This is a genomic window from Exiguobacterium sp. BMC-KP (genome assembly GCF_001275385.1).
GTDB lineage: Bacteria > Bacillota > Bacilli > Exiguobacteriales > Exiguobacteriaceae > Exiguobacterium_A.
In genome coordinates this window covers 115,343-172,486 of record NZ_LGIW01000012.1, presented here as the reverse complement: position 1 = coordinate 172,486, position 57,144 = coordinate 115,343, and the positions used below count along the sequence as shown (strand labels likewise).

Annotated in this window: 60 protein-coding genes (2 of these 60 only partly in view); 34 read left to right on the top strand and 26 right to left on the bottom strand. The window is 45.2% G+C overall.

The genetic code is table 11. The annotated features are described in order from the left end of the window. Both ADM98_RS02400 and ADM98_RS02395 read left to right on the top strand, forming a co-directional pair. Positions 1 to 235, top strand: partial view of a hypothetical protein gene (locus ADM98_RS02400; RefSeq protein WP_053452098.1) — the 3' portion only. The gene continues 26 nt to the left of window position 1, outside the view; only the last 235 of its 261 coding nucleotides appear in the window; its start codon lies off the left edge, out of view; it ends in the stop codon at positions 233 to 235. A gap of 17 nt (positions 236 to 252) precedes the next feature. Further along, positions 253 to 1,206, top strand: coding sequence for a LacI family DNA-binding transcriptional regulator (locus ADM98_RS02395; protein WP_053452097.1), 954 nt, complete (start codon positions 253 to 255; stop codon positions 1,204 to 1,206). 54 nt (positions 1,207 to 1,260) lie between these two features. On the opposite strand, the gene ADM98_RS02390 is transcribed toward ADM98_RS02395, so the two are convergent. The 5 genes from ADM98_RS02390 to cbpA all read right to left on the bottom strand — a co-directional run bounded on the left by ADM98_RS02390 (position 1,261) and on the right by cbpA (position 7,519). Next, on the bottom strand, positions 1,261 to 1,914 hold the full coding sequence (locus ADM98_RS02390) for a C40 family peptidase (protein WP_053452096.1): 654 nt from the start codon (positions 1,912 to 1,914) through the stop codon (positions 1,261 to 1,263). Between the two features lie 220 nt (positions 1,915 to 2,134). Further along, entirely contained in the window at positions 2,135 to 5,305 is a 3,171-nt protein-coding gene (locus tag ADM98_RS02385) for an efflux RND transporter permease subunit (RefSeq protein ID WP_053452095.1), read from the bottom strand. Positions 5,306 to 5,319: 14 nt separating this feature from the next. Next, a complete protein-coding gene (locus ADM98_RS02380) occupies positions 5,320 to 5,877 on the bottom strand; it encodes a TetR/AcrR family transcriptional regulator (RefSeq protein WP_053452094.1) in 558 nt (185 codons plus the stop codon). Between the two features lie 172 nt (positions 5,878 to 6,049). Further along, complete coding sequence (locus tag ADM98_RS02375) at positions 6,050 to 6,820, bottom strand: pyrroline-5-carboxylate reductase family protein (RefSeq protein ID WP_053452093.1); 771 nt, start codon at positions 6,818 to 6,820, stop codon at positions 6,050 to 6,052. A gap of 60 nt (positions 6,821 to 6,880) precedes the next feature. Then, positions 6,881 to 7,519 carry a cyclic di-AMP binding protein CbpA gene (gene cbpA / locus ADM98_RS02370; protein WP_053452092.1) on the bottom strand — a complete coding sequence of 213 codons (639 nt, stop codon included), beginning with the start codon at positions 7,517 to 7,519 and terminating at the stop codon, positions 6,881 to 6,883. A 343-nt stretch (positions 7,520 to 7,862) separates the two neighbouring features. Here cbpA and ADM98_RS02365 point away from each other — a divergent pair, with 343 nt between their 5' ends. The 9 genes from ADM98_RS02365 (at position 7,863) to queF (ending at position 14,021) form a co-directional block, all read left to right on the top strand. Further along, positions 7,863 to 8,480 carry a DUF47 domain-containing protein gene (locus ADM98_RS02365; RefSeq protein ID WP_053452091.1) on the top strand — a complete coding sequence of 206 codons (618 nt, stop codon included), beginning with the start codon at positions 7,863 to 7,865 and terminating at the stop codon, positions 8,478 to 8,480. 16 nt (positions 8,481 to 8,496) lie between these two features. Further along, the gene (locus ADM98_RS02360) at positions 8,497 to 9,501 is read left to right on the top strand and encodes an inorganic phosphate transporter (RefSeq protein WP_053452090.1); all 1,005 of its coding nucleotides are present in this window, start codon (positions 8,497 to 8,499) and stop codon (positions 9,499 to 9,501) included. A 131-nt stretch (positions 9,502 to 9,632) separates the two neighbouring features. Beyond that, positions 9,633 to 10,448, top strand: a complete 816-nt coding sequence (gene pdxK / locus ADM98_RS02355) for a pyridoxine/pyridoxal/pyridoxamine kinase (RefSeq protein WP_053452089.1) — start codon at positions 9,633 to 9,635, stop codon at positions 10,446 to 10,448. A gap of 61 nt (positions 10,449 to 10,509) precedes the next feature. After that, positions 10,510 to 10,878, top strand: a complete 369-nt coding sequence (locus ADM98_RS02350; protein WP_053452088.1) for a YojF family protein — start codon at positions 10,510 to 10,512, stop codon at positions 10,876 to 10,878. Then, positions 10,875 to 11,525, top strand: coding sequence for a bacillithiol biosynthesis deacetylase BshB2 (gene bshB2, locus ADM98_RS02345; protein WP_053452087.1), 651 nt, complete (start codon positions 10,875 to 10,877; stop codon positions 11,523 to 11,525). Before ADM98_RS02350 ends, bshB2 begins: the two co-directional genes overlap by 4 nt. Positions 11,526 to 11,697: 172 nt before the next feature. Beyond that, entirely contained in the window at positions 11,698 to 12,354 is a 657-nt protein-coding gene (queC, locus tag ADM98_RS02340) for a 7-cyano-7-deazaguanine synthase QueC (protein ID WP_053452086.1), read from the top strand. Next, positions 12,351 to 12,806: a 6-carboxytetrahydropterin synthase QueD gene (gene queD, locus ADM98_RS02335; RefSeq protein ID WP_023469724.1), complete on the top strand. Its 456-nt coding sequence runs from the start codon at positions 12,351 to 12,353 to the stop codon at positions 12,804 to 12,806. Before queC ends, queD begins: the two co-directional genes overlap by 4 nt. After that, positions 12,803 to 13,519: a 7-carboxy-7-deazaguanine synthase QueE gene (queE, locus tag ADM98_RS02330; protein WP_053452085.1), complete on the top strand. Its 717-nt coding sequence runs from the start codon at positions 12,803 to 12,805 to the stop codon at positions 13,517 to 13,519. The genes queD and queE overlap by 4 nt, the downstream gene beginning before the upstream one ends. 13 nt (positions 13,520 to 13,532) lie before the next feature. Continuing rightward, positions 13,533 to 14,021: a preQ(1) synthase gene (gene queF, locus ADM98_RS02325; protein ID WP_023469726.1), complete on the top strand. Its 489-nt coding sequence runs from the start codon at positions 13,533 to 13,535 to the stop codon at positions 14,019 to 14,021. Positions 14,022 to 14,074: 53 nt separating this feature from the next. On the opposite strand, the gene ADM98_RS02320 is transcribed toward queF, so the two are convergent. Next, the gene (locus tag ADM98_RS02320) at positions 14,075 to 14,356 is read right to left on the bottom strand and encodes a helix-turn-helix domain-containing protein (RefSeq protein ID WP_053452084.1); all 282 of its coding nucleotides are present in this window, start codon (positions 14,354 to 14,356) and stop codon (positions 14,075 to 14,077) included. A 311-nt stretch (positions 14,357 to 14,667) separates the two neighbouring features. Between ADM98_RS02320 and ADM98_RS02315 the strand changes: the two genes are divergently transcribed. From ADM98_RS02315 to ADM98_RS02295, 5 genes are all read left to right on the top strand, one after another. Beyond that, on the top strand, positions 14,668 to 16,278 hold the full coding sequence (locus ADM98_RS02315; protein ID WP_235504819.1) for a PTS transporter subunit IIBC: 1,611 nt from the start codon (positions 14,668 to 14,670) through the stop codon (positions 16,276 to 16,278). Positions 16,279 to 16,364: 86 nt separating this feature from the next. Beyond that, positions 16,365 to 17,168 (top strand): endonuclease/exonuclease/phosphatase family protein, encoded by an 804-nt coding sequence (locus ADM98_RS02310; RefSeq protein ID WP_053452083.1) that lies wholly within the window; start codon positions 16,365 to 16,367, stop codon positions 17,166 to 17,168. Positions 17,169 to 17,337: 169 nt separating this feature from the next. Next, positions 17,338 to 18,750, top strand: coding sequence for a sucrose-specific PTS transporter subunit IIBC (locus tag ADM98_RS02305; protein WP_053452082.1), 1,413 nt, complete (start codon positions 17,338 to 17,340; stop codon positions 18,748 to 18,750). A 111-nt stretch (positions 18,751 to 18,861) separates the two neighbouring features. After that, on the top strand, positions 18,862 to 19,719 hold the full coding sequence (locus ADM98_RS02300; RefSeq protein ID WP_235504818.1) for a PRD domain-containing protein: 858 nt from the start codon (positions 18,862 to 18,864) through the stop codon (positions 19,717 to 19,719). Continuing rightward, positions 19,706 to 20,641, top strand: a complete 936-nt coding sequence (locus tag ADM98_RS02295) for a carbohydrate kinase family protein (RefSeq protein ID WP_053452080.1) — start codon at positions 19,706 to 19,708, stop codon at positions 20,639 to 20,641. The genes ADM98_RS02300 and ADM98_RS02295 overlap by 14 nt, the downstream gene beginning before the upstream one ends. A gap of 106 nt (positions 20,642 to 20,747) precedes the next feature. Here the strand turns inward: ADM98_RS02295 and ADM98_RS02290 are convergent, their stop codons facing one another. Then, the gene (locus ADM98_RS02290) at positions 20,748 to 21,443 is read right to left on the bottom strand and encodes an alpha/beta hydrolase (protein ID WP_082318475.1); all 696 of its coding nucleotides are present in this window, start codon (positions 21,441 to 21,443) and stop codon (positions 20,748 to 20,750) included. A gap of 174 nt (positions 21,444 to 21,617) precedes the next feature. On the opposite strand from ADM98_RS02290, the gene ADM98_RS02285 reads away from it, so the two are divergent. Beyond that, positions 21,618 to 22,874 carry a purine/pyrimidine permease gene (locus ADM98_RS02285; protein ID WP_235504813.1) on the top strand — a complete coding sequence of 419 codons (1,257 nt, stop codon included), beginning with the start codon at positions 21,618 to 21,620 and terminating at the stop codon, positions 22,872 to 22,874. Between the two features lie 59 nt (positions 22,875 to 22,933). Further along, the gene (locus tag ADM98_RS02280; RefSeq protein WP_053452078.1) at positions 22,934 to 23,443 is read left to right on the top strand and encodes a hypothetical protein; all 510 of its coding nucleotides are present in this window, start codon (positions 22,934 to 22,936) and stop codon (positions 23,441 to 23,443) included. A gap of 172 nt (positions 23,444 to 23,615) precedes the next feature. Here the strand turns inward: ADM98_RS02280 and ADM98_RS02275 are convergent, their stop codons facing one another. The 4 genes from ADM98_RS02275 to ADM98_RS02260 form a co-directional block, all read right to left on the bottom strand. Beyond that, on the bottom strand, positions 23,616 to 25,109 hold the full coding sequence (locus tag ADM98_RS02275) for a peptide MFS transporter (RefSeq protein WP_053452077.1): 1,494 nt from the start codon (positions 25,107 to 25,109) through the stop codon (positions 23,616 to 23,618). A 239-nt stretch (positions 25,110 to 25,348) separates the two neighbouring features. Next, on the bottom strand, positions 25,349 to 25,984 hold the full coding sequence (locus tag ADM98_RS02270) for a hypothetical protein (RefSeq protein ID WP_053452076.1): 636 nt from the start codon (positions 25,982 to 25,984) through the stop codon (positions 25,349 to 25,351). Next, a complete protein-coding gene (locus ADM98_RS02265) occupies positions 25,981 to 27,204 on the bottom strand; it encodes a glutathionylspermidine synthase family protein (protein ID WP_053452075.1) in 1,224 nt (407 codons plus the stop codon). Before ADM98_RS02265 ends, ADM98_RS02270 begins: the two co-directional genes overlap by 4 nt. Then, complete coding sequence (locus tag ADM98_RS02260; protein ID WP_053452172.1) at positions 27,201 to 27,530, bottom strand: hypothetical protein; 330 nt, start codon at positions 27,528 to 27,530, stop codon at positions 27,201 to 27,203. Before ADM98_RS02260 ends, ADM98_RS02265 begins: the two co-directional genes overlap by 4 nt. 147 nt (positions 27,531 to 27,677) lie before the next feature. Between ADM98_RS02260 and ADM98_RS02255 the strand changes: the two genes are divergently transcribed. The 4 genes from ADM98_RS02255 (at position 27,678) to ADM98_RS02245 (ending at position 30,888) form a co-directional block, all read left to right on the top strand. Next, positions 27,678 to 28,121 (top strand): hypothetical protein, encoded by a 444-nt coding sequence (locus ADM98_RS02255; RefSeq protein ID WP_053452074.1) that lies wholly within the window; start codon positions 27,678 to 27,680, stop codon positions 28,119 to 28,121. Positions 28,122 to 28,207: 86 nt separating this feature from the next. Continuing rightward, on the top strand, positions 28,208 to 28,381 hold the full coding sequence (locus ADM98_RS17430) for a hypothetical protein (RefSeq protein ID WP_197499335.1): 174 nt from the start codon (positions 28,208 to 28,210) through the stop codon (positions 28,379 to 28,381). A gap of 31 nt (positions 28,382 to 28,412) precedes the next feature. Then, positions 28,413 to 29,969, top strand: coding sequence for an ABC-F family ATP-binding cassette domain-containing protein (locus tag ADM98_RS02250; RefSeq protein ID WP_053452073.1), 1,557 nt, complete (start codon positions 28,413 to 28,415; stop codon positions 29,967 to 29,969). Between the two features lie 133 nt (positions 29,970 to 30,102). After that, positions 30,103 to 30,888: an alpha/beta hydrolase family protein gene (locus tag ADM98_RS02245; RefSeq protein WP_053452072.1), complete on the top strand. Its 786-nt coding sequence runs from the start codon at positions 30,103 to 30,105 to the stop codon at positions 30,886 to 30,888. 9 nt (positions 30,889 to 30,897) lie between these two features. On the opposite strand, the gene ADM98_RS02240 is transcribed toward ADM98_RS02245, so the two are convergent. The 3 genes from ADM98_RS02240 to ADM98_RS02230 are packed head-to-tail and all read right to left on the bottom strand — an operon-like array spanning position 30,898 to position 32,668. Next, on the bottom strand, positions 30,898 to 31,461 hold the full coding sequence (locus tag ADM98_RS02240) for a hypothetical protein (protein WP_235504812.1): 564 nt from the start codon (positions 31,459 to 31,461) through the stop codon (positions 30,898 to 30,900). Further along, positions 31,458 to 32,348, bottom strand: a complete 891-nt coding sequence (locus ADM98_RS02235; protein WP_053452070.1) for an FAD:protein FMN transferase — start codon at positions 32,346 to 32,348, stop codon at positions 31,458 to 31,460. Before ADM98_RS02235 ends, ADM98_RS02240 begins: the two co-directional genes overlap by 4 nt. 11 nt (positions 32,349 to 32,359) lie before the next feature. Next, a complete protein-coding gene (locus ADM98_RS02230) occupies positions 32,360 to 32,668 on the bottom strand; it encodes a hypothetical protein (RefSeq protein ID WP_053452069.1) in 309 nt (102 codons plus the stop codon). A 100-nt stretch (positions 32,669 to 32,768) separates the two neighbouring features. On the opposite strand from ADM98_RS02230, the gene ADM98_RS02225 reads away from it, so the two are divergent. From ADM98_RS02225 to ADM98_RS02215, 3 genes are all read left to right on the top strand, one after another. Next, positions 32,769 to 33,446: a response regulator transcription factor gene (locus tag ADM98_RS02225; protein ID WP_053452068.1), complete on the top strand. Its 678-nt coding sequence runs from the start codon at positions 32,769 to 32,771 to the stop codon at positions 33,444 to 33,446. After that, complete coding sequence (locus tag ADM98_RS02220; RefSeq protein WP_053452067.1) at positions 33,439 to 34,608, top strand: sensor histidine kinase; 1,170 nt, start codon at positions 33,439 to 33,441, stop codon at positions 34,606 to 34,608. Before ADM98_RS02225 ends, ADM98_RS02220 begins: the two co-directional genes overlap by 8 nt. Positions 34,609 to 34,686: 78 nt before the next feature. After that, positions 34,687 to 35,100, top strand: a complete 414-nt coding sequence (locus tag ADM98_RS02215) for a DUF2231 domain-containing protein (protein ID WP_053452066.1) — start codon at positions 34,687 to 34,689, stop codon at positions 35,098 to 35,100. 66 nt (positions 35,101 to 35,166) lie between these two features. Here the strand turns inward: ADM98_RS02215 and ADM98_RS02210 are convergent, their stop codons facing one another. The 5 genes from ADM98_RS02210 to ADM98_RS02190 form a co-directional block, all read right to left on the bottom strand. Further along, complete coding sequence (locus ADM98_RS02210) at positions 35,167 to 36,399, bottom strand: DEAD/DEAH box helicase (RefSeq protein ID WP_053452065.1); 1,233 nt, start codon at positions 36,397 to 36,399, stop codon at positions 35,167 to 35,169. A 104-nt stretch (positions 36,400 to 36,503) separates the two neighbouring features. Continuing rightward, positions 36,504 to 36,803: a DUF3817 domain-containing protein gene (locus tag ADM98_RS02205; RefSeq protein WP_053452064.1), complete on the bottom strand. Its 300-nt coding sequence runs from the start codon at positions 36,801 to 36,803 to the stop codon at positions 36,504 to 36,506. 78 nt (positions 36,804 to 36,881) lie between these two features. Further along, positions 36,882 to 37,847 (bottom strand): ring-cleaving dioxygenase, encoded by a 966-nt coding sequence (locus ADM98_RS02200; RefSeq protein ID WP_053452063.1) that lies wholly within the window; start codon positions 37,845 to 37,847, stop codon positions 36,882 to 36,884. A gap of 119 nt (positions 37,848 to 37,966) precedes the next feature. After that, positions 37,967 to 38,167: a cold-shock protein gene (locus tag ADM98_RS02195; protein ID WP_023469752.1), complete on the bottom strand. Its 201-nt coding sequence runs from the start codon at positions 38,165 to 38,167 to the stop codon at positions 37,967 to 37,969. A gap of 273 nt (positions 38,168 to 38,440) precedes the next feature. Next, a complete protein-coding gene (locus ADM98_RS02190) occupies positions 38,441 to 40,825 on the bottom strand; it encodes an immune inhibitor A domain-containing protein (RefSeq protein WP_053452062.1) in 2,385 nt (794 codons plus the stop codon). 253 nt (positions 40,826 to 41,078) lie between these two features. Here ADM98_RS02190 and ADM98_RS02185 point away from each other — a divergent pair, with 253 nt between their 5' ends. From ADM98_RS02185 to ADM98_RS02175, 3 genes are all read left to right on the top strand, one after another. Continuing rightward, positions 41,079 to 42,566: an HD domain-containing phosphohydrolase gene (locus tag ADM98_RS02185; RefSeq protein WP_053452061.1), complete on the top strand. Its 1,488-nt coding sequence runs from the start codon at positions 41,079 to 41,081 to the stop codon at positions 42,564 to 42,566. Between the two features lie 18 nt (positions 42,567 to 42,584). After that, entirely contained in the window at positions 42,585 to 43,016 is a 432-nt protein-coding gene (locus tag ADM98_RS02180) for a GyrI-like domain-containing protein (protein ID WP_053452060.1), read from the top strand. Between the two features lie 172 nt (positions 43,017 to 43,188). Next, entirely contained in the window at positions 43,189 to 44,685 is a 1,497-nt protein-coding gene (locus ADM98_RS02175) for a M4 family metallopeptidase (RefSeq protein ID WP_053452059.1), read from the top strand. Between the two features lie 108 nt (positions 44,686 to 44,793). On the opposite strand, the gene ADM98_RS02170 is transcribed toward ADM98_RS02175, so the two are convergent. The 4 genes from ADM98_RS02170 to ADM98_RS02155 form a co-directional block, all read right to left on the bottom strand. Further along, positions 44,794 to 45,666 (bottom strand): hypothetical protein, encoded by an 873-nt coding sequence (locus tag ADM98_RS02170; protein WP_053452058.1) that lies wholly within the window; start codon positions 45,664 to 45,666, stop codon positions 44,794 to 44,796. A gap of 67 nt (positions 45,667 to 45,733) precedes the next feature. Continuing rightward, on the bottom strand, positions 45,734 to 46,717 hold the full coding sequence (locus tag ADM98_RS02165) for a YhdH/YhfP family quinone oxidoreductase (protein WP_053452057.1): 984 nt from the start codon (positions 46,715 to 46,717) through the stop codon (positions 45,734 to 45,736). Between the two features lie 255 nt (positions 46,718 to 46,972). Continuing rightward, positions 46,973 to 47,479, bottom strand: a complete 507-nt coding sequence (locus ADM98_RS02160) for a hypothetical protein (RefSeq protein WP_053452056.1) — start codon at positions 47,477 to 47,479, stop codon at positions 46,973 to 46,975. A gap of 49 nt (positions 47,480 to 47,528) precedes the next feature. Continuing rightward, on the bottom strand, positions 47,529 to 48,296 hold the full coding sequence (locus tag ADM98_RS02155) for a hypothetical protein (RefSeq protein ID WP_053452055.1): 768 nt from the start codon (positions 48,294 to 48,296) through the stop codon (positions 47,529 to 47,531). 142 nt (positions 48,297 to 48,438) lie between these two features. Between ADM98_RS02155 and ADM98_RS02150 the strand changes: the two genes are divergently transcribed. Then, on the top strand, positions 48,439 to 50,076 hold the full coding sequence (locus ADM98_RS02150) for a glycosyl hydrolase family 28-related protein (RefSeq protein ID WP_053452054.1): 1,638 nt from the start codon (positions 48,439 to 48,441) through the stop codon (positions 50,074 to 50,076). A 44-nt stretch (positions 50,077 to 50,120) separates the two neighbouring features. Here ADM98_RS02150 and ADM98_RS02145 read toward each other — a convergent pair whose 3' ends face one another. From ADM98_RS02145 to ADM98_RS02135, 3 genes are all read right to left on the bottom strand, one after another. Continuing rightward, on the bottom strand, positions 50,121 to 50,942 hold the full coding sequence (locus tag ADM98_RS02145) for a DUF1028 domain-containing protein (protein ID WP_053452053.1): 822 nt from the start codon (positions 50,940 to 50,942) through the stop codon (positions 50,121 to 50,123). 98 nt (positions 50,943 to 51,040) lie between these two features. Beyond that, positions 51,041 to 52,444: a YfcC family protein gene (locus ADM98_RS02140; protein WP_053452052.1), complete on the bottom strand. Its 1,404-nt coding sequence runs from the start codon at positions 52,442 to 52,444 to the stop codon at positions 51,041 to 51,043. 234 nt (positions 52,445 to 52,678) lie between these two features. Beyond that, a complete protein-coding gene (locus tag ADM98_RS02135; protein ID WP_053452051.1) occupies positions 52,679 to 52,960 on the bottom strand; it encodes a putative quinol monooxygenase in 282 nt (93 codons plus the stop codon). Between the two features lie 156 nt (positions 52,961 to 53,116). On the opposite strand from ADM98_RS02135, the gene ADM98_RS02130 reads away from it, so the two are divergent. The 5 genes from ADM98_RS02130 to ADM98_RS02110 all read left to right on the top strand — a co-directional run. Beyond that, the gene (locus ADM98_RS02130; protein ID WP_053452050.1) at positions 53,117 to 53,602 is read left to right on the top strand and encodes a cupin domain-containing protein; all 486 of its coding nucleotides are present in this window, start codon (positions 53,117 to 53,119) and stop codon (positions 53,600 to 53,602) included. 87 nt (positions 53,603 to 53,689) lie between these two features. After that, on the top strand, positions 53,690 to 54,580 hold the full coding sequence (locus ADM98_RS02125; protein WP_053452049.1) for an aldo/keto reductase: 891 nt from the start codon (positions 53,690 to 53,692) through the stop codon (positions 54,578 to 54,580). Positions 54,581 to 54,593: 13 nt separating this feature from the next. Continuing rightward, positions 54,594 to 55,526 carry an aldo/keto reductase gene (locus ADM98_RS02120; protein ID WP_053452048.1) on the top strand — a complete coding sequence of 311 codons (933 nt, stop codon included), beginning with the start codon at positions 54,594 to 54,596 and terminating at the stop codon, positions 55,524 to 55,526. Between the two features lie 81 nt (positions 55,527 to 55,607). Next, positions 55,608 to 56,060: an OsmC family protein gene (locus ADM98_RS02115; protein WP_152910946.1), complete on the top strand. Its 453-nt coding sequence runs from the start codon at positions 55,608 to 55,610 to the stop codon at positions 56,058 to 56,060. 126 nt (positions 56,061 to 56,186) lie between these two features. Continuing rightward, a protein-coding gene (locus tag ADM98_RS02110) for a DUF3427 domain-containing protein (protein WP_053452046.1) crosses the window boundary here: on the top strand, positions 56,187 to 57,144 show its start. Its footprint extends 2,207 nt past the window's final position; only the first 958 of its 3,165 coding nucleotides appear in the window; it begins with the start codon at positions 56,187 to 56,189; the stop codon falls past the right edge of the window.

Here is a 57,144-nt window from a genome sequence, read left to right as displayed (position 1 = left end):
GCTATTTAAGCACAATGTAGCGTTTGAGTGGGCTATTGAACAATTGCATACACCAGCAGGCTATTATTTATGCCAGCACACGTTGGTTGATCAATACCCTGATTTGTCTCCTCAAGAAAAAATACGACTACTCTCAAAAATTAATGAACTAGCCGAACAGTCAGCTTCATTCACGGCTCCCGTCTCTCGACAGGATTGGCGCCGACTTGAACGACGATTATCTCGTAAGATGTAATCCAGGAGGGATACGCGATGACGAACATCCGAGACTTGGCACGCGAAGCCAACGTGTCTGTTACGACAGTCTCACGTGTACTAAATGATCACCCTTACGTAGCAAATGATAAACGGCAAGCTGTCCGAGAAGCGATTGAAAAACTTGGATACATTCGAAATCAGACTGCCGTCCATCTATCGACGGGTATGACGAAAACAGTCGGAGTCATGCTTCCGTTCGTTGATCATCCGTACCATGCTGCCATTCTTCAAGGCATCGCGCAAGCTGCTTTTGACGCCAGTTATCGTTTCTTGACGTGGCAAACGAATTATGTGGAAACGCATGAGCAACTAGCTCTTGATGCGCTCGCTCAACAGGAGATCGATGCACTCATCGTCGTCTCGCACAGTCTTCCTTTATCAGCGATTCTGCCATACGAACGTTATGGACCAATTGTCTTTTGTGAACACCACGAAGACGTCGCTGCCGTCTATATCGATCATTACATGGCCTTTCAACAAGGACTTTCACATCTGCGACAGCAAGGGCATAAAAGCATCGGAATTTGTCTTGGACGACCTGACAGTACGAATAGCCTGGCGCGCAAGCATGCGTATCAAGAAGTTGTCAGTGACGAATTCGTCTACGAACAAACCTTGACGATCGAAGATGGTGCGACCGTCGCGAGGCGCTGGATGCAACAAAAACAACGACCGACCGCTATTTTGACCGCAAGCGACCATGTCGCAGCGGGTCTCATTTTAGAACTACGAAAACAAGGTTACCAGGTTCCAGGAGATCTTTCGGTGATCGGTTTTGACGGAAGCGAACTTGCTGAAGTCTTATCGATGACGACGATTGCGGTTCCATATGCGACGATTGGACGACATGCTTTTCAACTAACAGTTCGAAAAGATACGAGTGCTCGTCCACAAATTGAAGTTCCCTCGATGTTCGTTTCTGGAACGACCGTCCTGCCTCATACATGAATCCATATAAAAAAGCGACGAGTTCATCGATTTGAATTCGCCGCTTTATTTTGTTTAAAGTGTTCCTGCCGCTACATACCGTGATCCCCAATAGCCGCCACGGAACGATTCTTTGACGACTCTTCCATAGTACGAGTTCGCATTGATCATCGTACTGCCATCAACAGCGATCCCAACGTGCTGAATACCACTACCGTGTGTAAAGAAGACGAGGTCCCCTGCACCAGGAGCTGTACGTTTCGTCGATGAATACTGAGCAGCTGCCGTACGCGGAAGTGATTTCCCAAGCGCTCGATAGACGTAACTTGTGAACCCTGAGCAATCGAAGCTAACTGGTCCTGTCGCACCAAAAACATAAGGACGTCCTTTAAGACCTTCCGCTACCGATACGATTGTTGCCCCTGTTTTGCTCAATCCTTTTGTTGCTTTAGCGTTATATGCTTTCGTGTATGTAGATGCGATGTAGGCAGCTTTCCCTTGATGACGAATTTGATACCATTCTTTGACCTGACCCACGACTGTCACGGCTTGACCGAGTTTCAATTGTCCAACTCGTTTACTAGATACAGCAGCTTTTGCACGAATATTCAATACATCCACCGATACAACTACTTTTTTACTTGTTGCAGCTTGCGACGATGACGGAACGAGCGTCCAGCTACTGATCAGTAACGTTAAAGTTAACAAAACACGAGTGACAGCTTTCATGGGTTCATTCTCCTCTTATGTATAAGTATGATGTGCATTTGAATTGTCAGATAATTTATGTTCTTATCCTATCATGTTCCAGATTTTCATCATGTTACAGTTATTTAACGTAGATCTTTTCTTGTAATACTTTTGTAATAAAACAAAAAAACAGATATGTAGAATGGCTTATTCTCACCATTTCTACATATCTGTCCGTTTTAGTGATTTAATCGTTTTTTCAAGAATCAATTGACTTCTTTTTTCGGAAACGTGCTAAGAATTCGTACACGATTGGAACGATAAGAAGTGTCAACAATGTCGAACTTGTAAGTCCACCGATGACCGTCACGCCTAATCCTTTTGAAATTAATGCGCCGCCTTCGAGTCCAAGGGCGAGTGGTGCCAGTGCGCCGATCGTCGCAAGGGCTGTCATCAAGATTGGACGTAAACGTGTACCTGCTGCATCGAGTAGTGCTTGACGCGTCGATAAACCTTCTGCTTCTTTATGAATGACACGGTCGATCAAGACGATCGCATTTGTCACGACGATCCCAATCAACATCAAGGCACCGATTAAGGACGATACAGAAATTGTCTCGCCTGTAATCAGAAGGGCAACGAGCCCACCGATGATTGCGAACGGAAGTGAGAACAAGATGACGAGTGGCGTCAATGCTCCTCCGAACGTAATGACAAGGACGAGATAGACGATGGCTACAGCTGCTGCCATTGCTAGACCGAGTTGTGTGAATGATTCTTGGATCTGTTCAGTAACTCCACCTTGCTCATACGAGACACCCGTCGGACGATCGATATTTTTGACGGATTTTTCAATCGCTTGGGAAGCTTCTGTCGCTTTGTCCGTTTTCAGTTCTGCTGTCACGGTAGCGACAAGTTTTCCATCGCGTTCGTTGAGCGAGTCAGGTGTCGTCCCTTTCTTCACTTCGACGAAATCGGATAATTTACGAACGCCAAGCGGTGTCACGACATCCGTCTCCTCCAAGTCTTGGATCGAATCATATGTCGTCTGCTCGTTTGGAACGATAACATCGAGTTCCTTCCCATCTACCTTAATAGTAGAAAGTGGTTTTTCCTCACCTTGGACATTCGCGATACCCTGTGCGAGTTGTGCTGTTGATACACCGAATTCAGCTGCTTTTTGCTGATCGACTTCGAACGTATACTGCGTATAAGCTTCTTTTAGATTTGTCGTTACTTTTCGAACATATTTCGTTTCGCCTTCAATCGCATCGACGAATTTCGGTGTAACTTTTTCTAAATCTTCAATGTTATTCGCGAAGATCGAGTACGATACACCTGATGACGCAGCTCCACCACTAAAGTCTTGCTCTTTCCATTCCCCTGTCGGAATATCAGCATTCAACTGCTTGATCGCTGTCTGTTTAACATCTGCAAAATCTTCTGTGTCCGGATCATACTGGACGATGAAGACACCTTGTTTTGTATTCCCTGGGTTCAATGGATTTTCTCCACCGACCGTGAATTGAAGATTATCAATATTTTTTTGTATGTTGAAATAATCTTCTGCTTGGTCAGCTGCTTTTAATGAATCATCAAGTGTTTGACCTGGTTTTGGATTGTACGTGACGTAGAGTGTTTTTTCGCCTTCTTGATTCAAGAAGTTGATACCAATCGTTGGTACAAGTGCAAAACTTCCGATCAATAGTAGGACGGAAAGACCAAAGACGATGAGTTTATGGTTCAACGACCAATTCAGCATACGACGATAGCCGTTCGCTAGCTTTCCGCCTTCTTCTTTTTCTGGTTTTGGTGCCTTACCGCGCTTAAAGAGCGAGTCCGCAAACATCGGAACGACCGTGACCGCTACGATCAAGGACGCGAACAGTGCAAAAACGACTGTCAATGCGAACGGTAAGAAGAGTTCTCCGACGAATCCAGTAACAAATCCGAGTGGTAAAAATACAGCAATCGTAACGACCGTTGACGATGCGATTGGAATGAATACTTCTCGTGTTGCACTGATGATCAGTTCTTTTCCTTTTAACTTTTCTGTCGGATCCGTCAAACGGCGGTAAATATTTTCGATGACAACGATGGAATCATCAACGACTCGACCGATTGCGACCGTCATTGCTCCAAGCGTCATGATATTTAAAGAAATATCCATCTGCTTTAACACCAGAATCGCCATCAGAAGAGATAGTGGAATCGAAATGACTGCGATGATTGTTGACTTGATGTTTCGAAGGAACAGTAAGATGATGACGATGGCAAATAATGCACCAATCAGTGCCTTGCTAATCATTGTTGAAACAGATTCCTCGATTGGTTTCCCTTGATCAAGTGTCACAGATGCATTGACTGAACCGTTTTCTTTTTCAAAGTCTTTAATCGTCTGCTTCACTGCGTTGACGACATCAACCGTATTTGCGTCCTGCGACTTTGTGACTTGAACACCAATCGATCGTTCGCCATTCGAACGAGAAATCGATTCTTCAATCCCTTTGTCTTCAATCGTCGCGACTTGCGACAACGTGACAGTTGGTACTTGTGTTGGTGCTTGAGTTGCTTGTGCCGACGCAGAACCTGTCGACGGTGTCGTTTGGGATGCTGCCTCTCCTGTTGCTGATGCCGCTTGTCCTGCTTGTCCTGCTTGTCCTGCTTCAGGAGTATTCGCTACTGGCGGTGTATATGGAAGACGAAGATCTTTTAATTCCTTGACCGTCGTTGCTTTTCCATCCAGTACGACCGCTTGTTCCTTATCCCCTAGTTCGTATAAGCCAAGCGCTAAACGTGAATCATTAGCTTGAATTAATTGTTTCGCATTCTCTTCTGTTAAACCGTAACGTTCGAGTTTTTTCTCATCAAATTGAATCTCAATTCGACGAATTTCTTGACCTGCGACTTGAACCGTTTGAGCGCCTTCGATTCCCTCAAGTTTTGGCTGGAGTTCGTTTTCGACGAGTTTCGTCAACTCAGATAGAGAGCGTTCCTTGTCTGAGACAGCGAATCCGATGACTGGAAATGCATCAAAGGAAATCCGTGAAACTTGTGGTTCCTGGACACCTTCTGGTAACTCTACGTTTGAAAGAGCTTCTTTTACCTTTTGCTCTGCCTCTTCCATATCCGTACTGAAGTTGTAGTCAATTTGTAAGTTCGATGCATTTTGGAAGGACGTCGAACGTACGGTATCGACGCCTGGTAAATTTTCGACCTTACTTTCAAGTTCTCGACTGACTTCATCTAAAACCTGTTCGGGTGTAGCACCTGGATAAATCGTCGTCACGGACACAGTTGGTGTCGTGATGTCTGGCAACGTCTCAAGCTTCATCGATGTTCCCGCATAAATGCCGGCAACCGTGATGATGATCGTCATGAGCCAGAGGGCAAACTTGTTGTTCACCGAAAACTGGATGATCTTTTTCATCGTATGGTTCTCCCTCACTCTTCAATTTGTTTATCTAATTGTCGTGCACGTTCTATTAATTGCTGAATCAATCGTTGTCGGACACTCGGTGACGGTGCACCAAACTGAAAATGCTCTGACAGTTTCAAACCGTCTAATGTAAAGCGAATCGATAACACTTCAACCGGATCCATCTGTTCTGTCAGTTGGCGGAAAAAATGCTCAACTTGTCGCTTTCGCTCCTCGACGAACGTCGCGTGATCTTTTAACAAGGACAATAAGTAAAGAAGCGCATCCATATCGAGATGGAACTCTTCTTGTTGCTGGATTTGCAGCGTCACGAACGCTTCCATTGGTCCCATCGTCAACTGATGCTGTTCATACAGTTCGAATTGACGTGCTTCTTGCGCTTCGATGACTCCCATCAGCAGCGCTTCTTTCGAAGCAAAGTGATACAACAATCCACCCTTAGAGACATTCGATTGTTTCGCGACTTCATCGAGCGTTAGTTGCGTAAAGCCTTGATGTAATATGATCGCCGTCGTTGCTTCGAGAATCCGGCGACGTGTCTCTTGTGCTTTTGCACTAGCCAAAAGTCTCCCCCTTTTCTTATTTGTTTTTTACTGTACCGTCTGGACGGTTTCTTTTTACAGTGTACGGATTCTCATTTCGAGATGCAATCGCTTTGCTTATGTTTCACGTGAAACTTTCGTGAACAAAAAAAACGCTTACGTCTCTCATTGTACGTAAGCGTTTTTAAGTAGATTATTCGTCTGCTTCTCGTGCACTTTCTCGTAACGCCGCTTGCATCGTTTCGAATAGATGACGCTCCCGTAGTACTTGTACCCCACGATCCGTCGGTCCACCAGGTGCCGCAACATCTGCAATGAGACGATCCGTACTCGCTTCGGATCGCATAAGAATTTCAGCCGAACCTTTCATCGCTTGAGCAACAATCCGACGTGCATTTCCTGAGTCAAAACCAGCATCCGTTAAAACAGGTACCATGCCAGCTACGATTTCATAGAAGAAAGCAGGACTACATCCAGCCGCCGCCATGAACGCTGGCATCGTTGCTTCATTTGCCTCTGCAATCTCTCCGACCCGTTCAAATAATGCCTCGACTACACTTCGGTTCTCTTCGTTCACACGTGAGCCGAACCATAGTCCAGTCATTCCTAGGCAATGCGAAACCGGTGTATTCGGCATGGCAGCGACTGTCGGACATTTTGCCAACTGTTCGATTTCATTCGGTGTGATATGTGCTGCAATCGAAACAATCGTCTGGTTCGTCCATTGTTGACTTGCTACGTAGTCGAGAACGCCGCCTGGTTGCATACCAAGCATGACGATATCGTACAAAGTGACGTCTTCCTGTTCGACCGTCTGAACACCGTGTCGTGCTGCTACTTCCGTCAGGCGTGTTCCACCACTTCGATTCGTCATCGTAATATCTTCTCGGGCAAATCCAGAAGCGACCCATCCTTGAACGAGCGCCTCACTCATTGCGCCAGCTCCTACTACTAATAATTTCATCGTCTATCCTTCCTTTCCCTCAAAAAAAGACCAGTCATGAACTGGTCTTGTGCGGGTCCATTATACACGAACGGCTAAATCTTCGACAGCGACGACACGAAGTCCCTTTTCGTCGAGCTTCTTGACGATTTTCTTCTTCGTCTTTTCGTCACAATCCGTCGGTAACGTAATCAATACCCGACGCATGACACTACTTTTTGCATCAAGCGTCATGAGACTCGCAACTGTTGAATACTTGTTGACGATCTTCGAAATCTTCTCGAGTGCCCCTTTTTGTTCACTTAATGCTACTGTCAGAACGTAACTTCCAGAATCACGATTCCACGCTTCTTCAAGCATTCCGAGCATCTTTCCATGCGGTAAGATACCGAAGAAATGACCATCATCATTTAAGACCGCAATATACGGTAATTCTTTGATCGAGAAAAAGACTTCAAAGAAATTACTTCCTGTATAGATATATTTGGATGTATTCTTAATCAGCGACATGACGTTATCGTCTAAACTGCCACCATTCATCCCATGCCGATAGATATGCATTTTATAGATGTTCCCCTTGAAGTCTTGGCCTGTTTGATCAAGAACAGGAACACAACGATATCCGGTCTTTTCAAGCGTGTCGAGTGCTTCGCGGATCGTTGCGGTTTCAGAAATCGTGACACATTGATGCTTTGGGATACATAAACTTTGAACGAGCATAATAAAAACCTCCTCTTTTACCTACTTACGCAGACTTAATCATACCATTCGATTTTCGTGCGCTATATCCTCTTTTCCCACTTCTCATGCGATTCTACTCTTACAATCACAAGACAATCTCTTGCAATTACAATACAATACAACCAATTTCAACAGAGTACATAATACAACGTCTATTGTCAGACAATTTATTAAATCTACAATCCTCTTCACATTAAGATTTATTAAGATTTCGTAAAGACGCTTCATAAATGTATTCTTTTACAATATCGTCTGCTACAATCGAACTCGTGAAGTGACTTCACTATATTCTATTCTTGTTCTTAATATGGAGGCAGAAGAAATGTTTAGTAAAAAACAAGATCCATTTGCAGTGAAATTATCAGAAATCGCAGGACACTTAAAAACGACTTCGCAATTCTTCGTTGACTTTAAAATCAACGGCATCGCGGATGTAAAAGAATTTGCCCATAAAGTAAAAGACTTCGAAACAGCTGGAGACGACTTGATGCACCAGTTGATCATCGACTTGAACAATGCGTTCATCACACCGATCGACCGTGAAGACTTACTCGCGCTTGCTAACGCACTCGATGACGTCTTAGACGGATTTGAAGAATGTTCAGCTATTTTTGAAATCTACAATATCGTTCAAGCAGACGAACACATGATCAAATTCGTCGATGAAATCAACATCGCTGTCTCAGAACTCGCAATGGCGATGGATCTTCTTGTTGCCCGTAAATTGCAACCGATGCGTGAACACGTCATTAAAATCAAAGAACAAGAAACGATTTGTGATAACTTACGTCGTAAATCAATCAAAGCATTGTTCGCAACAGAAACAGATCCAATCAAAATCATTCAATACAAAGAAATTTATGAATCGCTCGAATCAATCGCGGACTACTGCCAAGATGCAGCTAACGTCATTGAAACGATCATCATGAAAAACGCTTAAGTGAGGAGCTAACGAGATGGATAGCCTGTTTATTATCACCGCCATAATCGTGATTCTCGCACTTAGCTTTGACTTCATCAACGGTTTCCACGATACGGCGAACTCAATCGCAACTGCTGTATCGACTCGTGCTTTGAAACCACGTCATGCCATCGTTTTGGCAGCATCGATGAACTTCCTAGGTGCGATCACGTTCACTGGAGTCGCAAAAACGATTTCCGGTGATATCGTTGACCCGTCAACGCTTGAACATGGGAGCTATGTCGTCATCGCTGCCTTACTTTCAGCGATTGCCTGGAACCTTTTGACTTGGTACTTCGGTATTCCGTCAAGTTCGTCGCATACACTGATCGGTTCAATTGCCGGTGCCGCTGTGGCATCTGTCGGGTTCGGTGGAATCGAAGCAAAAGGCTTCTTGAAAATCGTTCAAGCCTTGCTCATTTCACCAGTTCTTGCATTCACACTTGGTTTCATCGTCTATGCAATCTTTAAGGTCATCTTTAAAAAAGGGAACTTGGCGAAGACGAATCGTCGCTTCCGTCATGTTCAAATTGCAACTGCTGCTTTGCAGTCGTATACACACGGTACGAACGACGCACAAAAAGCGATGGGGATCATTACACTCGCCTTGATTTCGTCTGGTTTCCAAACAGATCACGAAGTTGCTACTTGGGTTAAACTCTCTTGTGCGATTGCAATGGGTCTCGGAACATCTGTCGGCGGATGGCGCATCATTAAAACTGTCGGTGGTCAAATCATGAAAATTCGTCCAGTCAATGGTGTCGCAGCTGACTTAACATCAGCAGCGATCATCTTTGGGGCAACAGCGATTCATCTTCCGGTTTCGACGACACACGTCATCTCTTCTGCCATCTTGGGTGTAGGTACATCACACCGTAAGAAAGGTGTCAAATGGGGAACTGCCCAACGTATGCTCATTACGTGGGTCATCACATTGCCGATTTCAATGGCTTTAGCTGCTATGATTTACTACATTCTCGACTTCTTATTCATTAAATAAAGACTTGCCCCACCTAGTCAAAACAGGTGGGGTTTTGTGCATATTAAAAGCGTCGACAGTTGTTGTTTTTCCCATAATTCGCTATGATGAAGAGCAAGAAGGATTGTCTATTTCTTTAGGAGGAATGCCCCATGACAAAACGTAAAGCCTTAACGATTGCTGGTTCCGATACGAGTGGTGGAGCTGGTATTCAAGCTGATTTGAAAACATTCCAAGAACTTGGTGTCTATGGAATGAATGCCTTGACGGTCATCGTCGCACAAGACCCTGATCACTCTTGGCACCATGCGGTTTACCCAATCGACACAGAACTCGTCCGGACACAAATCCACACGGTCCTTGGAGGTATTGGTGTTGATGCGATGAAAACGGGAATGCTCCCGACTGTCGAAATCATTGAAGCTGTTGCCGAAAAAATTAAATCTTCTGGCGTCCAAAACGTCGTGATTGATCCTGTCATGGTCTGTAAAGGCGAAGACGAGGTGTTGAACCCTGATACAGCGAATGCGCTTCGTGATGTTTTGACACCGCTTGCGACTGTCGTTACACCGAACGTCTTCGAAGCAGGACAATTGTCTGGTCTCGGCAAAACGCCGTCAACGATTGACGAGATGAAACTCGCAGCAGCGCGGATTCACGAAAAAGGTGCGCAATACGTTCTTGTCAAAGGTGGCAGTAAGATTGACCATCCACAAGCAGTTGACGTGCTTTATGACGGAAAAGAGTTTATCCTGATTGAGGACGAGCGAATCGAGACACCGTACACGCACGGTGCTGGCTGCACGTACTCTGCAGCAATCACGGCCGAACTCGCAAAAGGTGCATCGGTAGAAGCTGCTGTCCGTACAGCAAAATCTTTCATCACTTCTGCGATTCGTCATTCATTCCGTTTGAATGAATACGTTGGACCAACTGATCACGCTGCACATCGTACAGTCCAGTCTTGATCCGCTCAAGAAGTCCGCGATATCCGCGGGCTTCTTTCTGTATAGGAGAGGAGAATAATTTATGCAAGCCATTGATTTACAAGAGATTCAACGCTATATCGACGCGCATGCGAATACACCGTTATATGTACATGTCGAAACGACGAACGGGGCATACGCCACGCACCAAGATCCAACATTCCATAGTGCAGGTATGTTTTTCCGTAACGCGGAAATCACTTACGAACGCGGTTTGATCACAGGAAACGGACCTTACCGGATTGGTCTTAAGCTAGCACATGGTTGGTTATATGGAGAAGGCTTGACCGACTTCGAATTCGCTGGTGATCAATTGTTGATCGCGGGACATGATGTCGAAGGACGCCTTGCAATTGCTTTTGAACTCAGCCCGACTCCATTCGCTCTAGGTGCAGAGGAGGTAGACGCATGACACACGAAGATCATTTACTTGTCGTCTTCCCTCACCCGGATGACGAAGCATTCAGTTCTGCCGGAACGATCATCGAACACGCAGAAAATCGCGGTCCTGTCACGTATGCTTGTTTAACGCTTGGTGAGATGGGACGCAACATGGGACGTCCTGTCTTTACGAACCGGGAACAGCTCGCGACGATCCGGAAGCGTGAGTTGATCGATGCTGCTGAAAAAATGAAAATCTCGGATCTCCAAATGTGGGGACTTCGCGATAAAACGGTTGAATTCGAGGATGAAGCGGCGCTTGCTGACCGGATCCTTGCCTTGATTCAACAGACACGACCGACTCGTTTAATTTCATTCTATCCGGGTTACGCGGTCCATCCCGATCATGAAGCGACAGCTCGCGCCGTCGTTCGTGCACTTCGGATGATGGATGCTTCCGATCGCCCAGAATTCCTTGCTGTCGCTTTTGCAAATAATACAAAAGAAGAGCTCGGAGAAGGAACATTCATTCATGATGTCAGTGCCTACACGGATCAAAAAATTAAAGCACTCGAAGCACATGCTTCACAAACAGGTGGACTGATGAAAGTCATCTCGCAAGACTCGAACATTCGTGACCTGCTCGTCAAAGAACGTTATTATCACTATCCGCTGTAATCTTCTTTTTAAGAGATGCGTATCGTCAGATCGACGATACGCATCTCTTTTTTTGTCTTCTTCAGAAAACGTCGACTTTTCGAACGGCTTCTGCTAGTGTGAATAGTTGAGACTACGTCTCCGGAGTTCGTAACCTCCTCCGTTATAAAAACTAGGAATGGAAGTGTACATTATGAAAAAAGAACGTGCTCTTGTCGTCTTTAGTGGCGGCCAAGACTCAACGACTTGTCTGTTTCAAGCATTGAAACAGTACGAAGAAGTCGAAGTCGTGACGTTTAATTACGGACAACGTCATGCACAAGAACTCGAAGTCGCACGCGACATCGCCTCAGAGCTCGGTGTCAAACACCATGAGCTTGATCTCTCTCTTCTCAGTCAACTAACGAGTAACGCCTTGACTGACCACAGCCAAACCATCACGACGAACGAAGATGGTCTCCCTTCTACTTTTGTAGATGGACGGAACCACCTGTTTCTTTCGTTCGCAGCCGTCCTTGCTAAAGGACGTGGGATTCGTCACATCGTTACTGGCGTATGTGAAACGGACTTTTCCGGTTATCCCGACTGCCGTGATGCCTTCATCAAGTCACTGAACGTGACATTGAACCTTGCGATGGACTATCCATTCGTACTTCACACGCCACTCATGTGGCTCGACAAAAAGGAAACATGGGCGCTTGCTGACTCACTCGGTGCGTTTGATTTCGTTCGGAATCGGACATTGACGTGTTACAACGGCGTCATTGGAGATGGTTGCGGTGAATGCCCAGCCTGTGAATTACGTAAAAATGGATTAGATGCATACATCAAGGAGGTTCAACACACATGACATTCAATTACGAAGCACCCGAAACGGTCGAGCGCCCGACTGGCGACTCGCTTATCTATACAAAATCTCGCGTTATGATCGTCAAAAAACTGACGTTCGACGCAGCGCACCACCTCTATGATTACGATGGAAAATGCCGTGCGCTTCACGGTCACACATACCATGTCGATATGGGGATTAGTGGTTTTCTGGATCACCGCGGTATGACACTCGACTTTGGCGATCTTAAAAAAATCTTTAAAACGCATCTTGAGCCGCTTCTCGATCACCGCTATTTGAATGAATCGTTACCTTACATGAATACGACAGCTGAAAACATGGCGGCGTGGATTTTTGAGACACTCGGTCAACACCTTCCAGACGAACGTGGACTTCGTGTCGAATTCGTCAAACTCTATGAGACACCGACTGCTTTTGCTGAAGTCCGTCGTGAGTGGATGAACGAAGCATGAGTGCCTTAACGAAAACGCCAAAAATTCCAGTTCTCGAAATCTTCGGACCAACGTTTCAAGGAGAAGGACGCTCGATTGGTCAAAAGACGATGTTCGTCCGGACCGGTGGTTGCGACTATTCCTGTTCGTGGTGTGACTCTGCCTTCACATGGGATGGTTCTGAAAAACCAGAACTGTTAACGGCTGAGACGATCATTGAACGCCTTGATGCGCTCGGCTCTTACGGACATGTCACGATTTCTGGCGGGAATCCGTTACTTCATGCTTCAATCGGTACATTGGTTTTAGCATTAAAAGAACGAAATATCACGATGTCGGTTGAGACACAAGGTTCCTACTGGCAAAATTGGTTACTCGATATCGATGACGTCACGCTCAGCCCTAAACCACCTTCGAGTGGGATGAAGATTGATTTTGATCGTTTGGATGTCTTTTTCAAACGTTTACCGGAACAACAACGCGCCGTTAAAATCGTCATTTTTGATGAGGCAGACCTTGACTTCGCAGCGATGATTTCAGAGCGATATGCTTTAAAAACACTCTATTTATCACTCGGAAATCCCGATCCGCACGAAGAAGGAACGATCGCTCCACGTATGCTACATGATTTAAAAACACTATGGGAACGCGTTGCTCGTGATGAACGCTTTAATCATGCACGTGTCCTACCACAACTACACGCCCTCGTTTTCGCGAACGATCGTGGCGTCTAAGGAGAAATGATTCATGCGCCCTGAAGATTTAAACGACTTATCGTTACTCGGCCAAAAAGCCGTCCCATACATTTTTGAGTACCAACCTGAAGTTCTCGAAGCATTCCCGAACCGTCACCCGGAAAATGATTACTTCGTAAAATTCAATGCACCAGAATTTACGAGCCTTTGCCCGATCACGAATCAACCGGACTTCGCGACAATCTACATCTCGTATATCCCGGATGAAAAACTCGTCGAATCAAAGTCACTCAAATTGTATCTATTCAGCTTCCGCAACCACGGTGACTTCCACGAGAACTGCATCAACGTCATCGGAAAAGACCTCGTGAAGTTGATGGAACCGCGCTACCTCGAAGTATGGGGGAAATTTACGCCACGTGGTGGAATTTCGATTGACCCGTACTACAACTATGGGAAACCTGGTACAAAATATGAGCAGATGGCAGAGCACCGCCTGTTTAATCACGATCTCTATCCTGAGACTATTGATAATCGTTAAGCAACTAAAAGAGGAACAGTGGATTTTTCCACTGTTCCTCTTTTTCATACATATTAACTTGATGGGATGTCAATCAAGGTCGTATTGTTTTGCTGACGGATGACTTCAGGTGGCCAGATGTGTCGAAGCAAATGATCCGAAGGAACATGTAAGGCACGAGCCAGTCGCTCAATCATCGAAAAAGACGGATGCGCAATGCTATTTTCGATACGTTGAATCATCTCGGGTGTCGTTTCGGTCAATTCAGCCAGTGTATGCTGATCGAATTGGTGACGTTCTCGTAATGTACGAATCCGCTGACCATACTGCCCGATTGGTTGAATCACTTCTTTCATCCGCCAAACATCCTTTCTTTTTTGAAACCAGACAACGTTCACTGTAGTCTTATTCCCACTTTTTTAAAATTTGAATACCTTTCCGAATTAACATTTTTCTATCGAAATTTAATTTCAAATATTTTTCTTATAAAACACTAGCTTTTTAAAAAGTTATCGCTTACAATTCTATATGCAAACGGTTGCATTAATCGCTTACATTATTGCACTGTTCTTACACACATATTAGAGAAAAAGAGATAAAAAAGGAGTGAATGATCTTGAAAAATGCTATTTCGTTCGATTTTTGGCAAAAACTCGGTAAAGCGTTGATGGTCGTCATCGCTGTCATGCCTGCTGCAGGTATCATGATTTCGGTCGGTAAATTGATCGGTATGTATGGTGGCGACATCGTATTAATGCAAACGATTGCTCGGATTGTTGAGGATTTAGGTTGGGCTATCATTACGAATCTCCACGTCCTATTCGCCGTCGCGATTGGTGGATCGTGGGCAAAAGAGCGTGCTGGCGGTGCCTTCGCTGCCTTACTTGCTTTCATTCTGATCAACCGTGTCACTGGAGCTATCTTTGGTGTCAACGCCGCAATGGTCACGGATCCGAAAGCAACCGTCAATTCATTACTTGGTTCTGAGCTTATCGTAAAAGATTATTTCACTTCTGTACTCGGTGCACCCGCACTGAACATGGGGGTCTTCGTCGGAATCATCTCCGGTTTCCTAGGTGCTGTTCTCTTTAATAAATTTTATAACTTTAGCAAGCTACCGGATGCGCTTGCCTTCTTCAACGGAAAGCGTTTCGTCCCATTCGTCGTCATCGGTGGATCGGTAGTTGCAGCATTCGTACTGTCACTCGTTTGGCCGTTCGTCCAAGGATTATTGAATGACTTCGGTCGCTGGATCGCCTCTTCGCGTGATTCCGCACCAATCGTCGCACCGTTCGTTTACGGAACACTTGAACGTCTATTGCTGCCGTTCGGTTTGCACCATATGTTGACTGTACCAATGAACTACACGGAATTAGGTGGAACGTACAAAATCCTGACAGGTGCTGCTCAAGGATCAACCGTTGCAGGACAAGATCCGCTTTGGCTCGCTTGGATCACTGACCTTGTCAACTTGAAACAAGCTGGCAACACACAAGGATACAATGATTTAATCAACAGCGTCGTTCCTGCCCGCTTCAAAGAAGGACAAGTCGTCACGTCACTTGCCTCTTTGATTGGTGTCGCTGTCGCAATGTACATGTCAGTCGATGAAGATAAGAAAAAGGCGTACAAGCCGGTCTTCTTATCTGCTGGACTCGCCGTCTTCTTAACAGGTGTCACAGAGCCGATCGAATTCATGTTCATGTTCATCGCTCCTGTTCTTTATGTCATCTACGCTGTATTGACGGGTGTGGCTTTCGCACTTGCTGATATCATGCATCTTCGGATTCATGCATTCGGTGCGATTGAACTTCTGACACGGATCCCATTGATTGCAAAAGCTGGATTGATTGGTGACTTAATTCGTTTCATCGGTGTCTGTGTCTTCTTCTTCTTCTTGAACTTCTTTACGTTCCGTTTCGTCATCAAGAAGTTCAATTATGCGACACCAGGTCGTAATGGGAACTATCTGGACGATATCAACGTATCAACTATTGAGGCTTCAGGTGAGGCTGCTGCGACATCCGCTCCTGCTGATGGTTCACAAGCTTCACAAATCATTGATTTACTTGGTGGACAGCAGAACATCGAGGATGTCGATGCCTGCATGACACGTCTCCGTGTTACCGTCAAAGATCCAGCGCTTGTCGCAAAAGAAGCAGACTGGAAAGCAAACGGTGCACTCGGTCTAATCCTTAAAAACAATGGCGTGCAAGCCATCTATGGTCCAAAAGCCGATATCTTAAAATCAGATATCCAAGACCGGATTGGCGCATAAACCTGCGCGATTAGGGAACTATCTAAAGGTGAAGCTCTTTCATAAGAGTTTCACCTTTCTTATTTGAAAAATCAGGAGGACCACTCATGCGTCTACTCACACTAAACTGTCATTCATGGCAAGAAAATCAGCCACTCGAAAAATTAAACCAGATCGTCCAACAAATCCTCGCTCAAGAGTATGATGTCATCGCGTTGCAGGAAGTTAGTCAATTGATGGATACACCGATTGTCCATGATGATGTGCGCAACGATAATTTTGCTTATTTAATCCAGCAAGCCTTAAAGGAACAAGGTCACATCTACTCCCTCGTCTGGGATTTCGCCCATATCGGATACGATAAATACGAAGAAGGACTCGCCTTGTTGACGAAACACCCGATCTTGAAGTCGGACAGTTATTATGTCAGTCGTAGTCAGGATACACTCGATTGGAAATCACGGAAAATCGTCCGTGCCACGATCCAAGTCGACGGAACACCAATCACGTTCAATACCTGCCACCTCGGCTGGTGGGCAGATGAAGTCGAACCGTTCCAGGAACAGTTCAACCACTTGATGGCTCGGATGGATCCACTCGAATGGACGTTTTTCCTCGGTGACTTCAACAACGATGCCTTAGAACGAAATACAGGGTACGACTATATGGTGCAACGAGGATTACACGATGTCTTCCTCCTTGCAAAGGAAACAGTCGGGATTGAGACAATCAACGGCAACATTGATGGCTGGGAAGATAATCAACAAGGATTACGAATCGATCTCGTCTTATCGAATCGTAAGATTGATGTAGAACGCGTCGGTGTTGTGTTCGATGGGGTTCACGGTGCCGTCGTTTCTGATCACTATGGTGTTGAGGTTGATATCTTGATTCAAAAAAATGAAAATTGATTGTTGACAACGCTTTCTTTTCTCCTTTATGATGAAATCAAATCAATAGTGCGGATTGTGACAGTACGGCTGGCAAGACCGAAATGACACCTCGTTAGGAGAGGTGTCATTCGGTCTTGCCTTTTTTTTGTCTCATCTCGCACGTTTCACGAAAAAGGAGGACTTCCCGATGGATTATCAACAAACTGCTAAACGTGTGCTCGAACTCGTCGGTGGACGCGAGAACATCATCACTGCTGCTCATTGTGCAACACGCTTACGCCTTGTCTTGCACGATGAATCAAAGGTCGATCAAGCGGCACTTGAGGACTTGGATGGTGTCAGTGGTGCATTCTCGAGCTCTGGTCAATACCAGATCATCTTCGGAACGGGTACCGTCAATAAGGTATTCGCTGCTTTTGCACCGTTAGCTGGTGTACAAGTCGATGGAGAAGAACCACTCGACGTCAAAAAGGCTGCGTCTCAAAAATTAAATCCGTTCGCTCGTCTTGCTCGTTCCCTTTCGAACGTCTTCGTTCCACTCATTCCGGCAATCGTCGCTGCTGGTCTCTTGATGGGGCTACTCGGTATGATCAAAGCATTCGGTTGGGTAAATGGCGATTCGCCAATCGTCCAATTGCTCGATATGTTCTCGTCTTCTGCCTTCATCATCTTACCGATTCTAATCGGTTTCTCGGCAGCTCGTGAATTTGGCGCGAACCCATATCTCGGTGCCGTCATCGGGGGAATCATGACGCACCCGTCCCTCTTGAACCCATGGACGCTTGGTAACAGTGATCCTGAAGTCATGAAATTCCTCGGTATGAACATCGAGTTGATCGGGTATCAAGGAACAGTCTTCCCGGTGCTCTTAACGGTTTGGGTTATGGCAAAAATCGAACAACAAGTCCGGAAGCGGACGCCAGAAACACTCGATCTACTTGTCACACCATTCGTCACGGTACTTGTCACTGGATTCCTAGCCTTGATCGTCATTGGTCCGATCGGAACATTACTCGGAAAAGGGATTTCATTCGTACTCGTCTTCTTCTACGAACAGTTCTCGGTCGTCGCTGGTCTTCTCTTCGGTGGTCTTTACTCGACAATCGTCATCACAGGGATGCACCACAGTTTCCATGCAATCGAAGCAGGTCTACTTGCCGATAAGAGTATCGGAAAGAACTTCCTTTTACCAATCTGGTCGATGGCAAACGTCGCTCAAGGTGGCGCTGGACTTGCTGTTTACTTCTTGACGAAGAACGTGAAACTCAAAGCACTCGCCCTACCGTCTGCATTCTCGGCATTCTTAGGAATTACAGAACCTGTCATTTACGGCGTCAACTTACGTCTCGGAAAACCGTTCATCGGTGGTGCGATTGGTGGCGCAATCGGCGGTGGTTATGTCGTCTTGACGCAAGTCGCTGCAAACGCCTACGGATTGACGGGAATTCCGATGATCGCAATCGTCGCGCCACTCGGTGCTACGAACTTGATCAACTATCTCGTTGGGTTCGCAATTGCTGTCGTCACTGCTTTCGTCTCGACTGTCGTTCTTATGCGTCTTGATGCACGGAAACAAAAAGAAACGGACGTTGCTGCTTAATCCTTCATGCGACCAGACCGAGTCCACTGACTCGGTGGTCGCATTTGTCGGTTCGCAAAGGATCAGAATTCGCTTTATAATAAAGAAAAGAATGGAAAGGAGGACGTCAGGCTGATTATTCATAAAATCCTTAATAACAATGCTGTTGTCGTCAAAGAAAATGGACAGGAACGGATTGTCATGGGACCTGGAATCGCTTTTGGAAAAAAGAAAAAAGACCCGATTCAAGCGACGAAGATTGAAAAAATGTTCATCCCTTCATTTGAAAATGCGGAACAATTCAAAGAAATTTTAACGACAACACCACTTGAGATCATTGATTTATCGGAACGGATCATCTCGCATGCAGAAGGTGAACTCCAGACGCCGTTTCATGACTATATTCATGTCAGTCTGACGGACCACCTTGCTCATGCCGTCCGGCTCGCACGTGAACAACTCGTCGTTCATAACCGATTAGCTGAAGAGATTCGCCTTTTATATGGACCGGAATACGCAATCGGGGAATGGGCAGTTCTTGAACTCGAACGTGCCTTACAGGTCACTCTCCCAAAAGAAGAAGCAGCGAATATCGCGCTTCACTTATACAATGCACGCCAAACCCATCCGAACATGGCAACTGCACTGCAGGCGGTCACGTTACTCAATGAACTGCGCGAACAGATCGAAGTCTTTTTTGGACAAACCATCGAAACCTCATCGATGACGTATTATCGTTTCTTCACGCATATGAAATTAGTCCTTGCCCGAATCGAACAGGGAGAAACACTACACGACATGGATGATGTGATTCTATCTGCCGTCAAAACTCGTTACGCCGATGCATATGCCTGTGCGAGTCAGATGGGGAATTGGCTAACGATCGAACTCGAGACGCGTGTACCGGAATCAGAAATCGGCTATATGGCTTTACACATTGAACGAATTCGTCCCGATCTTGAAAGGAGTTCTACGTATGAAAATCTTTAGTTTAGGGGAAGCATTGATTGATTTGATTCCTCTTGATGCCGAAAACATGACATTTCAAAAAAATCCAGGTGGTGCTCCTGCTAATGTCTCTGTCGGACTCGCTCGTTTAGGTGCTGACAGTTATTTTCTTGGAGCCGTCGGAAATGATTCGATGGGACATTTCTTAAAGGATACGTTACATCACTACGGCGTTCGTACTGATCATCTCGTCCACGATGCGACACAAAAAACAGGACTTGTACTCGTTACGAACGGTCAGGATGGTGAACGATCGTTTGAGTTCATTAACGCAGAGCGCGCCGATATGAATTTTCATGAGACACACGTTCCAGAAGACTTCTCCTCTGTCGACTTATTGCACATCGGTTCGATCTCTTTGATCACCGGTGAAGCAGTCAAAGCGACACGAAAAGCAATCGAACGTGCCAAAGCACATCAAGTACCAGTCTCGTATGATCCGAACTTACGAGAATCGCTCTGGCCAAGTCTCGACGACGCACGAACGACGATCCGGTCTGTTTTACCGGATGCTCAAATCGTCAAGCTTGCTGAGGAAGAGTTGACGTTTTTGACCGGACAAACGGATCTTGATGATGGGGCTGCCGAATTGTTAGCAGAATATCCGATCCGTCTTCTTGCCATCACGCGAGGAAGTGAAGGATCGATTCTCTATACGGATCGTGCGATGGCTGTCATCGATGCGATTCCTGTCGACGCCATCGATACGACAGGAGCTGGGGATGCTTTCATGTCCGGTTTACTCTACCAGTGTGCGTTACGCGATTTTTCGTTTGATTGGTCTGAAGATGAACTTCGTGATATCGGTCGATTCGCAGCGATTTCAGGTGGACTTGCTGCTTCTGTCAAAGGCGCGATGGCTGCTTTGCCAACGCTTGACGAAGTCGCGCATCGCTTGAGTTAAATCGATAAATCCGTAGAAAAAGGATGGAAAGTTTCCGGACGCAGTGCCGGAATCTCTCCATCCTTTTCGTTTAATCAATGAATTGTTTCTTCCTAAAGAAAATCAATTAAGGCGTATCGATAAATTGTTTGATTTCGTCTAACGACTCATCTTGTTGCTCTTTTGGCGTCAATGGACTACTGTTGTCCCCTTTTTGTGGACCGTACATACCAAAGTTCGCATGGTTTCCTTGTTCGATTTCATGGAAGATCGCATCTTTTCGAACGTCCTGTTTACTTTTTTCAATATCAGCGACTGGTAAGACACCATCTCGCCCACCATAAATCGTCAAGGAAGGCACATCAATCGAATCAATCGGATATGAGGCGAGGAAAATCATTCCTTTGATTTTTGGATTCTGTTCGACGATCGTTGAAGCTGCACTTCCGCCGAGTGAATGCCCTATCAGATACCACCGTTTGACTTGTGGATAATCCTCGATGATATCAAGTCCTTCATTTGCATCAAGCAAGGCAATCCGAAACGGTAGCTTCGGTATGATGACAAAATGCCCGTCTTTCGCTAGTTGATTGCCGTAATAACTGTAGGCAGCAGCATCGACTTTTGCCCCTTGATAAAAGATGAATCCGACGTCACTCGTCTCTTTTCCAAACGTCACTTCACGTGGAGTTTCCGTCTCCACGTAAGACACTGCTTGCTGCGAAGCATCATAATCGAATTGTGCCCAAATCATAAAGGCAAATATGAGTAGCGCAAGTACTGCAACAATCGTTCCAAGGATTCGTTTACTCCATTTTTTCATGTTATTCCCTCCCTATAGCATTATACTCACTATTATGTGTTAAATCACATATGAAAACAAATAATAGAATTTTCAGTCATTGTAAGCATCCCTATCTCTTTTTCATGAATTGGTTTAAGATAAAATCAATATTGCTTTTTTCGAAAGGAGATTCACGTTTTGCCGCGTACCCTTGTGTCTACGATTCAGTGGTTTTTATTCATCATCTGTACCAACATTGCCCCGCCCCTCGCTATCGCAGCATCGTTTGAACTCTCGGGTGCCGAGACGCTATCCTTCTTATCTCGTTGTCTATTCGTATTTGCCATCTTAAGTCTATTTCAAGTCCTGCTCGGACACCGTCTGCCGATCATGGAAGGTCCTGCTGGAATTTGGTGGGGCGTGTTCGCTCTCTATTCATCGATTGGTGTCACGCTGTACGGCAGTTATTCGAACACGTTGCAATCGCTTGGATTCTTACTCCTACTTAGTGGAATCATCTGTATCGTCTTGACGGTGACAGGTGTCTTACGACGCTTAGTTCCGCTCTTCACTCCCCAAGTCATCGGTGTTTATATGCTATTGTTGTCAGCACAACTTTCAGGTTCCGTCATGAAAGGATTGCTTAATATCGAAGATGGACGAATTCAAGTATTACCTGCGGTTATCTCGATTCTAACCGTCTTGATCTCGCTTTATTTAGAACGGAGTGATCGCTTACGCCAATACGCTTTATTGATCACCTTACTTGTTGGTTGGAGTATGTTCGCGCTGATTGGACGAGCTGAAATGCCAAGCTTCGATGGTCCACTGTTCACTTTACCGAGTCTATTGCCGTTCGGTGGTATTCATGTCGATTGGAGTCTGTTACCGACTGCCCTCATCATTTCGTTACTCTTGATGACGAACGTCTTAGCAAACATTAAAGTCATCGAACGAATCATCAGCGCGAAGCGCGGTGAGACGGTTAAAGGACAAGTTGGTACGGCCGGTATCACTGCCGGCATTGGTCAACTATTTGCTGGTCTATTCGGAACGGTTGGTCCTGTTGCCATTTCTGGAACAGCTGGATTCATTGCCTCAACAGATAACACAGACCGCAAAGCCTTCATATATGCAAATATTACATGTCTCTTCCTCAGTATCGTGTCACCATTCGTCGGATTGATCGCTAAAATTCCCGTCGCCGTTGGTTATGCGATGGTCGCTCCGATCGTTGCCGGTATGGCAATCATCGGTGTCACCGAAGCAGCCCGTGATTTAAATCGCCAAACGGCGATGATCACGGTCGGTCTTCCGGTCCTTGTTGGCATTGGTGCGTTGTTATTACCAAAAGGCGCAACGGCCGATTTACCACCACTCGTGACGACTCTGATGTCAAACGGTCTCGTTCTCGGAACGTTAGTCGCTTTGCTCGCAGAAGGATTACGTCATATCCGGACGAACGACTGATTTGTCATTTTTAACATTATCTGTTATATTGAACTGGTAATTTAAAAAGGAGGTAAATGATGAAAAAAGTAGCGAAAGTTATCGGGGTTCCACTCGTTTTGTCTATCTCATTCTCATTCGCGAGCCCCCATCAAACAGAAGCATTAAATGGTAATGAACCTTCTTATTTTTACTATACGCCTGCAGGAAAGCCTGTCTATAAATCCACTAGTTATGGATCTTGGGTAGCGCAACCTGGCGCGATGCGTGGTCCAATAAAAATGGAAGTAAGTACTACAACTAAAACGAACTGGAGCGTCACAGGTACAGGAGGAATTTCTCGCGGAACCATTGATGGCAATTTAGAGTTATTCTTCGGAAAAGAAAAAACATTAACGACTACTGCTTCGCGTTCGATTCCAAAAGGAAAAAAAGGAACATTTAAGAAGCGTTCTGTTTACAAGCACTATACGCAAAAATATGATCAATGGTTTACTACAGACGGTCACCGTAGTAAAACAGGGAAAACAAAGACGATTAAAATCAAAAGAAAATCAGATATAGAAAGTAAAATCAGCGTCACCAAATAATCAAACGCTAATTTTATTTTTTCTTCGAGATAACTCTAGTCATATGTCTAGGGTTATTTTTTTATTAAAAAATCCCTTTAACAGCAAGCAATCGTGTAGTTCACACTGCATCGTGTTAAAGGGATTATGAAGTTCTCTTAGAAATTAATCCTCTAATTTCTAAGGACTTTTTTTAACGTATACCTTTCATTAGAACTTGCAGTTTTTTCGAGAATGCAAGTAATAATAAACCGAAAAAGACAGCGACTAGACCAGTAATACCAAAATACATCACTTCTGTATTTCGATCGTAAAATTTAACGATTTGTGCATTAACTGCTTGTCCTGTAGCATTCGTCATGAACCATAAACTCATCGTTTGTGCCGAAAAAGCTGCTGGTGCCAGTTTAGTCGTAGCTGATAATCCAACTGGAGAAAGAAGAAGTTCACCAATGACGACTAAAAGGAAGCTGAATACTAACCAAAGTGGACTAACTAAGCCTTCTGTACCGAATAATAGTCCAGGAACCATCATGACGATAAAGGATAATCCAGCGAACATTAAGCCGAATGAAAATTTTTGAAGTGTCGTAGGTTGTCGATCGCCTAACTTAATCCAGATACTCGCAAAGACAGGAGCTAAGGCAATGATGAACAACGGATTCACCGATTGGAAAAGTGCAGGACTGAATTCAAATCCTAAAAAATTTAGCTCGGTGCGTTGATCAGCAAATTTTGATAAGACATATGTTCCTTGCTCTTGGATAGCCCAAAAAATAACAGCTGCTAAGAACAAGGGAATATATGCATAGATTCTTGATCGTTCATCAGACGTAATTTTGGGACTCCGTATCATGAAATAGAAATAAAAAATCGGAATAATGATCCCGAGAATCGTCACTACAAATGAGAAGGAGTTAATGGTTAACCATCCGATTGTTGTAGCAATCCATCCGATAATAACGATACCGACTATAGAAATCGAAGCTATTTTATAAAAACGTGTTCGTTCTTCTTTAGACATTGGATTTAAAACGTATTGACCTGCTTGACCAAGATTTTTTTTCTTAGTAAGCACAAAAACAACTAATCCTAAAAACATCCCTACGGCAGCTACAGCAAATCCGGCATGAAAACCAGCTTGCAGACGTACGCCATCTACAACGATTGGAGATAAAAATGCACCTGCATTGATTCCCGTATAGAAGATACTAAATCCAGCATCTCTTCGGCTGTCTGTCTTACTGTATAAATCTCCCACGATATTTGAAACGTTCGGTTTTAACAAACCTGTTCCAATGACGATAAGTCCCATTGAAAAGAATAGTGCTGTAGCACCTGCCGGTAGAGACAACACAATGTGACCCGTCATAATTAGGACACCGCCATAAAAGACAGTGCGAGATGTACCGAGTAATCGGTCTGCAATCCATCCTCCGATTACACCAGACATATAAACAAGTGATCCGTAAATAGCCATGATCGAAGAAGCTAACTTTTCATCGATTCCGAGACCACCGTCTTTTACAGAGTAGTACATATAGTAAATAAGGATGGCACGCATGCCATAGTAGGAGAAACGCTCCCAAAACTCGGTGAAGAAGAGGGTGAATAACCCTTTCGGATTCCCAAAGAATCCTTTTTGCGGAACGGTCTTATAGACCTGATCGCGATCAAACTCTGCCATATGATCGGCTCCTTTCACTAACCTTGAATAAGTGCATAATCCATCATCTTTTCCCGCTTTCCCCAAACGATAAGCGTGACGAAACAGATAGGATACGAATACACTGTTTTGCCTGAATTGTCTCACTACTTTTTTTATATATGAGACAGCACTTTACCATTCAACCGCAAATCATTTGATGAGTCAAATATTATTTACATTACAAGAATAACAAAAAGAGCAGTCGACGAGTCGGCTGCTCAAGATTGCATCTGTTTCGATTCAATAATCGTAATTCCGGGTGGAGCATGTAACGTTTCGCGAATCATCGCAGTAGCGACTTGACCGGCTTCAATCGGAGCAATCGCACTCCGTTTCAACAAAGGACGTAAGACTGTCGAAATTTTCGCAGCCGCCTGTTCGCCGAAACGAAACTCATCGCGATCCCCTAATAAGAGCGAAGGTCTGAAAATCAATAACGCATCGTATCCAAGTACACGTAATCCGTTTTCCGTATCCCCTTTTACGCGATTGTAAAAAGTTTTAGCATTTGGATGGGCACCGAGTGCCGAGATTAAAGCAAATCGTGTCGCGCCGAGGTCTAACAATTCACGACCGAGCTCCACTGGATACGTGTAGTCAACAAGACGGAATGCCTCTTGCGATCCTGCTTGTTTGATCGTCGTACCCAGTGCACAATAGACGTGATCGACGACAGGTAATTCAATTTCTGTCACACGATCAAAATCAATCACCCATTCTTCCAGTTTTGGATGAAAACGACGCATCGGGCGGCGAACGAGAACATGAACCTCGCTATACGCCTCTTCTGCCAACAAACGATCCACGAGTTCTTGTCCGACTAGACCAGATGCTCCTAAAATTGCTGCTCTCATACGTTTCTCACTCCTTTTTGCTGTCGACCGATTGGTACGAAATAGGAACGGTTTCCGGTAATCCGTTCTCCTGCACGTACACCGATCGCACTTGGTCTCCCTCCTAAAATAAAAACACCATACATGTACGCGACGTCTCCTTCTTCACGAAGCGGATACATCGGTAATTCTTGATACGCTTGATAGACAGCTGGTTGATCACGAAACGTATGCTGTTCGTTTTTCAGCATAATGTCTCCCTGACCATCATGTACCGTCACCGTATCCCCTTCACGTCCGAATATCGGTTTTTTAACGAAGGGTTGCCGGCTTGCGATGAACGCATCAGCTGATAAGTACGTCGGTAAAAAATAACGCGCAATCATCGCGTGGTCCGTTTCGCTTAAATACGGATGATTGGTTTCGTGTAACATCCAAATCAATGCAAGGACCGACTTCGCTTGCATTAAAAAGGCAGAAGGGGGATTGATGATTTCAAGTCGTCCCGTCTCGACGAGTTGCAATAGTAATTGCCCTAAATTTCGCCCATCTTCATCTCGGTCAAGTAACGCCATTTCGATCGGAAAGGTTTGACGATACAAGATATCAATTCTTCTACCTGCCTCATCGTACAAGCCCTCTTCCGGACGAATCTCTAATGCATCAAGCGGACAGTAAGTCGCTTCATCCCAAAACGACTGTAAGTACTCAGCTGTTAATCGGTCCTCGATATGGTCACCATGTGAGGTGAAAACAACATGCGGATTTTGTTTTGTCCGGTGTCTCGCGGCTTCGATCGCTCGATGGACGGTTGCCTTCAGCCATTTGTTTTCCCCGTCGTTTACGCTTTTAAAACCTTGTTTATTCGCTACGACATCGTTGACTTCAAATACTTCTTTGATGAAGGTCGGCGTATCTGCATTCCACTCCATGAGTGAAATGCGATCATCTGTCGCAATGAAATCAAATCGTCCGATGACGGTCAACGGTCGCATCGTCTCAAGTCGTAAAAAAGCGAGACTCTCGGACGGGAAGCCCAGCTCGAGCAGTGCCTCATCATCCATCGATCGAAGAATCGGAAGGACTTTTTCGAATATCTGGTAAACTTCTTGTGCTGCAATATGCAGTTGATCAATTCGTTCATCTGAGATGGGCATGATTTCCGTCACAGCGTACGGTTCCCCGTCTAGCACATCCCAAAAACGATCAATATCTCCATAAAACGTTTCCCGCTTGTTCATCCGCCGAAAAAGCCGGAAGACGAGCCTGTCCCGAATCCTTTTGTCTTCGTATTATAACTCTTCACTGCTTTTGATTTCGGCGTATATCCTTTTGTTCGCATCGCACTATGCATCAAGGCACGAGATGCGAAATAACTACCACCCCAGTAATAGTATCCTGAATGGGTCGACGAGCTATCATCACAGTACCAAACGCCTTCATCATTATCATATTCATAGTCATCACAATCCGGATCGTCTGGTCGTTCCGCTCGTGCATCATCCGATCCGCAACCACTCAGTGTCGTTCCAATCAACAGTGTTGCAGCTAATGTCGCTTGTTTCATCCAATTCACCGTCTCAGTCCCCTTTCTATTTACTCTCGTTATGGATAGTATACGCTTTTTCAGAGAGAAAAGTTTCTTTGTTCTGCTGGAACTTTTTTTCCTCGAACGTGGTAATAGTATCTATAGAACAAAAAGGAGGATTTACACATGTCACTTGCCTATTATGTTGAAGAAAATGGTGAATTCCATCCGATTTATCAATACGATCGCTATGCGATTGAACCGGAAGAAATCATCGCCCATCAACTTTGTGAATTTCATATCATCGAGGGACATCAATACGAGCTCCGCTCCAATGAGATGGCAGGCGAATACGATCAATTGATCGTCGACCATATCAAAGCATCGCCACGTGCAACAGAAGAACGCGTCTATCCACCTCATCAAATCCATATTGAATTCAGGCAGTTTCTATCAGACAGCGCCCAACCACTCTTAAAAACATCCATGGTTCCAAACCACGTTCAAGCGATGCGTTTTTTGATCAAGGACAAGATTGAAGTCGAAGGACACGGCATTTTTGAACGAGACAGCTGCGAAATCGATATCGATCGGAATTGTTACGTCGTCTATCTCTCAGATACACTTTAAGAAGTAAAATCAAGTCTCTTCATTTCCAAGAGACGTTTTTTTTGGCATACTAGAAGGTAAGAACGAATCAATCGAGGTGAACGAACATGAGTGAACAACCAAAAAAACTATCATTGCAAGAGGCAATGGTCGAACGCTTGAAAGCAAAAAAACAAGCGCAAACAAAACGTCCGACTGGCTTACAAGGGACACAAACGAAACAATTGACAAGCCAACAGACGAAAAAAGCAAACAACCAGAAAAAACGGACAGGCGTCTAAATCACAGGAATTCATGAAATAAGGAGTAATTATGAGTATTTTAACGGTATCTAACTTAAGTCACGGATTCGGTGACCGCGCCATTTTCGAAAATGTCTCTTTTCGCCTGTTAAAAGGCGAGCACATCGGTCTCGTCGGGGCAAACGGTGAGGGGAAATCGACGTTCATGAACATCATTACGTCGCAACTTGAGCCGGATGATGGAAAAGTCGAGTGGGCAAAGCATGTACGTGTTGGTTATTTGGATCAGCATGCCGTCCTTGAAAAAGGATTAACGATTCGAGATGCACTTAAAGGTGCATTCCAGTACATGTTCGACATCGAACAGGAAATCAATGATCTATACGGTAAAATGGGAGAAGTCGAGCCAGAAGAACTCGAAAAGATGCTTGAAGAAGTTGGCGTCTTACAAGATATTCTGTCGAACAATGACTTCTATACGATTGATGCAAAAGTCGAAGAAATCGCACGTGGTCTTGGTCTTGATGAGATCGGGCTCGACCGAGATGTACAGGAACTCAGTGGTGGACAGCGGACGAAAATCTTGCTCGCAAAACTACTGCTCGAAAAACCAGATATTCTCTTACTCGATGAGCCGACCAACTATCTCGATGTCCAGCATATCGAATGGTTGAAACGTTACTTGAATGAATACGAGAATGCGTTCATCTTGATTTCGCACGATATTCCATTCCTCAACAGTGTCATCAACTTGATTTATCATATGGAAAATCAAGAATTGAATCGTTATGTAGGTGACTACGATAACTTCGTCACGATCCACGAAGCGAAGAAAAAACAACTCGAGTCTGCGTTCAAGCGTCAGCAGCAGGAAATCTCTGAGTTGAAAGACTTCGTTGCTCGGAACAAAGCGCGTGTCTCGACACGGAACATGGCGATGTCACGTCAGAAGAAACTCGATAAGATGGATGTCATCGAACTCGCGCAAGAACGTCCACAACCAGAATTCCACTTTCTCCAAGCACGGACACCAAGTAAATTGATGTTCGAAGCAAAAGGTCTCGTTATCGGATACGATGAGCCACTTTCGCGTCCTCTTGATCTTACGATCGAACGTGGACAAAAGATTGCCTTGCACGGTGCGAACGGAATCGGGAAATCGACGTTACTGAAGAGTTTGCTTGGTGAAATCCCAGCTGTATCGGGTGTCGTTGAGCGTGGTGAGAACCTGCATATCGGTTACTTTGAACAAGAAGTCAAAGAGAAGAATTCGAATACGTGTATCGAAGAGATTTGGAATACGTTCCCGTCTCTGACACAGCAACAAGTTCGCGCTATGCTCGCGAAGTGTGGTCTGATGACGAAACACATCGAATCGAAAATCGAAGTGCTCAGCGGTGGGGAAAAAGCGAAAGTCCGTCTTTGTAAATTGATGAATACGGAATCGAACATTCTCGTACTCGATGAACCGACGAACCACTTGGACGTCGAAGCAAAAGAAGAGTTAAAACGTGCGTTACAAGAGTACAAAGGAACAGTCCTATTGATCTCACACGAACCAGAATTCTATGAAGCAGTTGCAACAGACTTATGGAACTGTGAATCATGGACGACAAAAGTATTCTAAGCGACGCTTTACAAAAAGATGGGATGCCCAGAAGGGGATCCCATCTTTTTAGTTCATACACTTAATCATTGCATGATTGTGCATCTTCACGCACACTAGGACTTAGAAAATGGTTATGAAGGAGCGTGTTTTTTTGGAAACGATCACGAAAAAAGCAACACTGTCCTATCTACATGTTCCAAGTGGCGGCTCGGAACAGTTGATTGCCCGCCTTTATTCACCGGAACATACAGAGGATGCACCGTTGGTTGTCCTATTCCACGGATTTCCCGGGAAACAGTTGAACATGGACTGGGCAGTACAACTGCAAAACATGGGGTATCATGTGCTCGTTACCTCGTATCGTGGAACAATCGGTAGTCCTGGAACATTTCGATTCCAGCATGTTTTGGAAGACGCGACGGCGACATTACGTTACGTCTGCTCTGAATCTTTTACAACCGAACATGGGATCAAAGCAGATCAGGTTACCGTTGTCGGTCATAGCATGGGGGGCTTCGCCGGTCTGCATGCCTTTGCTGAGACACCGGAAGCTGCACATTATGTCGGAATTTCTCCGTTTAATTTCGGGCTCGTCGGTCAACTTGTCCTCGAACATCCAGAATACGACACCGTGCTTCACGGCGTACTCGAGCGAGGGGCTGCTTTCCTAAATGGTGCCGCTGCTGACGTGTTACTTGACGAGTTAAAGCAGCATCATACGACATGGAACTTACTGACGTTAAAAGAACGTCTAGCCGATCGCTCGATGTTGCTCATGACATCCGAGCGGGACGAAACCTCAATCAAAGCACTCCATCATGATTTATTGCTATCAGACAGTCCGTTTGAGGAAGCGATCGTCGACAGTGACCACAATTACATCGAGAATCGAGACGCTGCCTTTAAGGAATGGACCACTTGGCTCGTCCAACAATGAAAAGAGCGCTCAGTGTACGACTGAGCGCTCTTTTGCTGGTGTCCGTCGCACGGGACGGATCCGCATTCGATATAGGACGAGCGTGAACATCGTCAATGTCGAGACGGCATACCAAATCGTTGTAAACAGTGTGCCGGTATCCGTACCGATGAATAGACCATGTGCCGTCATCAAAAGCCAAGCAGGTAAGACGAGCCAGTGTGTCAATTTCCAAAGCGTCTTACCTAACGTCTCTTTCAAAAAATCCGAAGTCACGAGAACGAATCCGAATAAATAGAGACTGATTGTTCCTAGCGCATTCCAAAGCGGCTCATAAGAAGCTTGTCCTGGAATCAAGACCTCAAAGATCGTCAGTGGTGCATATGAATCCACAATGATGAGGGTCGCATGTAGGACGATTGCCAGTAATCCTGCCCAGCCACTATATAAGTGGACATGATGTAATCGTGCTTTTTGTTTTTTGAGTGCCGGATATGAACCAAGCAACCCAGCCAGGACAGAAATCGTCATGAAGAAGTGTCCACTTAATCCACTCAACCGAATCATCGTCCAGGTCGAAAATAACCATTTCATCCAGTCCATATCTCACTCGCTCCTTTCTGTTCACTTCGCCATTCCCCAGTAGTATCCAAAATTAATAATCGTCCTTTTGGAAACCAACGAAATAGCTTTTCTTGACGTTCTGTTTCTGTCATCTGAAAGGCAAGCTTCGTCATGACTTCCGCTTCATAGAGTTGCGGAGCAGATGCCGTCACTTGAAGAATTGGGCTTATCGTCGGACGCCCTGTTCGTCCATCTAACAAATGATGATGGGTTTGATTGTCCGTCTTCCACGATCGATAGACGCGGTTTGATGTCGCGACAGCGCCTTGTCGAAATTGAATGTCTGCGACACGTTGTTCCGTCTCAGGATGAGTAATCGTAATATTCCACGGCTCACTATCAGACCAGACGATGACGTCTCCTCCCGCTTCAATCAATCCACGGTTCCAGTTTTTTCGCAGTCGTTGCGCTGCAATCATCGCAGCCGCGCCTTTGCCGATTCCACCTAAATCGATAAAACCGCCTCCGACTCTCGTTACGTCACATCCTTCAATAATGAAAGGGGCGATTTCTGGTGGATCGACTTCGTCATACGCGACGGCTTGTGTAAAAGGGAATGATTGACGATAGCCATTGGCTTGTTGTTGCGCTAACAGGAATGGAGAAAAATAACGTTCCGTCTGTTCGAAGTATCGTGTCGCTCGTGCTAACAAACGTGCTAACGGTAAGGACACCGATAACGTGTCTCCGATTCGCAATCGATTCAAACGACTGACCTCACTCTGATTATCAAAGCGTGACCACTGTCGGTCCACATAACTGAAAAAACGGACGAGTTCCTCCCACTCTGTTTCATCAATCGGCTGATCCGTCACGAAACGTACCTGATTATGCATCGCATACAATTGTCGCTCCATTTTTCTCCTCCTTACCTTGAGTGACTGGACTGACCATCACTCGATCCACCCGGTTGACTGAAGCCAGACGATTCATCTCCTTGCCATTGACCGTCATCGTCATCTTCGTAGTATCCATCATCTTCTCCATACTCGCCTTCATCATCACTATATTGATTTCCTTCGGATGGTAACGTCGTATCATTCGAATACGTATCCCCTGTCGAAACAGGTGTTGTCGAGGAATCGTTCGAGCTGACACTTAATTGACCAATCGCAAGTCCGATGAAGACGGAACTGCTGAGTCCGACGAGCCATTTCGCAAATGGTTTTGGTTTCATCTGTTTCCTCTCCCTTCTTGTTATGTTTACTGTATCGAAAAAAACTGACAACTAACTGACGGCAACTATGGGATAATGAGAAAAAAGAGGAGAGATGTTCATGCGGGTATTGGTGGCAGAAGATGATCAGCGTCTTGCGAAGATGTTACGACTCCATTTGGAGCGGGCAGGATATCAGGTTGATGTTGCGCAGGATGGAGCCGAGGCGCTCCTTCAATGTCAGATGTATCACTATGACTTACTCGTTCTCGATTGGATGATGCCTCGTAAGAGTGGGGTTGAAGTCGCTGCTACCTTACGACAAAAACAGTTTGAAGGTGGCATCTTGATGCTAACCGCTCGCGATACGGAAATCGATCTCGTCCATGGTCTTGATAGCGGTGCCGATGACTATCTCGTCAAACCGTTTCAATCAAATGAACTTTTGGCACGACTGCGTGCGCTTAGTCGTCGTCAGCAAAAAGCGTTTGTTTCGACAGTCACTTTTCACGGGCTAGTCCTCGACATGTCCTCGCAAACGATATCTTACGAGCGACAGCCAATCGATTTAACACGACGTGAGTTTGAATTTCTTTCCTTACTGTTAAGACGACCCGAACAAGTAATGAGTCGGGAATTGATCATCGAAGTTGTATGGGGAATCGGTGCTGATATTACGGATAACGCCCTCGATGCGCTCGTCCGCCTCGTTCGAAAAAAATTAGATGCTGTCGGAGCACCCAATTTGATTCGGACGGTCCGTGGATTCGGTTATCGATTAGGTGATCCCCATGCTTGAATCAATTCGAAAAAGACTTACGTTACTATTCAGTGGTTCGTTTTTTCTTGTATTAGTTCTCATCCTAATCGGGGTGTATGTCACGAACGCTCAATTGTTGAATCGAATGGAATTGAATCAATTGAAGGGAGTTTCGGATCGGGATATCTTCGAACGGATCGAACACGGAGAAGATCAATTCATCCGAAATCCAATCTACTTTCAACTCCTTGATGCTTCAGGAAAACAGCGCTATGCGAGTTTGCCACCAAACGTCGAGACAAAGATACTACGTCATTTCTTGAACTCGAATGATATGACAGAACAAGTAGAATGGGACGATCGACACTTCTTGCTGTATCAACGGAATACAGAACAAGGACAACTCCTTTTGTTAAAAGATATCTCGTCGACAGCAGACACATTACAACGATTGATTGCTATTCTTGCAGGAATTGCTGTTCTCGCAACAATCGTTCTAACGCTCATCGGATATTTTTTGGCCGGTCGAGCCGTCATTCCGGTACAACAAGCATTTGATCGACAACGTCGTTTTACGTCCGATGCTTCACACGAACTACGGACACCACTGACAATCGTCTATAGCGGAATTGAATTACTCGAAGCCGAACACCTTTCAAACGAAGGACGAACGATTTTAGAGGACATTAAAGCGGAGACAGCAGGCATGCAGTACTTAGTTTCCGATTTATTATTGCTCGCTCGAGAAGGACAATCTTCCTCAAAACAAGAGCTTGATCTCAGTTCGCTTGTCCAAAAGACCGTTGAACGTTTTCAACACGCCTACTCTGATCGCGTCATCCATGCCTCGATTACGCCAAACTTACGCATGATAGGTGATGGTCATCAACTGAATCGTTTATTGACGGTCTTTCTTGAGAATGCACTCGTCTACAGCGATGATGCCATTGATGTATCGCTTAAAGAAACAGGGACAGAACGTCAATTGACCATTCATGATCGTGGAATCGGAATCGATTCCGATCAACAAGCAAAAATATTCGAGCGTTTTTACCGAGGCGATCATTCACGTCACGGAACAGGGACCGGTCTCGGCTTATCGATTGCTCAATCAATTGTTGAACAGCATGGCGGTACGATTTCTATTGATTCGACGCTCGGTGAAGGCACGCGATTCGTTATTCATTTCCCAACTCTTTAAATCGTGTCAGTTATCTGTCAGATAAGCAGGGTAAAGTGAAATTATTCTTTACCATACTTATCCAAGGAGGTCTTTGTCATGTTAGGAAATGTACCGCTTCATCCATTACTCGTCCATGCACCAATCGCACTTTTATTATTCGCAACGGTATTATTACTCGTCAGTCTGAAATGGACACAATTCAAACTGTTCGCCCTCTTTACGTTAGTCGCGGGTCTGATTTCTGGAGTCGCTGCCTATCTTTCAGGAGACGGAGCAGAGGAATATGCGGAAGCAAATTTAAGTAGTGTCACACATGCGGCAATTGAAAATCATGAACATTTTGCCCTGTTCAGTCTCGTTGCATTCGGTGTTTCGCTCTTATTCCTTTTAGTTGGTTATCGCTCGAATAAAAAAATATTCTTGTTGCTCAGTTTCATCGTTGCGATCGTCGGTAGTGCGCTACTCGCTTACACTGGACACCTCGGTGGTCAGATGGTATATGCCAAATAAAATAAGAGCCAGTCTATTTCTCTTTTTACGAAAGAAGTAGACCGGCTCTTTTTATATTGTTTCTATTTATTTACGATGTGCGCGTCCCGGGCGACGGTTGTTCGAACGACGTGTGTTTCCACGTCCTTCCGTTTCTTTCCGAGTTCCTTTACTTTGGTCATGCTGTGCGCGAATCGCTTCTTCAGACAATTCAACGACGATTGGCGTGACTGAGATGTTCAATTCCCGCTCCATATCACGGAACGTCCGACCATCTTTTGGTGTCACGATCGAGACCGCAATCCCGTCGTTCCCGGCACGCCCTGTCCGACCAATCCGGTGAACGTAGCTTTCCGCATCATCTGGTAAATCGTAGTTGAAGACGTGTGTCACGCCTGTCACATCCAGTCCACGAGAAGCGACGTCTGTTGCGATCAAGAATTGTGTTTTTCCTTGATAGAACTTCGCCATCGCTTTTTCACGTTTCCCTTGCGTCAACCCGCCATGCAATTCATCCGTCGGATACCCTTGCATTTGCATCTCTTCGTTCAATTTACTAACGCGACGTTGCGTACGGCAGAAAATGATGGCCGCGTACGGACGCATCTCGTCAAGCATCGTCCGTAGTGTCGCCTGTTTCCGGCGATCCGTCGTCTCAACGACGAACTGCTCGATCGCTTCTACGGTGATACTTTCCGCTTCCACCTGGACTTCGACCGGGTTACGCAAATACGTTTTCGCGAGTTCTTCTACTTTAGGTGGCATCGTTGCTGATAACATCATGAATTGACGATCAACTGGTGCCGCTGCGATGATATCTTCGATTTCTGGTAAGAAACCAATTTGCAGCATTTGGTCTGCTTCATCTAAGACGAGCGTCCGTAATTCACTTAAATCAAGTGTTCCACGACCAACATGATCGAGAATCCGTCCTGGTGTACCAATGATAATTTGTGGCATCCGACCCAGACGTTGAATCTGTTTAAAGACGTCTTGTCCACCGTATACAGCAAGGGCACGATACTGCTCCGTGTTCCGAATCAGTTTATGTGTCTCATCGGCAATTTGTCGCGCAAGTTCACGTGTCGGGGCGACGATCAGTGCTTGAACCGTTTGTGATTCGACATCGATTTGCTCAAGAATCGGTAAGAGAAACGCTAATGTTTTCCCTGTTCCCGTTTGTGCCTGTCCAATCAAATCGCGTCCTTCAAGTAATGATGGAATCGCTTGCTGTTGAATTGGTGTCGGCTCCTTAATGCCTTGTTTTTGTAATTTTTTTATCCACAGATCGCTGATGTGTAATGTTTCAAATGTTGACATGATATATCCTCCTAAAAATTATCCACAGAAAAAAGCTGTGGATAACCTGCTTCGCATAGACAAAAACAGTTATCCACAGCCGTGCTCTATTCAGTATACACAATTTACGCGTTTGTTGCTTCCTGTTTTAACTTCCGGTCTAATACGAACGTACCGAACGGGATGAATGATGCGATAAATGCAATACCCGCCTTGACGATCGACCAATCGTATTTAAATTTTACAACTGCGAGCCAGACAGCGTACATGACGAACAAGACACCGTGAAGTGCACCGACGACAGATACGGCTTGTGGAATGTCTGCCATATATTTTAACGGCATCGCAATCAACAACAAGACTAAAAACGAGATTCCTTCTAATATCGCAATCATTCGGAATTGCCCAAGCGTAGTTCTTAACATCCCGTCACTCCTTTTTCTTAATTCCTGTTCTTAGTATACGGGATGGACGATCCATCTGTGACCTGTGTCACAGGATTGTCAGATTTCGAGTGGTCGTAACCGTGCTTCGATCGCGGCTCGTTTTGGTTCAAGAAACGGTGGTAATGCTAGTTTCTCACCTAACGTTTCAACTGACTCATCCGTTGCGAATCCTGGCGTGTCCGTTGAAAGTTCAAATAAGATATGATTTGGTTCTCGGAAGTAAAGGGCTTGGAAATAGTGACGATCGACTTTTCCAGAGTTCGGTAAGTGATAGGCATTCAGGCGTTCGACCCATTTCTCATACTCATCGCTGTTCGGTACACGGAATGCGACATGATGCACACCACCACGGCCTAAACGTTCCCGATCGAGATCTGGACGCGTTTCGACATGAACCTCTGCCCCGATACCCCCTTCTCCTGTCGCATAGACTTCGATTGGAGCAAAATCACCTGCTAACGATGGATATGTTCCTACTTTTCGGAAGCCCATGACTTCCGTCAGTACACGAACGGTCAACGTCGGATCGTTGACTGTCAATGTTACGGCTCCAAGTCCTACGATCGCGTGCTCCGAAGGAATCTCTTCTTGCGGCCATGGTACACCACCTGCGACGCCTTTTTCACCGTCTTCTGCAACAAGAATCAAGCGCGTCCCCTCCTGATCACGAAACGCCAGTGTTTGGCGACCTGCCCGTTCGACGATCGCATCGTAATCCACTTCTTTTTCTTTAAACCGTTTCTGCCAAAACTGAAGGGAAGCTGTCGTTTTGACACGAAGGGATGTCGAAGAGATACTTGATGCTCCCGGTACACCCGTTCCAAGATGCGGAATATCAAAGAAAGTTAAATCGGTTCCTGGATTCCCCTCCGCATCGCCATAAAACAAATGATACGACGTCGTATCATCTTGATTGACGGTCTTTTTGATTAGACGCATACCTAGTATTTGCGTGTAAAATTGATAATTCCGTTCTGCCATGCCTGTTAAGATCGACACATGATGAATTCCGAGTAGTTCCATCTTCGTCACTCCCTGTTAATGATTTGGTAATTGAAGTATAACGCACTAATATCTTGAATTAAAGATATTAGCCAAATAAAAAACCGTCCCTCCAAAAAGGGACGATTGAATAGTTGAAATTAAAGTTTTACGACGTTAGCAGCTTGTGCTCCACGTGCGCCTTCAGTGATTTCGAACTCAACTTCTTGACCTTCGTCAAGAGTTTTGAAGCCTTCACCAGTGATTGCTGAGAAATGTACGAATACGTCTTCTCCGCCTTCAACTTCGATGAAACCGAAACCTTTTTCTGCGTTAAACCATTTTACTTTACCTGTGTTCATGGGAACAACCTCCAAAAATAAATTACTTAATACATATGCTGAGCATATGAAAAGAATTCATTATTGTCCCGAAATACATGGAGCAACGAAAAGATTGTTCGTGACACGATGTGAATCCGTAATGACAATAACAATATTAAGCTAACGTAAGTATAGAATGGATGCGCTTTAAAAGTCAAGTTGTCAGACCAATGTTTTTTCCAATTGATTCCACTTATTATACGTAACTAAAATAAAAAACCAGTTCAGCCGAAACTGAACCAGTTTTTTATTTTAACGGTGGATCCAGACAGCTCCAGCAGAGTTATCTTTTGCTTCACCAATGACTTCAATCTTCAAGCCGTTGTTCGGAAGCAATTTTCCTGCATCCGGAATTAACTGATTGATGTACGATTTTGAATCATCGAATTTCGTCACACCTGGAAGACCTTTATAGTCGTACGTTCCACGTGATGGGGAATCAATCAACCATGCAGGTGCTTTATCAAAGCTAAACGCAGCATCTGCGATTTGGTAACGTGTGCTTCCTGTCGTAACCGGCTTACCATTGAGTGTTCCGACGATTGCTTCAGGATGGGAGTCAACAACTCCAAGGAATCCTTCACCTGGGTGTACACCAACCCAGTTATCGTCGAAGCTTGAATCACCGTACCAAACGACAAGCCCTGTGTTATACTTCACGCCGCGTGCATGTTCGAGTGCTTTATCCGAACCTGCATAGTTACGCCATTCGAGATAGTATGCGTTATCTGCGTAAGAAAAACCGTCTGATGTAACGAAACCGTCAAGCGTGAATTTCGGTGTACCTTCTGCATCGTCTTCAAAGACGACTTTACCGTCGACTGTCAACTTCGCGTTATCAAGCGCAAATCCGTCAAGTGCAAGTCCAGCATCCCCAACGTAATCAAATTTCAATGTGACTTTCTTACCAGCGAATTCGCTCAAATCATAGGATTTATCCACCCATGCTCCTTTTGTTGATTCTGCACGCTGATCGCCATCTGTATCTTCATCACCAATCGTATCGATGACTTTCGATTGACCATCCGCAGTTGCTGTAACAGTCAAGAAGTCATAATCGTACTCGACATCATAAAGTGTTTTGAAATCAAACTTTGCTTCTTTTGCATTCGTCAAATCAAACTCTGGTGATGTCATCGACGTATGCAAATCATTTCCTTTCGTACTATAGTAGTACTTTTTACCAAATGCCGGTGCAATACCTTTTACAGGTTTTTTCGGTAGGTTGACTTTGATAATGCCTGGGTTTTTCGATTTTGTAACACTTTGATCGAGGTACGAAGCTGTTCCTAACTTATCGAGAGAATCAAAATCGATTTGTTGGATATTCGCCCAGTTCCCGCCCATCACATTTTGGAAAAATTCTTTATTTTGTGGTGAGAAACTTGTTGGTTCTGTTCCTGCGATATTTCCGTTCCAACTACCACCACTCATGATAGACCATGAAGCGACTGGTTCACCTTGCCCCGTGTACTTCGTATCGTACTCATCCGGTAATCCGAGATCATGACCGAATTCGTGTGCAAAGACACCAACTGCACCATCCTCAGGCTGCACTGTATAATCATAAGCAGCCATCTTTCCACCCCAGTAATCAACACTTGCTGTCGTATTCGCTACTGGATGAACACCATCTAACGTCCATCGGTGTGACCAGATTGCATCGTCACCAAGCGTACCGCCACCTGCTTCTTGTCCTGTACCAGCATGGATGATCATCAAGTGATCGACAAGACCATCTGGTTCGTTCAGATTGCCGTCTCCATCCATATCATATTGGTCGAACTTATCATAATCTGCTAAATTAACTCCAGCTTTAACAGCAGCAGCTAAGGAGTCCTTAACGAGACCACGTGGTCCTTTTGCTCCCGGTAAGTTATCATTTCCACCAGCTGGATTATCAGAACCATAATCCTTCGCCGTTCCCGGAACCGTCAACCAGTTTGAAACCGTACCGTCTACTGTGTAACTTCCACCAGATTGTTCTTCATAGAATTGTTTAAACGTCTTTACCTTATCTCCGTTAAAGAGTTCAAACTCCTTGTCTCCGAACATAAGATCCTGATAGTGTTTCTGATTAAAGTCATTCGAATACATATATCCTGGCTCTTGAACGACGTTATTATGCTTAAAATCACTATATTCAACGAGAAGAACGAGGACTTTATCCGTTCGTGTTGCACCGTTATAGGCTGCCTGTTTTGCTTTGTCCACTTTGACGAAGCCATTTGGATTGCCTTTTTTATAGTTACCATGCTTCTTCTTCAATTGCTTCGCAAGCTTATCTTTTTGTTTCGTCAAAAAGTCCTTCGTTTTTTTATCAAAAGCTGCTTCCTTGCTTGATTCGTGTTCATGATCACCTGCTGGTTTACCGTTTGCTTTTTTGTCCAGATACTTTTGGACGGCTTGTTGCTTCGCTTCTGCTGATGCTGCTTTTGAAATGACCCCACGTTTTTCAAGCACCTTCGCTAGTCGATCCTGATCGATCGTGTTTAAATCCATTGGTGCACCGACTGTTGCCTTTTCTGCTGCTTGTACCGATGTTACCTGCCCACCAGGTAAGACCGGACCAACAGCAAAGGCTGCTGCCGTAATTCCAGACAACACGGCTACGCTAAGCTGTTTCTTTTTCCCCACGTGAATTGACCCCCTATGTAGTAGTGAAAAGTACGTGTTTACTATACTTTTCTGAATATTCAAATCTTAGTTTATTTTATTTCGTTAATCAATCTCTTTTAAGATAATTAGTTCTTTTCGACCAGACCTATTTTTTGGAATTTAAATTAATCAGTTTTTAAAATCACTTTCCTTTTTTGTAAAAATGACCATGTTTCATACTTTATTTCACGGTACGCTGAAAGCACTTTGATTACAGAATAAGGAGAATACAATGAGCACTTTACAACGTTTTGAACGTCACTTACTTAGAAACTATCTGATTGGTTCATTCGTCGCTGTGTTCGGCGTCGGGTGTCTGTTTATTTTTGAGACGCTTACCTTCACTGGAATAGAACAATTGACTTTAATCGGTATCATGACCGTGTCTATTAGCCTGATGTTTTTACTGGAGTACACAGTCTACTCCCGACATGTCGCTTCTTTACGCCGATTTTTTCAAAACGACATTCCTTCACTCGTCTCTTTTCAAGAAGCTTATCAAACGGTACATCGTTTTCCGGTCTTGACTGTCCGACGTATCATGGGGCCACATTTTTTAGGTCTGTCGATTCCCTCATCTTTGCTAACAGCACTCGCGATTTCTCAAGGGTGGTTACAGATGCCGTATTATTTGATTGGTCTTGCTTGTTTTGGTGCCGTTCTTGTCGCAATTCTGCATGCTTTAATTGAATTTTTTCTTACTTATCGTGTTACTGAACACATGCTACTCACACTAGAGAAGTACGCGTTCGAACACGGATTTGATTTCCCTAGAAAAACGACGGTCGTCACGCTAAGGCAAAAAATGCTCATTAGTACACTGATCATCGGTGTTTTTCCGATCATGCTGTTCGTCCTCGCTTCAGCTGTTCAGCTAACAGAAAATGAAAGCCTTCGTTCCTACTGGAGTTGGGCGACGCTCATTTTAGTCGTCATCTTATCCGTTGCGACGTTTTGTAGCTTGCTTCTCTATGAAAACATCCGTAAACCCATTGCTACTCTTCAACAAGGGATTCAAGATGTCGAAAATAATCAACTCGTCTCGTTGCCGAATCCGTATTCGGACGAGTTCTCCCACCTCGTTTCGGGTTTTAACCTGATGATGGAAGGAATCAAAAAGCGGGATACAGAAAATGAACAGTTACTCGATAGCCTGTTCACCTTATTCGCTGCGACACTGGATGCCCGAGATCCTTACACGGCAGGTCATTCTGTTCGTGTTGCCGCCTACTCAGTTGAAATCGCTACCGCTGCTAATTTACCGATTGAACAAATTGAATTGTTACGTAAGTCAGCGCTATTACACGACATTGGAAAAATCGGTATTCGGGACGATGTGTTATTAAAAGAAGGTCGTCTTACTGACGAAGAATTTCAAATCATACAGCAACATCCAGTCATCGGCGTGCACATTCTATCGCAAGTTCAACTTCCAAAGACGTTACAACCGATTCTTCCCGGGGTAAAGTACCATCACGAACGCTATGACGGAAAGGGGTATCCGGAAGGTCTTGTAGGAGAGGACATTCCACTCTTCGGTCGAATCATGGCTATTGCTGATGCATATGATGCGATGACATCCGACCGTCCTTATCGTAAGGGAATGCCCGCAGAAAAAGCCTTATCGATTTTAGAAGAAGGTATGGGCACACAATGGGACGCCACCTTTACGCGTTTATTTCTAAGCTTGAAGCGTTCGCCCGTCGAGGACGTGTCATAAGAAGGAAGGGAGTTTCTGATGCATCCAAAAATTGTTGAACGCCATGAATTTTATTTTGTTGGACTTGGACTGACTTGTGAAGAGAACGAGTTGCATACATTGATGCCGGAACTCTGGCGTGAATTTTCAAGACGTTCGCATGAGATACCTGCAAAACTGGACAGTTATCCGCTCGACATCTCGCTCGAACGACATGGAACCAAATATTCGCAATGCGTCGGATATCCTGTTTCGTCGCTCGAACAGATTCCCAAAGGTATGAAAGGTCACCGGATTCCTGCTGCACGTTATGTTTTTTGGAAGCACGAAGGACCGGATATCGAAATTTGGAAGTCATTTGAGAAAATCCAACGTTTTGCTTCAAAACAAGGAATCGAACTCGATCCACATGACTTTAAGATTGATGAGACACGAGATGACGTTCATCATCTCTATCAACGGATTCTCTGAACCATTCTCTTGAATGGTTCTTTTTTGTGCTGAAATATCTTTTACACTTAATAATTCAGTACAGGTACTACGGACTATATTCAGAAAATTCTATTTAATCCGAATGACTTATTCTCGCTTTCTTGATTCTTTGGCATAGTTAGACTCAACCCAAACAAGGAGGCGATTTATTTTGAAAAAGTTTCTCGCTACATCGCTTGTCGCAAGTGTACTTGTTGTTCCTACGGTCGTAGGTGCAGAAGGACTTCAGTCTGGTAAGCTCACAAAAGCTTCATCAGAACCCGCTGCAACGATCGTTAAAGATTTCGTGAACAAAAAAGGTGATTTCGCTGTACAGAATGTCGAAAAAGACGGATCTTCACAGATCGTACGTCTCCAACAAGAAGTGGATGGCGTCCCTGTCTTTGGTAGTGTCGTCGTCGGGAACGTTGCGAAAGACGGTACTTTGAAAGCGGTCGTAAACGATGCGGTCAACGTCAAAGGAAAACCTGGTCTCGCAAAAAAAGCGACACTTTCTGAAAAGAAAGCCATCAAGCTTTATCAAAAAGCAATCAAAGCTTCTAAATTCGAAGTCGCTCCAAAAGCAGAGCTCGTCATCTATCCAGTAAAAGATGATGCTGTCTATGCGTATAAAGTCACATCGACTGTCCTCGCTGGCAAAGAGCCATCACGTTGGACGTACTTCATCGATGCGAACTCTGGTAAAGTACTTAACAAGTTCGATCAACTCGCTCACGCAACAGGTACAGACGTTCTCGGACGCAGTGTCACATTCAACACGACACTCAGCGGTTCAACGTACTACCTCCAAGATACGACACGCGGTAAAGGTATCTACACATACGACGCGAAAAACCGTACGTCACTTCCAGGAACACTCTGGGCTGACGCAGATAACGTCTTTAACGCAACATACGATCGCGCTGCTGTCAGTGCACACGTCAACGCTGCGAAAACATATGACTTCTATAAGAACACATATGGCCGCAACAGTTATGACAATGCTGGCGCACGCTTGAACTCATCTGTTCACTATTCGACGAGCTACAACAACGCATTCTGGGATGGAACGAAGATGGTCTACGGTGACGGTGACGGTTCAACGTTCACGTACCTCTCAGGCGCACTTGACGTCGTCGCTCACGAATTGACACACGCTGTCACAGAATACTCGGCTGGTCTCGTTTACCAAAACGAGTCAGGTGCAATCAACGAAGCGATCTCTGATATCATGGGTACAGTAGCTGAGTACTCTGTCGGATCGAACTTCGACTGGCTCGTAGGGGAAGACATCTACACACCAGGAGTCAGCGGTGACGCACTCCGTTCGATGTCGAACCCAGCTGCTTACGGCGATCCTGATCACTACTCAAAACGCTACACAGGTACACAGGATAACGGTGGTGTCCACACGAACTCTGGTATCGTCAACAAAGCCGCTTACCTCCTCGGTAACGGTGGAACACACACAGGCGTAACTGTAACAGGTGTCGGTGTACCAAAACTTGGTGCGATCTACTACCGTGCTCTCACTGTTTACTTGACTCCGAACTCGAACTTCAGCTCACTCCGTGCAGCAGTCGTTCAATCGGCGAAAGACCTTTACGGTTCAACAAGTGCAGAAGCAACAGCTGCAGCGAAATCATTTGATGCAGTAGGCGTCTACTAAGAAAATCTCCTCCCAAAGGATTTTCATATTTCCTCCCGAGTGTCGGACTCGGGAGGTTTTTTGTGCAAAAAAAAAGACGAATTCGCTTGAAGCGAATTCGTCTTTCATTCATTCTTGACCAGGATCACGCGCAAGGCGTAGACGCATCTTGCCGTTATCTGGGAACACTTTTAGTTGTAATGAATCTCCCTCATACCATGTCCCATAGCTCGTATCAACGACGGGCTCACCAAGCGTTGACAGCGCGCTCGTTGAAGCGTTCGTCCAGTCGATTGCTTCAATGATTCCATCCGAGACGACGAGCAAATACCCTGCATTCGAGAAGTAATACGTATTGACGGCATCCTTTTGTGTATTACCGACAGCACCGTATTTCGCTTCGAATTCAGCAATCGGTTTTCCGAGATACTGCTCCGGCTTGTCGATGGGTTGGTTAGCAACGGCTTGCGAGAGTGCCGTAAGGACTGCTTTGTCTGATGTTCCTTTCGGTGCTTCCAAACGAACATCACTTTCCGGTAAGTACCCTTCGATACTGTCATTGAGCTTGAGATGGACCATGCCGTCTTTTGCATCTAGTACCTCATAGACATCACCTAAATCTGCTTTGTAGATGACACTACTACGACTCGTATCGCCGTAGACGTTCGCGAACGGACGCGTCACCCAAGCCGCTTGCGCATACTCCGCTGCTTTTTTCTTTGTTTTCTTCTTCTCTGTTTTCGCTTCTTTTTTATCTTTCGTCGCCGCTGTTTCTTTCTTTGACTCATCGTTTTTCGTTGCTTGATCCGTTGTTTTCGGCTTTTCAAGCGTGGATGTTGCTTGAGAAGCATCGTTATTCGTTAACATATACAACCAACCACCGACGATGAATACCGTCGCTAGAATACCGCCGAAAGCAATCCCTCGACGATTGCGTTTCTGTTTCCGTCTTTCTCGACGAGACTGTCGTTCTTTTTCTTGTTCTTGTTGGTGTTCACTCATGTATGGTTCCTCCTGAAAAGTCGACACAGTTTTTTCCCACTATACCACCAATGTTTACTCGAAATATTTAAATTTCGATGACAGTTCGACCACGATGACGAGAAGTCAGCAAGGCTTCTGCGATTTCTGGTAAGTCTTTTAGTGCTTTGACGTCGACTTCTGACGCAAGACTGACTTGCCACTCATTTGCTAAACGTTGCCATAACTTTTCTCGGTATGCAATCGGAGTTTGGACCGCATCGATTCCGATCAAACGAACGCCACGTAGAATGAAGGGATAGACTGTCAACGTCATCTCTGCTCCACCGACGTTCCCACATGTCGTCACGACACCACCATACTGTACGAAGCGAATGACGGATGCGAGTAATGGTCCACCCACCGTATCAATGACGCCGGCATATGTTCCTTTTTTTAATGGACGTTCCGTTTCTTCTAGGAACATAGCGCGGTCTAATACCTCAGCAACACCTTTTTCAAGCAACCGTTCTTGTTCTGTTCGTTTACCAGTTACGGCATGTACTGTGTATCCTAGGCGGATGAGTAAAGCAATCGCAATCGTACCGACGCCACCCGTTGCGCCTGTCACAAGGATCGGTCCTGCCTCTTTCGAGACAATTCGTGACAGTTCATCGATCGATTGTGCTGCCGTCAACCCTGCCGTTCCATGTCGCATCGCTTCTAACGGAGTGATTGCTTCCGGGAGTGGCGTCACCCACTCGGCTGGCACACGTATGTATTCTTGAAACCCTCCAGAAGTGTTCATTCCAAAATCAAAGCCATTGACGACGACGGCTTGCCCCGTTTGAAACCGTGCATCTGTCGTCTGTTCGATGTATCCTGCTGCATCAACGCCTGGTGTATGTGGATAAGATTTCGTCACCCCTCGATTACCAGACATCGATAAAGCATCTTTATAGTTGACGCATGAGTATGTGACACGAATCAGGACGTCTCCCTCTGGTAAATCATCGACATGTTTCGTCTCGATTATTCCCTCATATGATCCGTCTACTTCTCGTACGACGAATGCTGAAAAAGTGTGTTCCATGATTTCTCTCCTTTCTCTTGTGCTTCTCTATACCCTGTTGTTTCCATCGACACACTAAAAATCCCTGCCGTTTCTCAAAGAAACGACAGGGACCGGGGACGGAAAAAAGCATCAGGGTTCCATAGGTGGTCAAAGGTAACAGGTCATTCTGTCAATGGTTCGTGGTCATCGGTTTGCCGTCGCCATCTCTTCTCCACAGAGGAAAATTGAGGTCCGTCCCTTACCCTTGACGAGGAGTCTCACCGCGTCAAGGAGTTACATATAACGTCCACCGTCAAAATCAATCGTCGTCTGGTAGTTCGCAGCATTAATCGCATTGGATACTTTATGCGCTTGGCGTTCCACTTCTTCCGCTTTTAGGCGATAGGCATCGGGATCAAATAAGGCATGACGAATGATTGTCGTCCCTTCAAATCCATATTGGAACTCGCGTTTCGGTCGACTTGCAAGCATCTGATAGTTTTGTGATTTGGCCCGCAATTGGGTAGCCCACTCGATTGCTTCGACGAGCGGCATTTCTCCTTCATCTGTCACGATCACGGTGTTTAGATTCGCCGTATAGACGAGTCGATCCAAGACTCGCATATCATGACGTACGATATCCATTGCGGCTTCGACGTCGATTAAGGTCCGTCCTTGTTGCGCGGGGAGTGCTTCTCCCTTCTCTAAATCAATGAACGCTACGCGCTCCATTTCTTCGATTAGTTGATCGAGTTGCTTCCTCAAAATACTCTTTAGTTTCACGGCATCTGCTAGGTACATCATCATCTCCCCTTTCCTGTTCCATTTACGTCATTCGTTTCAAAAAGTTTCAATCAAACTGATGGAAGAAGGCTCCGAATTCTCTCTGAATCGTTTGCTTGTCCATCTCCGATATCGTAGTAGCTCGTTCTGTGTAGCGTTCTAAGAGATAGGTTTTTGTTAGGATAGGTGAAGGTTGGAATCCGATACGCAGGCACCATTCCTGAAGTGTTTCTGTATCATGTCGCTGTAAGCGGACCGGGAGTATGTGATTGAACTGGATGAGTTGTTTGCGAATCCAGGCATCTGGTAGCTCGATCGGGTTCTCAGTTGAAACAAAGTCGTTAGCTAGGGACTGTGACGGGATGTCAGCTTTTATCGATTCCTCGTCTTGTTTCTTGGTCTTTCGACGTTTCCGCCAAACGATATAGCTTATTATGACTAGAGGAAGAACAAGCAGGCTCATAAGTAGCATCGATAAGGACGATCGTCCCTTTCCATTCAAGATCTGCTCGACATTTTTGAATCCTACAATGATCACATTATTTGGTTTTCGTTTGATTTTTTTTATTGGCTCAGTCTTTTGATTCGTTTTCCAAGCACGCCCATCTTCGTCATCCTGAACAGGTTTTTTAGAAAACCATGAACGAAATGGAATATTCAGCGGTTTGCCGTTTTCTGGACAGTCTTGTTTACATAGTCTAGGTGTATCGGTCCCGGACGTTTGAACCGCTTTTGGCTTTAATGCTTGAACAACCGCTTCCGTCAGCGGCTTACCGATTCCTAATATCAGCAAAATCAGTCCGATACCCATTACGAGTCGTTTGCGAAGTGACATCAGAAGCCCACCCTTTTTAAAATCCATTATAATCCATTTTAAAATTTTATGTGTATTTTAATGGATGTTATAAAACGAGGAATGATTGTTCAAAGAGAGGGGAAAAGGGTAGACAGACCTATTTAGAGAGGGGAACCATTTCATGTTAAAACTCGATCACACGCATGATCCGTATCAAAATGCGGCGTTGATTCAGGAATACGTTGAAACGTCAACCAATGAACAAGCTGTTCGGCAAGCGGAACAACTGCTACACGATAGTGCATTCGTCGCACCACGACGTGATCCCAATCTCAGTCGGACGCTCCGTTCAATGATCTCACCATTATTTTTAACGAATCGTAATAAATATATTCTACCGTTGACACCGGCTTTCGTAACGCCACGCGATGAGATTCGTCCAAGTTGGTTCGGTCGACTCAATCATGAGTTCGAACGTTTGATTAGCGAAGTCGAACTCGTTGATGTCACCACCTACGGTGCGGTTGGTGATGGACAAACAGATGATACTCAAGCGTTCATCGACGCACTCGGTGATGGACATCGACAAGTCCATGTCCCAGCCGGTACGTACATCGTTCGAGGGATTCGCTTACCTAGTTACACGATCTTAACGGGGGCAGGAAAAGGAAAGACGATCTTAAAGATGCACGATGATTCGCCAAAAGGTCGTCGTCTCGTGACGAACCAAAATTACCTCCTCGGCAATCATCATCTGCTCGTTGAGAAAATGACGCTCGATTGGAACATTAAACGCATCGGTGACGCGAAGAAAAGCAGTACATGGGGGAATCACTCCAGCTGCCTCACCTACGCGCATGTCACCTATGGCTGGGTCTTTGATGTCGAAGCCGCCAACCCAGGACTCCACTGTTTTGATATCTCGACACCGTATTACAATTACAACGGGGACGGGGCTCGAGCGAACTTAAGTAGTTCATTCATCTGGTTCGATGGATTAACCGGTTACGGGTTCGGAGACGACGGAATCACGACGCATCATAGTGACCACCTCTTCATTTCAAACTGTTTCATGCATGACCCGAGTGGACGCGCCCATGCAGAAGGCTTTTCCAATTCAAACGGGATTGAAATCGATGATGGATCACGCGACGTCTGGTTATTCAATAACGCAACAAGCCGTTGCTTCGGTGGGCTCGAAATCAAGGCACATGCGACCTCTTCTGCCGCCTCCACCGTCAAAATCGTCGGTCATCTATCGATTGATGATCATCGTGCTTTTAACTTCCGTCACATCGGGCACCATCAAGCAAGTGATCCAACGTCTCAGACGGCTTACAATATCGTCGCAACGCGCTTGATTGCGCAGACTCCTCAGTATACGGAGTTATATGCGAATTCAAAGCCGCGTGCACTCGTCGTTTCGGCGTACCGTAATGTCGTCATTCACGATTTTACGGTACTCGGTGATCCGTATTATGACTACCAAGAACAACCAATGATCGGGATTCAATATAAGGCACGGAACGTCACGATCAGCCAGTTGAAAATGAGCGGATTCCGACAAGCTAAAACGGATATTCAAATCTTTGGTGGAGAAAACGGTGCTGAGGATGTACGCCTTCGTGATATTCGAATCGAGGATTCCGCCAAGCACGGGATTACGATTGGTCCTGACATCACTCGCGTTAAGTTAACGAATGTGGCACTCAAAGGAGACGGGACAGTTGGCTTGAATGCCAAATCGGAACCGGAGATGGAACGTTTCATTGCGACTGGATTTAAAGTACCGATTCGGGCCCAGTCGACGCAAGCATGAACAAAATGACAAGATGGACCGCACCGCAGTCCATCTTGTCATTTTCATTGTGATCGAATATAGGCGAGAACACGTGTATCAATCGCACGATCTTCTTGTTCGCGCATCTCAAAGTTTTCTGTATGCAGATATGTCCGGAACGCGTCTGCGAAATCACCTCGATAACCAAGAGCTAATAATTTATCCATCAACTCTGACTCAAGCGCATCATCAATCGGCTTGATTTCTTCTGGCTTACTCGGTTGTAGGTAGAGCGTATGCAGTTGATAGATGCGCTCGAGTTCTTCAATTGGACTCGGGTGATCGTCAACACGTAAGTCAATATAGCGGTCGTTAAATCCGCCGTATCCGCCACCTTCTTTGACGACGAGCAGTGCTGCTGATTGCATCCCGCGTGAATCACCACCTGCAGCTTGCCCAGCTGCTAACGCACGCAATAATCGTTCTGCAAGCGGACCTTGCGTCGATTCAAAGACGCGTGCCATCTCTTTGACCGTATTGCCGTCTACGAGGATATTACCTTGCGCCGCAAAATGTTTCCCGGCGATACCGCCTGCCCAGTCATTACATCCTTCTCCCGTGAATGTCGCACTCTTTCCTGTAGCATCGATGATCCCGACTTGACGATCGGCTCGCCCTTCGTCTGCTTCCGTCAATCGCCGTAACACTTCGTCAGCAGAAGCGCCTTGTTCGATCATCCGTAACCCTTCTGGACCATACGTCGTGTTCGCAAACGATTGTGTCGCGACAGCACCTACTCCCGCCTTCGCAAACGGTACAGCACTCCCGACCGCTAAAAATTTCGACTGAACGGCAACGCCCCACGCTTGTTCTTTTTCACAATAACCGACGATTGAATATGTCACTTCAGTTCCCCCTTTAGTCATTCTCTATCCGTTCGTGATAACGCTTCCCGATTCCTGCAACGAAAAAACCTTCCGGACGTCTGTCCGGAAGGTCAACATCATTGAATACCAAGTGTTACAGCAAGTAATAAGGCGGCACATGCTAAGGCAATCCAGATCGCGAAGAGCTTCCAGACGAAACGAAGCCATTTTTCATAAGGAATTCCTGCAATTGCGAGAAACGCCATCAAATGCGCACTCGTCGGGAAAATCATGTTCGTCAGTCCATCTCCATATTGAAATGCTAAGACAGCGACTTGACGCTCGATTCCGAGTAAATCAGACAATGGTGCCATGATTGGCATCGTCGTCGCCGCTTGTCCACTCCCCGATGGAATGAAGAAGTTCGTAATCAGCTGAACGACGTACATCCCGATGACGGCGAAGAACGTCGGTAAATGTCCTACAGCATTCGATAAGCCGTAAATGACCGTATCAATGACACGTCCTTCTTCGAGAATGACGACGATCGCACGGGCAAATCCAACGATCAATGCACCGAACGTTACCGCTTTCGCACCGTCAATCAAACTTTCAAACGTCCCATTCACACCAAGTGTGACGATTCCTGCCACCATCCCGATGATGAGAAAGGAAGCTGTCAATTCTGTCAAATACCAGCCCCACTCGAAGATTCCGATGACATTGAGTGTGATACCACCGATTAAAACGAGTAAGACGAAGGCATGACGTTTCGAAAAGCGTGAAATCGTCGTCGCTGCTTCTTCCGCACGACTTTGTTCAAGATCATGAACTAAACTACGCGTTGGGTCATGCTTGACCTTCCGAGCGTAGTTCATGACATAAAGAATCGTTACGATTAAAAAAACGACATAGACAGCGGTCCGATAACCGAGACCACTAAAGAGTGGAACTTCGGCAATCGATTGAGCAACACCTACCGTAAATGGATTCAACATCCCACCGGCAAAACCAACGGCCGCTCCTAAACTGACAATCGCGGCTCCTGTCATCGCGTCATAACCGAGCGCACGCGCGAGCATGATCCCAATCGGTACGAAGATGATCGTTTCTTCTGCCATACCAATCGTCGCCCCAGCAATCGAAAAGACGAACATCGTCATCGGAATCATGATGTGCCCCTGTTGACCAAACCTGCGAATCAATTGATTGATTCCTGCTTCAATGGCGCCTGTTTGACGAATGATTCCGAAGACACCACCGACTAAGAAAATATAAAAGATGATCGCGGCGCCTGCTTCCATTCCTTTAGGGATCGCTTTAAATAAACCAAAGAGATTGACCGGTGCAGATTCTACTGCGCGATACGTACCATCGATGACGACAGTCTGTCCGTCCTGCTTTTCACGATCGAATTGTCCTGCTGGGAGCGTATACGTCAAGATGACTGAGATGATGAGAATTGCCATAATGATGGCATATGTATGAGGCATCTTGAAGAATGATCGCTTCGACTCTGGTGCATCCGTTCGTTCATTCATGATAAAAGCCTCCTTTGTTGTGTCTTTATCAGAATAATGCCCTATTCAGGGAAAAACTAACAGTTTCAATGAAATGTCATAGGATTGTAAAAGAAAAGTGGAATACTTCTAACTAAAGTCTCGATAAAAATAGATGTTCTGAACAATCATATCGTATGAAACAAAAAAGGAAGATATTCTAGGTCATGAACCTAGAATATCTTCCTTTTGATGTGTTAGGTCAGTTGCTTACAATCATGCTTGGAACGATTGAACGTCTAACGGTTTAGCAAGAGCCGTTTGAGCAAATGCAACGAATTGTCCGAAATGAGCACTTGTGTTGTGTGCTTCGATTGCAGCTTGATCTTCCCATTTTTCAATCATCATGAAGACATTTTCGTCTTCTGTGCTTTGAAATAGATCATAGCCGATGTTTCCTGCTTCATTGCGTGATGCTTCCACTAATGCTTTTGTCGCTTCTAAAAATTCTTCTCGTTTTGCTGGTTGTACTTCTAATTTTGCTTCGATGGCAATCATCGTAAAGCCTCCTTTGAAATTTCGTTAACTTAAGCATCTTAGCACCTCCCAATTCGTTATGCCATAAAGATGCTCGGACGATTGATGATATTTAATTACGGGTAATTACAGAGGTAATTATTACTTTGTGCCACATCAAAGAAAGGAGCAACGAAGATGCGCTTGGAGGTATTTTATTTTGAGGATGACGGACACATTCCAAACAACCCTACTTTTCCAGTATTGATTTATCGGCATGTGTTTGACGAAACCTCACGGATTGAACAGACTTTCCATGCACACGACTGGCGTAACAGCTGGGTGGATGGCATTTTTGACTTTCATCACTATCATAGTATCGCGCACGAAGTAATCGGTATTCTTGAAGGACACGCGACCGTTCAACTCGGCGGTCCGCTCGGTAAGACGTTCACTTTAACGAGCGGAGATGTTCTTTTACTTCCTGCTGGCACCGGACACAAAGCACTCGATACGAGTCGACACTTTCGAGTGATCGGTGCCTATCCGAACGGTCAACACTACGATACGTTGACCGGCAACGCGAATGAACGCCCTGATAATTTAAAACGAATTGCTCAAGTCGTGCGCCCAAATCAAGATCCTGTATTCGGCGATCACGGTCCCTTGTTTGAGCATTGGTGACGTCTCATTCTCTTAAAGAAGACGTTTTTGTTCGCAGTTGGCGTGGTAAACCCTACTATTGTCTCTCTACTTAAAGGAGGAAAATCGATGAACGCAACAGAAAAGACGTTGATACTTGCTGCATTGAAGCAAAAAACGGTGACGTTTCCCGATCAGACACATGTACGCGCACTCGGACAAGGCACATGGCGGATGGGAGAAGAGTCGGAGAAATATGAGGCTGAAATCGAAGCGCTCCGTGTCGGACTCGACAGTGGGATGGAACTCATCGATACAGCAGAGATGTATGGAGAAGGTGCTTCTGAAGAATTGATTCGTGACGCGATCGCAGATCGACGCGAAGAAGTCTTTCTCGTCTCGAAAGTCTACCCACATCGCGCCGGTGGAGAAGCGTTAAAGAAAGCTTGTTCCGAAACGCTTAAACGCCTTGGTACGGATTATCTTGATCTCTATCTCCTGCACTGGCGTGGTGATATTCCCCTGAAAGAAACCGTCGAAGGACTGGAAGCCTTAAAACAAGAAGGCAAGATTCGCCGTTGGGGTGTATCAAACTTTGACGTATCAGACATGAAAGAACTGTTGGCGCTGCCAAACGGTGATCAGTGTGCTGTCAATCAGGTACTCTATCACCTCGGCTCACGCGGAATCGAGTACGAACTGCTCCCGTTACTACGCGAGCATGGTATTCCAGTGATGGCGTATTGCCCACTAGCTGAAGGTGGTTCATTACGCGATCAACTCTTAAATCATCCGACCGTCGAAGAACTCGCTGAAACACACGGTGTTGATCCAGCACAGATCCTACTCGCATGGGTCATTCGTGAAGGCGACGTTATCGCGATTCCAAAGGCAGGACAAGCCCATCACGTCGAAGCGAACGGTCGCGCCGCACTCCTGAATTTAACAGAGGAAGAACTCGCCGCACTCGATCAAGCGTTCCCAGCACCTACACAAAAAGAACCACTCGATATCGTTTAAGGAGGTCATTTTCATGACAAAACATGTTCAACTCGGTCAATCTAATCTATTCGTTCATCCAATCGGTCTCGGTACGAATGCCGTCGGTGGACATAACTTATATCCGAACCTTGACGAACAGGCTGGACGCGATCTCGTCCGCGTCGCCTTAAAACAAGGGATCAACTTCCTGGACACTGCATTCATCTACGGACCAGAACGTTCGGAGGAACTCGTCGGTGAGGTCTGGAATGACACGGTCGCTCGAGAAGATGTCGTCCTCGCAACGAAAGGTGCGCATCAGTTTGTTGACGGGAATGTCGTCATGAACAACTCACCAGACTTTCTCCGTCAATCGGTCGAAGAGAGTTTAAAACGTCTTAAGACAGACTATATCGATTTGTATTACATTCATTTTCCAGATGAATCAACACCGAAGGACGAAGCAGTTGCTGCACTCGCAGAACTGAAAAAAGAAGGGAAAATCCGCGCAATCGGTGTCTCGAATTTCTCACTCGAGCAATTGAAGGAAGCGAACAAAGACGGACATGTCGATGTCTATCAAGGGGAATATAATCTATTCAAACGGGACGCAGAAAAAGAACTTTTACCGTACATCGTTGAGAACGGTATGTCGTTCGTCCCTTACTTCCCACTCGCTGCTGGATTATTGGCAGGGAAATATACAAAAGAGACGACGTTTGATGATTTACGAAAAAACGATCCTTTGTTCCAAAAAGATGTTTTCGAACAAAATCTCGCAAAAGTCGATCAATTGCGTCCGATTGCAGAAGCGCAGGATGCGGAAGTCGCACACATCGTACTCGCATGGTATTTGGCACAGGACGGCATCGATGCCATCATTCCGGGTGCAAAACGACCGGATCAGGTGACGGATACGTTGCGTACGTTAGATGTTCAGTTGTCGCAAGACGATATCAAAAAAATCGATCAGATCTTTAGCTAACGTGCTGCTTCCTCATGCAGATGAGCAGAAAAGGCGAAAAATCTTGCTGAACTTCGTATGATGGAGGCATGGAGGCGATTGATCATGAAGCACCACTTTCATTTAACCGCAGACTGGCCGGGTAATCGTAATGACGTCGGTCAGATCGAGACGGGTGAGTTAAAAACAAAAATCTCAATTCCGGATGCCATGGATGGTCCGGGTGTTGGCACGAATCCAGACGAAATGTTACTTGGGGCTGCTGCTACGTGTTATATCATCACGCTTGCCGCGATGCTCGAGCGTAGTCACATTCCTAAAGTCTCGTTAACGATGGAATCTGAAGGTATCGTCGATGTCACGAACGGTGTCTTCACATATGATGCGATCATTCATCGTCCGAAACTTTTATTACCATCCGATCTGTCAGATCGTGATATGGAGAAGGCGCGACGCCTTGCTGAAAAAGCAGAAGGCTCATGTATGATTACGCGGGCACTAGCTGGTAATGTCAAAGTATCGCTTGAGGCTGTCGTGGAGAGAATCACAAATTAACAAACAAAAATCATCGTTTAACTTTTTAGTTAAACGATGATTTTTTACTTTATTTATCTATTTATTGGTATATTATTGATGAATTACTCATTATAAATACCATTTACTATCATTCGGAGGATAACTATGTCTTATTATGAAACACTACGTTCTTCAACTGAAACTAACTCACAATCCGATACCACAAGTGTCTCTGTACCAGCACATGACTATACAACAGAATTGCTTACGCATCTTAATCAAGTACTATATCAATCTTTAGACCATTTACAAAAACAAGATAAATCTGATCAAATGGTTGAAACGGTCAATGAATGGCTCCTGCATTTAAATCAACCTCCGATCGACTCGCCGCTTCATCGTGAACTCACTACTAGCACAACACATGCTTTACCTACACAATATAAAAATTCTTTGCGTGCTTGGGAACTCATTGCTCCTGGCCAACTTGAACAAGAACAGTTATTGCATCATATTAATCAAGAATTATGGACAGCATCTGCTGCTGATTGGATGGTGAGTTTTACACGACATTCTGGAATCCAGACGCTTATCCCAGCCTTAAAAGAAGCAGAAGCTCAAAATAAACCAATCCGCATTTTGACTTCATTTTATATGAATATTACAGAAGCGAAGGCTATCCGACAGTTGATGGAATTCAGTAATATCGAAGTAAAAATTTATGAACCGATTAAAAAAAATCATGCGTTCCATCCGAAAGCCTATTTATTTTCTCGTCCTGATCAGTTGGATAGTGCTATTGTTGGGTCCTCTAATTTATCAAAGTCGGCTTTAACACACGGTCTGGAATGGAATATTCGTATACCTTCTACACCCGTCACAACATTAGTCACTCAAGCGAAAAGCTTGTTTGAACAGCTTTGGAATAGCCACGAAGCTACTATATGTACAGAAGAATTATTACTTCAATACGAACGGTACCAACGAGAAACACCACCTATAAAATCATTTTCTATCCGCGATAAAATTGCCGAAACCGCTGTCGATTACACCGTTATTGAACCAAACCTCATGCAGATTCCGGCTTTAGAAGAACTGGATCGTTTGCGTGAGCGAAAAGAAA

What these genes read in the sequence shown, in the direction of transcription:
- ADM98_RS02305 (WP_053452082.1), top strand. Translation starts at nt 17,338, where the DNA reads ATGGATTATCAACAAACTGCTAAACGTGTGCTCGAACTCGTCGGTGGA.
- queE (WP_053452085.1), top strand. Translation starts at nt 12,803, where the DNA reads ATGAGTGCCTTAACGAAAACGCCAAAAATTCCAGTTCTCGAAATCTTC.
- cbpA (WP_053452092.1), bottom strand. Translation starts at nt 7,519, where the DNA reads ATGCTCGTTCAAAGTTTATGTATCCCAAAGCATCAATGTGTCACGATT.
- ADM98_RS02210 (WP_053452065.1), bottom strand. Translation starts at nt 36,399, where the DNA reads ATGTCAACATTTGAAACATTACACATCAGCGATCTGTGGATAAAAAAA.
- bshB2 (WP_053452087.1), top strand. Translation starts at nt 10,875, where the DNA reads ATGACACACGAAGATCATTTACTTGTCGTCTTCCCTCACCCGGATGAC.
- ADM98_RS02295 (WP_053452080.1), top strand. Translation starts at nt 19,706, where the DNA reads ATGAAAATCTTTAGTTTAGGGGAAGCATTGATTGATTTGATTCCTCTT.
- ADM98_RS02235 (WP_053452070.1), bottom strand. Translation starts at nt 32,348, where the DNA reads ATGGAGCGACAATTGTATGCGATGCATAATCAGGTACGTTTCGTGACG.
- ADM98_RS02230 (WP_053452069.1), bottom strand. Translation starts at nt 32,668, where the DNA reads ATGAAACCAAAACCATTTGCGAAATGGCTCGTCGGACTCAGCAGTTCC.
- ADM98_RS02215 (WP_053452066.1), top strand. Translation starts at nt 34,687, where the DNA reads ATGTTAGGAAATGTACCGCTTCATCCATTACTCGTCCATGCACCAATC.
- queF (WP_023469726.1), top strand. Translation starts at nt 13,533, where the DNA reads ATGCGCCCTGAAGATTTAAACGACTTATCGTTACTCGGCCAAAAAGCC.
- ADM98_RS02140 (WP_053452052.1), bottom strand. Translation starts at nt 52,444, where the DNA reads ATGAATGAACGAACGGATGCACCAGAGTCGAAGCGATCATTCTTCAAG.
- ADM98_RS02270 (WP_053452076.1), bottom strand. Translation starts at nt 25,984, where the DNA reads ATGAGAGCAGCAATTTTAGGAGCATCTGGTCTAGTCGGACAAGAACTC.
- ADM98_RS02265 (WP_053452075.1), bottom strand. Translation starts at nt 27,204, where the DNA reads ATGAACAAGCGGGAAACGTTTTATGGAGATATTGATCGTTTTTGGGAT.
- ADM98_RS02390 (WP_053452096.1), bottom strand. Translation starts at nt 1,914, where the DNA reads ATGAAAGCTGTCACTCGTGTTTTGTTAACTTTAACGTTACTGATCAGT.
- ADM98_RS02250 (WP_053452073.1), top strand. Translation starts at nt 28,413, where the DNA reads ATGAGTATTTTAACGGTATCTAACTTAAGTCACGGATTCGGTGACCGC.
- ADM98_RS02240 (WP_235504812.1), bottom strand. Translation starts at nt 31,461, where the DNA reads ATGAAATGGTTATTTTCGACCTGGACGATGATTCGGTTGAGTGGATTA.
- ADM98_RS02260 (WP_053452172.1), bottom strand. Translation starts at nt 27,530, where the DNA reads ATGAAACAAGCGACATTAGCTGCAACACTGTTGATTGGAACGACACTG.
- ADM98_RS02220 (WP_053452067.1), top strand. Translation starts at nt 33,439, where the DNA reads ATGCTTGAATCAATTCGAAAAAGACTTACGTTACTATTCAGTGGTTCG.
- ADM98_RS02290 (WP_082318475.1), bottom strand. Translation starts at nt 21,443, where the DNA reads ATGAAAAAATGGAGTAAACGAATCCTTGGAACGATTGTTGCAGTACTT.
- ADM98_RS02200 (WP_053452063.1), bottom strand. Translation starts at nt 37,847, where the DNA reads ATGGAACTACTCGGAATTCATCATGTGTCGATCTTAACAGGCATGGCA.
- ADM98_RS02120 (WP_053452048.1), top strand. Translation starts at nt 54,594, where the DNA reads ATGACAAAACATGTTCAACTCGGTCAATCTAATCTATTCGTTCATCCA.
- ADM98_RS17430 (WP_197499335.1), top strand. Translation starts at nt 28,208, where the DNA reads ATGAGTGAACAACCAAAAAAACTATCATTGCAAGAGGCAATGGTCGAA.
- ADM98_RS02155 (WP_053452055.1), bottom strand. Translation starts at nt 48,296, where the DNA reads ATGTCACTTCGCAAACGACTCGTAATGGGTATCGGACTGATTTTGCTG.
- ADM98_RS02280 (WP_053452078.1), top strand. Translation starts at nt 22,934, where the DNA reads ATGAAAAAAGTAGCGAAAGTTATCGGGGTTCCACTCGTTTTGTCTATC.
- ADM98_RS02255 (WP_053452074.1), top strand. Translation starts at nt 27,678, where the DNA reads ATGTCACTTGCCTATTATGTTGAAGAAAATGGTGAATTCCATCCGATT.
- queC (WP_053452086.1), top strand. Translation starts at nt 11,698, where the DNA reads ATGAAAAAAGAACGTGCTCTTGTCGTCTTTAGTGGCGGCCAAGACTCA.
- ADM98_RS02125 (WP_053452049.1), top strand. Translation starts at nt 53,690, where the DNA reads ATGAACGCAACAGAAAAGACGTTGATACTTGCTGCATTGAAGCAAAAA.
- queD (WP_023469724.1), top strand. Translation starts at nt 12,351, where the DNA reads ATGACATTCAATTACGAAGCACCCGAAACGGTCGAGCGCCCGACTGGC.
- ADM98_RS02205 (WP_053452064.1), bottom strand. Translation starts at nt 36,803, where the DNA reads ATGTTAAGAACTACGCTTGGGCAATTCCGAATGATTGCGATATTAGAA.
- ADM98_RS02165 (WP_053452057.1), bottom strand. Translation starts at nt 46,717, where the DNA reads ATGGAACACACTTTTTCAGCATTCGTCGTACGAGAAGTAGACGGATCA.
- ADM98_RS02170 (WP_053452058.1), bottom strand. Translation starts at nt 45,666, where the DNA reads ATGAGTGAACACCAACAAGAACAAGAAAAAGAACGACAGTCTCGTCGA.
- ADM98_RS02360 (WP_053452090.1), top strand. Translation starts at nt 8,497, where the DNA reads ATGGATAGCCTGTTTATTATCACCGCCATAATCGTGATTCTCGCACTT.
- ADM98_RS02135 (WP_053452051.1), bottom strand. Translation starts at nt 52,960, where the DNA reads ATGATTGCCATCGAAGCAAAATTAGAAGTACAACCAGCAAAACGAGAA.
- ADM98_RS02315 (WP_235504819.1), top strand. Translation starts at nt 14,668, where the DNA reads ATGGTCGTCATCGCTGTCATGCCTGCTGCAGGTATCATGATTTCGGTC.
- ADM98_RS02385 (WP_053452095.1), bottom strand. Translation starts at nt 5,305, where the DNA reads ATGAAAAAGATCATCCAGTTTTCGGTGAACAACAAGTTTGCCCTCTGG.
- ADM98_RS02320 (WP_053452084.1), bottom strand. Translation starts at nt 14,356, where the DNA reads ATGAAAGAAGTGATTCAACCAATCGGGCAGTATGGTCAGCGGATTCGT.
- ADM98_RS02310 (WP_053452083.1), top strand. Translation starts at nt 16,365, where the DNA reads ATGCGTCTACTCACACTAAACTGTCATTCATGGCAAGAAAATCAGCCA.
- ADM98_RS02150 (WP_053452054.1), top strand. Translation starts at nt 48,439, where the DNA reads ATGTTAAAACTCGATCACACGCATGATCCGTATCAAAATGCGGCGTTG.
- ADM98_RS02130 (WP_053452050.1), top strand. Translation starts at nt 53,117, where the DNA reads ATGCGCTTGGAGGTATTTTATTTTGAGGATGACGGACACATTCCAAAC.
- ADM98_RS02185 (WP_053452061.1), top strand. Translation starts at nt 41,079, where the DNA reads ATGAGCACTTTACAACGTTTTGAACGTCACTTACTTAGAAACTATCTG.
- ADM98_RS02395 (WP_053452097.1), top strand. Translation starts at nt 253, where the DNA reads ATGACGAACATCCGAGACTTGGCACGCGAAGCCAACGTGTCTGTTACG.
- ADM98_RS02160 (WP_053452056.1), bottom strand. Translation starts at nt 47,479, where the DNA reads ATGTACCTAGCAGATGCCGTGAAACTAAAGAGTATTTTGAGGAAGCAA.
- ADM98_RS02275 (WP_053452077.1), bottom strand. Translation starts at nt 25,109, where the DNA reads ATGGCAGAGTTTGATCGCGATCAGGTCTATAAGACCGTTCCGCAAAAA.
- ADM98_RS02195 (WP_023469752.1), bottom strand. Translation starts at nt 38,167, where the DNA reads ATGAACACAGGTAAAGTAAAATGGTTTAACGCAGAAAAAGGTTTCGGT.
- ADM98_RS02375 (WP_053452093.1), bottom strand. Translation starts at nt 6,820, where the DNA reads ATGAAATTATTAGTAGTAGGAGCTGGCGCAATGAGTGAGGCGCTCGTT.
- pdxK (WP_053452089.1), top strand. Translation starts at nt 9,633, where the DNA reads ATGACAAAACGTAAAGCCTTAACGATTGCTGGTTCCGATACGAGTGGT.
- ADM98_RS02365 (WP_053452091.1), top strand. Translation starts at nt 7,863, where the DNA reads ATGTTTAGTAAAAAACAAGATCCATTTGCAGTGAAATTATCAGAAATC.
- ADM98_RS02350 (WP_053452088.1), top strand. Translation starts at nt 10,510, where the DNA reads ATGCAAGCCATTGATTTACAAGAGATTCAACGCTATATCGACGCGCAT.
- ADM98_RS02180 (WP_053452060.1), top strand. Translation starts at nt 42,585, where the DNA reads ATGCATCCAAAAATTGTTGAACGCCATGAATTTTATTTTGTTGGACTT.
- ADM98_RS02225 (WP_053452068.1), top strand. Translation starts at nt 32,769, where the DNA reads ATGCGGGTATTGGTGGCAGAAGATGATCAGCGTCTTGCGAAGATGTTA.